The organism is Aquimarina addita (assembly GCF_039539305.1).
In the GTDB taxonomy this organism is placed as follows: domain Bacteria; phylum Bacteroidota; class Bacteroidia; order Flavobacteriales; family Flavobacteriaceae; genus Aquimarina; species Aquimarina addita.
The window spans coordinates 1-57210 of sequence record NZ_BAABCW010000025.1 but is presented as its reverse complement, the minus strand read 5'-3'; the positions used below and the strand labels follow the sequence as shown (position 1 = coordinate 57210).

Here is a 57210-nt window from a genome sequence, read left to right as displayed (position 1 = left end):
ACAACACCAAAAGAAGACATACTGAAATCGGAAAAGTACCTCCAAATCAAATATTTTATCAAAAACAAATGGCTTCTTAGAAATTAAAAATATCTTTATCCTGTCCTAAGCATTGGGAGTATCATAGAGTCTACTAGATTAGATATTAAATTCTTATGATATTCTATTATTTTGGCGATATCTTTAACCACTACACATAGGTTACCGCAATAAAATCTAGCCTCACTTTTTTTCAGTGGACATTTCTTATGTATTGGCAGGGCTAGAAACATAACGTCTTTTATTTCTCATAAGTGATCTTAAAAAACGATATTAATTGCTTCTTACTAATGATTTAAAATTGGCAATAAAAAAGTCTGATTTTTCAACAAATGTTGAAATTTTTCTAATCTATCGGCATTAATTTTGTCTTTATAAAATAAGATGAAAATGAAAAAGCTAAGTATCCTATTCTTGATAATGGTCTTGATAACTATAATAGACTCATGCGCGCAATTACATCCACAAGCAAATGGCAATCCATGCGAACAAATCTCATTTGAAAATATAGAACCTTCAGAGTCAGATACATATCCTATCTCAGTATTAAATATTGATTCATTAAAAAAGACAATCGTTGTGGAAAAAGGAGTTTTTATTCCTATGGAAGATGGTATATCCTTATCTGCAAATGTATTTCGTCCCAAAAAAGAGGGGCGTTACCCTGTTGTATTATCTTTTACCGCGTACGACAAAGACAAAGGACCAGACGAGTATTCCCCTGTAGTAAATGCCGCATACCTTGATGATTTTAATCTTGGAACTTATGAAGTCAGTCCGTGGACCATGTGGGAAGGTCCTGATCCTGCCTTTTGGATATCAAATGGATATGTTGTAGTACAGGTAGATTCTCGAGGTTTTTCAAAATCTGAAGGAACTGCCACTCTATTTGATGATCAAAACATACAAGATTTTCATGAAGCTATCACTTGGGCAGGAACACAACCCTGGAGTAATGGCAATGTAGGACTCAATGGGGTCTCATATTTAGCAATTTCACAATGGGTAGCCGCTACTAAAAATCCTCCTTCTTATTTAAAAGCTATTATCCCTTGGGAAGGTAATACAGATTCATTTCGGGAAGTATTGTATCACGGTGGTATTCCGGAAACAGTTTTTACCGAATTTTGGGCAAAACGAATAAACGAATGTGCCAACGAAGAAAAACCCCTTCCCCCATTTCCGGTTTTTAAACGGATACACAAAAAGCCGCATCTCTTTCAAAAAATTTCGCCACCACCAACCATTTATTTAAATACTATTAAGGTTCCTGCTCTTATTTGTGCTACATGGTCTGATCAAGGGTTACATTCTCGTGGTTCTTTTGAAGGGTATAAGAAAATTTCTTCTGAAAATAAATGGTTATATACGCACGGACGCTCAAAATGGGCGACCTATTACAGTAAAGATGCACTCGTTTTTCAAAAAAACTTTTTCGATCATTTCCTAAAAGGAATTGAGAATGGTTTTGATAGTATTCCTTCAGTTCGCCTAGAAGTAAGAGAAAGCTTAGAAAAATACAAGGTACGCTACGAAAAATCATGGCCTATTGAAAGTACTAAATATAGAAAACTCTATTTAGAAGCCAGTTCTAATACACTTAAGGCAGGTTCCTCAAGTAAAACTGAGACAATAGATTATGATCCTCTTACAGACAATGCAAGCTTTACGTATACATTTGACAAAGACACCGAATTAAGTGGTAATATGAAACTTAAACTTTGGGTTTCTACCAGCAAAGGTTCAGATATGGACTTATTTGTAGCTATTAAAAAGCTCGATACCGAAGGCAAAGAAGTCTCTTTCTATGGAAAACTTGGATATACAAAAGGCCCTGTTTCTATGGGGTGGTTGCGCGTTTCAGAACGTGAATTAGATACCGCTAAATCTACTCCTTGGCAACCAATTTTAACCCTTCAAAATCCACAAAAACTATCCAAAAATGAAATTTTGCCTGTAGAAATCGAAATTTTGCCAAGTAGTACATTATTCACAAAGGGAGAATCTGTTCAAGTTGTTATTCAGGGAAAAGATCTCTTTTGCCATCCTTCTTTAGGACATTATTATACCGTAAACAAAGGAATACATACCATTCATACAGGTAATAAATTTGATTCTCATTTATTAGTCCCTGTAATTCCAGACTGATTTTATTAATTATATAAACGGTACTAAAAATATACTTACTAAAATTTAAATACCTGCTTCTTATTTGTATTTAAATTTTAGTAAGTATAATTTGTTTTCAGTACAATATCAAAAACTCCTTTTTTAGCGTCAGAATTTTTGACAATTTTAAAACTAATTAGGAATTAGAAATAATCATACGAATTAAAAAATTGTACTAAATTTACTTGCTAAATCATTTACCTATTTATTTTGAAAATGATTAAAGGAAAAATCAAATAAGAATGTCCGAAATTTTATCCAATGAGTATTATCTAAACACAATTTCACAATGGTTAATTGCCTTTGTATTTATTGCTGGTGGGATTATTATCGCTAAAATAGCCTATCTGCTTTTTACTAAAATTGTTAAAATTTTTACTCGTAATACAGCTTCCAGATTGGATGATATTTTATTGATTACAATGAAGAAACCTGCTATTTATGGTATTACAATCGTAGGGTTTTATCTTGGTATCGAATATCTAAACAAATCTGGAGAGGTTGCCGATTTTATGGATAAGGTTTATCATGTGATGTTTGTGATAGGTATCACCTGGTTTATTGCAAAATTGATCAACGCTATTATTGAAGAATATATGGAGCCGGTAATCGAAAGATCTGACAGTGATTTTGACGACCAGCTTTTTCCTATTATTAGAAAAATAGTAACTATTGCCATTTGGTCAATTGGTATTATTATCGCGCTTAACAATGCAGGCTATAATGTAGGCGCGTTGATTACCGGACTGGGAATCGGTGGATTGGCTTTTGCTTTAGCAGCAAAAGATTATATTGAAAATATTTTTGGAGGTATTTCTATTTTTACAGATAAACCTTTTATGGTTAATGATAGAGTACGTGTAGATGGTTTTGACGGCAAAGTTGAAGAAATTGGTATAAGAAGATCTCGAATAAGAACTACTAATGGTACTCTAGTCACCATCCCTAATGCAAAATTTATCCATAATAGTGTGGAGAATGTCGCTTTAGAACCTACACGCAAAGTTGGGCTTAAGCTTGGATTAACGTACACAACAAATGCCGAGGGAGTTGAGAGAGCCATGGATATCCTGAGAACTATTATTCAAGAACAACAAGAATTTGTGACAGAAACACCTGCCATATTTTTTGAAAATTTTGGTGAATTTTCCCTAATAATTAATTTTACCTATTTCATAAGAAAAGAAGCTGATATTGGAACTACCCAAAATAATATCAATCTCGAAATTTTAAAAAGATTTGAAAATGCTGGATTAGAATTTGCTTTTCCAACACAAACTATTTATTCTATACAAAAATAAAGGAAGCTATAACTTTACATATAAAAAAAGGATCGGTTTCATTGAAATTATTCAGTCTAAAGAGTTAGTCGTTTCTTAAAACTTCTTTTGTAAAGACACATTAAATATATTACATTGTGTTTCATAAATTAAAATACCTATGGGAGAAACTACTCCATCAGCAGCCGCTAAACAACAAGGATTAGTACCAGGAACCGTAATATATACAGGTGATAAGACATCAAGTGATTTATACATAGAAGTATTTGATTACAATAAAGATTCTTTTGAGGAAAAGGAATTAAATGATATTGAAGAGGCATTTAGGTATGCCGAATCCGAACCAGTAACCTGGGTTAATATAAATGGTATAAATCATACAGAAGCTATTGAAAAAATAGGAAAACATTATGATCTTCACCCTCTGATATTAGAAGATATAGCCAACACGCAACAACGTCCCAAAATTGATGAATATGAAAACTATCTATTCGTTGTATTAAAAATGCTTTACTTTGATAAAGATGAAAAATTAGCGATTGAACATATTAGTTTTGTAGTGGGTAAAGGATATGTTATATCGTTTCAGGAAGCAGATGGAGATGTTTTTGATGCGATTAGAAATCGTATTCGTACTGGAAAAGGTAGGGTACGAACTATGGGGGCCGATTACTTATTATATGCACTAATGGATGCTGTAGTGGATAATTATTTTAATCTTATCGAAACGATGGGAGAAAAAATTGAAGAGCTGGAGGATGACTTGTTTGAAGAAAAACCTAATGATAATATTACCTATGATATCCAAAGTCAAAAACGAGAAATTTTAAAAATACGAAGAGCTGTTTTTCCACTCAGAGAGGTTGTTAACAGGATTGAAAAAATGGAGCATCCGCTAATCCATGAAAAAACACAATTCTATCTCAGGGATTTATATGATCATATTATCCAGGTATCTGAGAGTATTGATATTTATCGCGAAATGATCTGGGGATTGATGGACATGTATATGACAACAATCAGTAATAAGATGAATGAAGTGATGAAGGTTTTAACAATTATTGCTTCTATTTTTATCCCACTTACGTTTCTGGCAGGAATCTACGGAATGAATTTTGAAAATATCCCGGAACTCAAATTCAAATATGGATATTATATTTTATGGGGTGTAATGATTATTACGTTCTTTAGCTTGTTATACTATTTTAAGAGAAAAAAGTGGTTGTAAAATCAATTCAGCCTCCATATTCTATACCTTTGGATATTTAATGTCTATTAACAATTATACAAACGGAGGTTGTCTAAAATAAATAACCAGTATGCACTAAGATACTTTTGACACATTATATGGCTTATTAGTCTCACCTAACCAGAATCAGATTGAAGGACTCGTAATAACTACTAAGATTTTTAAGACCACCCCTGTTGATTATTTTATTAACGCTAATTTTGTAACGGTTCTTACGCGATTATACTGTGTATCACCATCATCATCTACCTCGGCTTCCTCGACAGTATCAAAAGTAATACTAAAAGATTTTCCTACATATTTATTACTTTTTAACTCATATGCTTTTAAAAACTCTGGTTTAATATTTTTGAAGAAAATATTTGCTTCATCACCATCTTCGGTAGCATAGGTAAAACTAAATATATCATCTTCATATCCATCAAATGTACCTTGTACTGTTTTTGTTACCACAGGCACCTCTACTATCTCTTTTTCTAATTCCTGAGCAATCATTGTAAAATTAAAAAATAACACTACCAGAATTAATAATCTACTATTCATTATATTTTTCATCTTTTAAAATTTTAATTAGTATTATTCAATAAAACCCTTCCTTCTTATTTATGACACACTAATTTAAGTAAAGTCACAAAACTTTACAAAATTCTTGTTTTAAACAATATAGCAATTAAATCCTTTTAGTAATAGCATTATCAGGAATCAAATTTTTATCTGTGTTGCCTTTTTTATATCTTATCACCATTAGTATCATTTATGATAAACCAAGGACTATATAATATAGAAGTATTCGTAAATATATTTTCTAGTTGCACAACTTGTTGGTTAGTTTACAAATTAAAAATACCACAGATCTACTTATGAGTTTATGCACTTCATATACAGTGATTTTATTATACTTAAGCCTATTAATTTGATTCTTAAGGGCTATGTAGTTTTTTTAGACCCCACTAATCTTTCTATACAGCTAATCCAAAAAGGACTTATAATTAAAGTTAATGATATTAAACTAATAGTAAATTTGTATCCAAAGTCATTAATGATATGAAGGCTTAACGCCATAGAACTCAATAAAAAACTTAATTCTCCGATCTGAGATAATAAAGCGCCTCCTAACAGTGCCTCTTTCCAAGTACAAGAAAACGCTCTTAAAATCAATGAATTGATAAATTGATTGGTAAGATATACCGCTGCTATACTTAAAAGAATAATCCAAAGATTAGAATAAATAAATTGAATATCCATCTGTAAGCCAACGCTAATAAAGAAAAACGATACAAATAACACCCTAAATGATTGTAAAGTATCATGAATCCAATGTGTTTCTTTTGCAGAATTAATAATCATTCCTCCCACAAAAGCACCTAATGCAGCTGAAAGACCAAAAATTGAAGTAAATAATGCTCCTGCAAAACATAAAAAAATTGCTAGAAACACCTGTAACTCATGATCTCTCACTATTCTTTTAGCAAGTGGAAATGAGATTGTTTTTTTTATATAAATAAATAATAAAAGAGAAATAATAATGATCGCACCAACAACCATCATAAAATTTTCTAACGCCGTTTGAGTTTTGCCGCCCAACTGCGAAATTATAAGAAGCATTGGTACAAAAATCACATCTTGTGTTAATAGTATACTTAGTACATTCTTACCATTGGTAGTATCAATTAAATTTTTATCCTGTAAGAGTTTAATAACTACCGCAGAACTACTTAATGCTATCACAAAACCTATAATCATAGACCTTGCAAAATTCCAATTAAAAAAATATCCTATGCAAAAAACCAAAGACACACTAATGATTACCTGAGCGAGCGTTCCCAGCAATGCTACTTTCCATTGTTTCAAAAAGTCAACTAAATTGATTTCCATACCAATAAAAAATAATAATAAAATGACACCTAGCTCTCCAAAAAGATGTATGGATTCTGCATCTTCTATAATTCCAAAACCATTTTGACCAAGAATAATACCTACTAAAATATAACCTATAATATATGTTTGATTTAATTTTCTAAGAATCAAACTAATCAAAATCACAAAAATTGCCAGAATGGAGATTAAAGTAATGATTGAATCTATTTCAGAAATTAGTAACATCGATTTTTTTCATAAATATACTTCATAATAAGAAGGCAACTCATTTTATTATAAAATTAGTTACCCCGTAGTAAAAAAATTGTAGATCACACAAATTGGAATAAAAATTTAATACTACTTGTATTAGAAGTTTTTTATTAAAAGTAAGATAGAGAATACGAGATGGCAAGAGGATAAGTTAGAAAGAAACACCACTTTTAACCAATTGTAAAAGGAAAAATGCCTTTAATAAATTTATTTTTTATAAATTGAGGGTGAATAGAAAAAACTTATTTCCCCAGAATTCCTATGAAAAAACTTACTTTAATCTTATCTCTGTTGATCACCACCTGTGTGGCTGCACAACAAAACATAGACAACCTCTTAGCAGCTGGTATCAATGATGCACAGCGATTTGCTACAGCCTACATGCGACCTGCTTCTGATGGATTGGTCTATAGTATGAATAATGGATGGTTTAATTCTGGTAAAGCCAAAAAACTTTTTGGTTTTGACATATCACTAGTTATCAATGGTGCTTTTGTAAATGACGATAATAAATCCTTTATTTTAAACACTTCTGATTATGAGAATCTTCAATTTAGAGATGGTAGCACTTCAAAGGAGGTAGCTACAGCGTTTGGAGATATTCAAGGAGCAGTCGTGGTCATCGAAGGTGATAGTGGAATTCCTGCCATTCCCTCACAGGATGCAGAATTTGAACTTCCTACCGGATTGGGTAGCTCTAATATTAATTTTGTTCCTACTGCCTTTTTACAAGCGAGTTTTGGGCTTATTAAAGGAACAGAAATAAAAGCCCGATTTTTTCCAAAAGTTACTACCAATGATGCAGATGTAGGATTATATGGTTTTGGTATTCAACACGAATTTACGAGTTGGCTTCCGGCAGACAAATTATTCCCAGTAGGTATATCAGGGTTGATAGCATATACACATCTGGATGGCAGTTATGATTTTACAGACACTAATATTGTGGATGGAGAAGATCAGCGGTTTGAGAACAATACTAATACATTTTTATTTCAATTAATCGGCTCCACAAAATTACCCGTCTTTAACGTATATGGAGGGCTCGGATATCTGACGGGGACTTCAACCACAGATCTTAAAGGGACATATAGAGTGCAATCAGGAGTAATTTCACAAGAAACCATAATAGATCCTTTTTCTATAGAGAATAAAACCTCTGGAGTTAGAGCAACAATAGGTGCTAAACTTTCTTTAGCCTTTTTTAAAATGAATATAGACTATACGCTGGCAAAATATAATGGCTTATCTGTTGGTTTGCATTTTGGAATCTAACAAAACTCATAATCTTTCATAATTTTGATATGTAGCAAGGTTACTGTGCTCATTACCACTTCGATTTCGATAATGCGTATGCGAGCAGCAAATCTGTAGCTGTTCTAATTCTTTGACTCCGGCCCTTAGTATTTTTTTTAAGTCTTTTTTAGACCTCGAACTTTGGGTAGCTGCTAGATCCTCTTTAGTCCTATAAATCAAGGACTCGCAATAATTAATTCTATCAGGAATAGATAATTGGACAATAACTTGCTGATAAAGTAGGTCAATCTCACATAATTTGGCTCTAAAATTTCGTGTCAATTTTAACATCATCTTCATTTTTTTAAATAACATCTTATGAATAAATAAAATGTATCCGTTTTTTCTTACACAATTCTCTTCTCAAAACACATTCCACAACCCTATCCGATATTATAAAATATTCATAAAATTTATTTCTAATCATCTTTTATCTAAATACAACTTATTGATTAACAATAACAAAATAACTATTAATCAATGATTGTAGTAAAATATATTACTGCATGTTAAATTTAATAATCACATCAATAAACAAAATGACACATTGATGATGATTAGGAAAAATATCATTCACACCAGGTGTATAGAAATTTAATTCGATATAAACACCAATAAATTACAACTATCATTTTCAATCAAATTAGTAAAATGGAGAGACTATAACAATAACCAAGATGTATGTATACCTGATAAAATTGTCGTTTCGTATGATTAAATACTAAAATCGTAGAATTTTAGAGTAACAAACGAAAGAAAAAACTAAAAAAATCATCTAATATATAAAATCAAGTGTCACAGATATAAAAATGGTCAACTGAAAAATCATGAAAATATTTAAAAAAGAATTAACAGAAAGCATTATTGAATTAAGTAGTATTACACCAAAAAATCTTTAAAACTTTATATCCCCAAAAATTTATCATGAGAAATTTAACAACCACTCTACTCCTGTTAATTGGCGCATTAAGCTATGGACAAAATCAAAATATAAGAGGTAAGATCATCGATAATTTCGCATATCCATTAGCTGAAGCTTATATTTATAACACATCTTCAGAAAAACATACACATACGTTGGAAAATGGACTGTTCTCATTAGGTAAAAATACAATAGGAGATACAATAAGTATTCGCTTATTAGGGTTTAAAACTAAAAAAATAATACTCCGGGAACAAGATGTTACGTCTCCCCTAACTATTACTTTACATCCTGAAATTTTTCAATTAGATGAATTAATTTTAAAACAAGAAATTGATCCGTTAAGTGTTATTACCAAAATTGACAGTAAAACAAATCCTGTTAATTCTTCTCAGGAAATATTAAGAAAAATACCTGGTCTATTTATAGGTCAACATGCTGGTGGAGGAAAGGCAGAGCAACTTTTTCTCAGGGGGTTTGATGTAGATCATGGTACGGATGTTGCAATTTCTGTAGACGGCATTCCGGTTAATATGGTTTCTCATGCACATGGTCAGGGATATGCAGATTTGCATTTTGTGATTCCAGAAACTATTAACAATCTAAATTTTGGTAAGGGACCTTATTATGCAGATCAAGGGAATTTTAATACCGCCGGATTTGTTGCTATGCATACTAAGGAAAAATTTAACACTAACACGATAAAATTAGAGCTTGGTGACTTTAATACCTTTAGAACTATAGGATTATTTAATCTTATGGAAGGAGCCGCAAAAAAAGACCTATCCCTTGCTATCGAATATTTGGAAAGTGATGGAGCTTTTGAGTCTCCACAAAACTTTAACCGTATTAATCTAAATGCAAAATATACAGCCTTATTGTCTGATAATAATAAATTGAATATCACTGCTTCTCATTTTGTAAGCCGTTGGGATGCTTCTGGACAGATTCCAGAAAGAGCTGTCGCGGATAGGACCATTTCCCGTTTTGGAGCCATTGATGATACAGAAGGAGGAAATACATCAAGAACCAATCTGAGTGCCACTTATTCAAAATTTATTTCAGATAATACTACCTTAAAAACAAATGCCTATTATTCTTTATATGATTTTGAACTGTATTCTAATTTTACTTTTTTCTTGAATGATCCTATCAATGGTGATCAAATTAAACAATTCGAAGATCGCTCTATATCAGGTTTCTCGAGTATTCTTACTACCAGAACCTTGCTGGGAACCACTACTACGGATTTTAATATTGGGATTGGACTAAGAAATGATAAAATTAATGACAATGAACTCTCTAGTACACTGAACAGAAAAGAAATAATATCCATACTTAGCTTGGGTAATGTAGACGAAACCAATGCGTATGGATTTCTAGATGCAACGCTAGATTATGGAAGATTAAAAATTACACCAGGTGTTCGACTTGATTATTTTAAAAATTTATATGAAGATAATTTACAAGATACTTATGAAACACAGTCTAGTACTTCATTTATGGTGAATCCTAAGTTGAAGATTTCTTATGATGTAACAGATAATATAAATATATTCTTAAAATCGGGAACCGGATTTCATAGTAATGACACTCGGGTAGTTGTAGCTAGATCAGCAGACAAAGTACTACCACGTGCATATGGAGTAGATATGGGATTAAGCTGGAAACCATTTAAATCGCTGTTTTTAAATACTACTGGCTGGTATTTAGGCTTAGAACAAGAATTTGTATACGTGGGTGATGAAGGTGTAGTAGAACCTAGTGGTCAAACCAAAAGATTAGGTGCTGATCTAAGTGCCAGATACCAAATAAATGATTGGTTATTTCTAAACTCTGACTTTACCTATACCTATGCCAGAAGTACCGATGAGCCTAGTGGTCAGGATTATATTCCTCTGGCACCAAAAATAACCGCTGCAGGAGGTATCACTGTCAATAATTTTCATGAATTCTCAGGAGGATTGCAATACAGACACCTAGGAGATCGTGCCGCTAATGAAGATAATAGTATTATTGCAGAGGGATACACTGTAATTGATGCTAACATTAATTATACCATCAAAAATATTACAGTAGGGATACGTGTAGAAAACTTATTTGATACAGAATGGAATGAAACTCAATTTGCTACAACCTCGAGATTAGCAAATGAAACGGAACCTGTAGAAGAAATTCATTTTACTCCTGGCACCCCCTTCTTTATTAAAGGAAATATCTCTTATAGCTTTTAAGTGCCTATTTAAAATTTGTACTTGTCTACTTAACTTTTGTTTTATCACTACAAAAGGCTGGAAATTTATAAATTCGTTTAATTTTAAAAAACTTGATCTAGTAATCTTTACTTGTCAATTAAAAATAATAATTAAATAAAAAAGCATAGGAATGGTTTCCCCTATGCTCTCTTTTATTATCATTTTATTTTACTAGAAATTTAACTGATTCTCCTGGAGAATATCTTCTATCGGCTCTACGAGATTACGAATAATTTGCTCTCCGGCCTTATCATTTACCAAGGCTACCAAAATATAACGTCTTTCTGGAGAGCCCCAGACCAAAATAGAATCTGAATGATAAGTACTCCAAGATCCTGATTTTCTGAACAGTTTAGCTTTAGGCGCTATCTTATCCAGAGTATTTACAAACTTATGATGCAATGCAGGATCTACCATAATATCCAGCATTTGTTTAGATCTTTCTTTACTTACTAATTTACCTTGATATAATAAGTAATAAAATCTACATACTTGAGACACTGTCGCTGCGTGACTTAAATTTTTAATCGGCTCTCTATTTGTAGCCCCACCAGCTGCATAACGTTTGCCTACCCATAGTCCACCACCAAATTCTTCATCATATAATCCATAACGCTCATTAGTAAGTACAGATTCTATTTTATCATATCCTAATCTATCAATCATACGAGTCGTTGCCTGATTATTAGATTTACTTATCATCAGATGCATGTCTTTTTTTATAATCTCTGTCTCTTTTAATTCACCTTTATCAATTGCATCCATAGCTGCTAATAAAACTGCTATTTTTGGTAAACTTGCAGCATACATCATCTCATTACCATGTACTCTGGCATAACGAATATGATCTGTATCTGCTAAATCTACGATACCGACTGACATTCTTTTTTGTGCTATTAACTTTTCCCATTTTGGATTAGCCCTTAACGTTTCTTCTAGTTTTTTCTGTAAATCCATATCAAGCAACTCTCTTAATGGAATAGCATTATTTGTGGATAGATTCATGGGTAGGTCCTGAGCTTTTACTAATTGAATAGTAAAAACTACTAAGAGTAGTAAAATACAGTTGTTTTTCATTATTATATATTTAGAATAAATAAGACACATAACTTTTATAAAGTCACTGAAAAAACCAATATATTTATTAAAATTAATTTGTATTTTACCTAATCACTGCAAATAAGACTTTATAGCTTTACGCTACTAATCAAAAACGGTACTATCTATGATAAATGTTTTAATTCCTATGGATTATTCTGAAAATGCAAATAATGCGCTAGCATATGCCAGAATATTATTTAGTAGTACACCTTGTACATTCTATATCTTACATATTTTTGTGAGTCATCCTTCTAACCTTATCACAGATAAAAATACAGATGATTTTTTTCTTGACATGATTAAAGAAAAAGAAACAGAACTTAAAAAGTTTATAAAACCAATACAGGAGAATAACACTATCTCACAACACCACTTCAAGCCCATTATAAAAGCGACCACGGTACTCAAAGCAATAAGTAATGTAATCGATACAAAATCTATTCATTTTTTAGCTATGGGCACAAAAGGAGGAAAAAGTAATCAGGAGATTTTTTTAGGAACTCATGCTACGCGAATTCTGAATGATATTAAAACCTGTGCTCTGGTATTAGTACCAAAAAGTTATATGAGTAAAGCTCCATCGCAAATAGTTTTTTCTACTAATTTCAAAAGAGATTTTAAGGAAAAAGAGTTTCTACTATACAAAACATTACTTCAATTAACAGGAAGTAAATTAAAAGTTGTTCAGGTAATGGAGGAAGAATATTTATCTGATATTCAAAAAGTCAATAAGGAACACCTAAAAAAACTATTCGTTGGCATAGATTATTTTTTTCATAAGATTACTATTGAAACTTCTGAAAGTAATGCTATTCGAGATTTTGTTCTGCAGACACAAAGTGATCTTATCACATTTATCAATCATAAATATAGTTTTTTGCAGAAACTATTGGAAGAGGACGTTGTAAAGAATATCAGTTTTCATAGTCCTGTACCTATTTTATTGTTACCAGAAATAGAATGATTTACAACAAATCTCAATCAGATGTTGAAAATTAAAAATGTCAAATTATTTTAAGTTTTCAAAATCCTGAGTAATTCCTAAACATCTATAGTATAACATCAAAGGAGAAGGCTTTCTTATAGTTATTTTAAATCCTCTGGATTGATCAAGCCTTCCTCTAATAATTGTTTCATGACAATCTCTGTCATATCACTTTTAAATATAAATTCATATCTGATATCTACTACATATGCTTTCAATCGCATTTTAAAATACGATCTGCGCTCCTTCACTTCATTAAAAAACAACACTGCAATTGGTTTATTTAAATAAATATACTTAGAAACCTGTGCTGCTTCAATAGCAACTTGTCTTATTTTATTGGTATCAGCAGTTATTGGTAAATATACTTCTGCTACTACCTGGCAGTTTGCTTCTCCATTATTAGAATTAGATACTGATTTATTCATCAATTCTCCATTAGGAATACTTACTAAAGAATCATCGGGGGTTACAATTCTTATAGACCGCAAACCTATTTCGACAACCTCACCATAAAAGCTACCAGTTTCTATCTTATCACCTACTTTAAAAGGACGATCTAACAAAATCATGACACCCCCAAAAATATTCTTTAGAATATCCTGAGCTGCAAATCCTATTGCAATACCCAGAGATGCTGATACTGCGATTAACGTAGCAGCTGGAGGTCTGAAAACACCTACGACAATAATTATAATTATAAAAATCCATCCAAAAATTTTTATAATTGGAATAAGTCCTTTAATCGTAATTCTTTGATTTGCGGATTTCTCAGCAAGACGTTCTAATAGAGAAACTAAAAATTTTATAACAACATATCCTACAAGAATAAATATCAATGCCCAAATAATCTTACCTATAGAAAAAAATTCCCAGATCGGCGGTGGACTTAAATCTTCTATCACCTCTTTTTCGATCGTATCAATATCTTTTATTAATTTTTCTTTTTCCGTATTTTTTTGTGGTGTAGCCACACTATCTACAGCCACCGTGGTTACTGGTGCAGATGATGGCGGTACTACACTATTTTGAGCACTTATAATTCCTGTAATAAGAAAAATATAGCTAATAAAAATCTTTTGTATCATAACTTAGTGTAAGAAATTTTTACTTTTCAACAATGTTACTATTTGTCTATATAACAAAGTATTAATTGTATAATATTCACGATCAACTGTAAGAAGTCCTATTTCGTAGAGCGAATTTACAATTCTTTTGGTCTGTGCAAGATCCAGTCCTGATATACTACTAATATGATCAATTTTTAATTGTTCATGCTGTAAAATTCCATTGAGAATAAATAATCTTGATGCCGCCAGATTCTCTATGAAAGAGAGGTCTATATTTTTCAAAGATCTCATATGAATAGTGCTTCCTGAAACCGAGGTAGCAGATCGTAACCAATACATAAAGGCAATTTTAAAATTACTTTTTGAGATCTTATACAAATCAACATAAAACTCAGCCTGAAGTATTTTTTGTTGCTCTGCTTCAGTTGCTTTCTGATACTTTTTATTTAAAAATTCTTTTGGAGGCTCTTCAAAATATAGATTGTATCCGCTTACTTTGTGTCTTTTTACCAGAGCATCAGTAAGTGTTTTACTATCCATATCATCTACATCTATACGATGTGTAAATTGATCCGATAAGCTTATTGATTTATCTAAGTATTGATATGCATATTTAGCACAAGTACACACCCAAAAAACATTTTTATAAGTCAGTGAAATAAGTTCTGACAGAGTATGCAGTGCCTCAAAACCTTTTATTTTTCTAAAATATAAAGATTGTAAATTCTCTAAGAACACAAATCTTTGTCTTCCTGTATTTAAAAATGAAACCCACTCCTCTAGCGACTTCAGTTCTTTAGAAAACGATATAGAAAGAAACTCGAACAGTTGCTCCGCAGTGTAAATTGTTTCATCCACTGATAGCATTAATACTTCTGGAAGCTCTTCGTTTTTCTGTTTAAAATAATGAAATAATGAAGTTTTTCCTGCACCTTTCTCTCCAATAATAACAACAGTAATAAAACGATCTTTTTTCCATGTTGAATATGCCGTATGAATAGTCTCTACTGCTTTTTCATTTCCAATAAAAAAGGCTTCATTATGCAAAGTTTCAGATCTGAATAATCTTTGATAAACAAAGGGAAGCTTATCTACAGATCTTTCTGCTTCCATTAAGAAATCGGATAACTCACTTGTGATTGCACCAGAATTCTTTAACAGACCTAACTTAGCCATTTTAGCAAGTACAAACTCTGTTGATTTGGTATATATTTGTTTAGAAAATGTTATTGCAATAGGAACTGCATAAATTATACTACTCTTAATTTTCTGCTTGATCGCTTTACTCTTTTCTACGGATATTGCCTTGGCAATCATCAGTTTTATCTCTAGTATATTTTCATTTTCGGTGAAACTGATCATCCTTTTGGTAAACTTATCCAAGCTCTCTGTGAGAAGTTCTTGTAAATCATCCTGAAAAGATTGAACTGTAAGTGTAAGCGTATCTAATTTATCCAGATTTCTTTGTATTCCTTCTAAGGCTACAGTTTTAGGATTTGCATCAGAAATCTCTTCTTCCAGTAAGGCTAACGATGATTCTAGATTAAACTCTGCAATTTGCCCGAGTTCATTAACCGTCTGTATAGTATCATCAAATTTTAAAGACATGGCCACCTTTGCCGCATTTATTTTTTCTAAAAAAGAGGGCCAGCTCTCATAATTGATCAATTCATAAGGTGAGATATAATTGATCGCTGAGGATGAACCTGGTTTTTGAAAATCTATTTCTTTTGAAATGGCTCTTTTTGTTGAAACCTTAGCTAATAAACCTTGAAGACTGCTTTCAAAATTGGTGATAACAGAAGTTAACTCCATCCCCGCGATCTCCTGATTTACCTTAGATAAGACCTTTGTCTCAAAAACAGAAGACAGCTTCTCTATTTCTTCAGAAATATTACTTTTTAAATGCTCGTTATCTTTTGCTTCATCAATATGTTTTAAAACATCATTCTGATATTTGCGTATAACGTCTAATTGTTTGATAATAGTATTGGCACGCTGACTAACTTCTGCATTGAGCTTATCATAATGACGATATGTTTTAAAAACCAAATTGTAAATTTCGAGATCAATATCCCAATCATCTCGTAGAACAGAAAACGTGTAATTCCAGGAATCATATTTTTTTTGGATATTTTTCTCTATGGCAACTCTTTTTTCATCGACCTTTGATATTACAAATTGATCATTTGCTAACTCAAAAGTCCCTGCTTTTGACAGCGCGTTTTGGTAGTCGATAAAAACGGTATCTAATACCGCGTCCAATATATTTTTAATATCTCTTTTTGTATTCGCCAATACATCAAGCATTTTATCAATCTGAAAAAGATTCTCTGTCAATTCTAAGGGAGTTTCAGACTCTAAAAAATTGATGATTTTATCGTCAATCAATGTATCTAATTTCCAGCTATCTTCTGTCGTGGCAGCAATGTTTTTAAATGTGACATCTATAATACTTTGTAACCTTAGTATCACTGTATTTTTGTAGAAGTAAGAAGTAATTCCTTTGACTGGGACTTTTTGACTCCAAAAATGGATAGGCTTTTTAGTTTTCCTAAAGATATTACTTATACGTAGTGGTATTTTAGAACATTTAAATAATGTACGTTTGAAAAATTTACTGATTTTAACATTTCTGCTGTCTGATGGAATTGCGTAGAAACGATCCTTATGTTGCACTACTGTTAGTACATCTGCCTGGGTATTAATATAGGTTTCTAAAGACTGTAAATACTTTACAAAATGAAGATTCGTATTTTCTTTTTGTAGTGTGTCAAAATACAAAATAACGATACCTGATAATTGTTGTTTATAAGCTATAAAAGTATCAAGAATTTCATTTTTTTGTTTGGAGGTTTCTAAAATAGCTATTGTATGCTGAATTTTTAAAACTTCTTCTAAAAATCTCTCTTGTTTTTCTACAGGAGCTAGTAAATCAGGAAGCAATTGATCCTTTACAATTTTTTCAAGCTCTTGTTTTATTTTTTCTATATGCTCAACCATCAATGTGATTTATGTCTATAATCGTCTGTCAAATGTATAATTAATACCTAAAAAAAAACTATCGAAATGGATTTTAATCTTAAAAAGAGTGTAAGAATTTAACTTTTACTCAGGTGGGTCAAGCAACTATTCATTTTATTCATTTTTAATAATTTCCACAGTGTTTTTTATTATCTCTTTAATTGGTACGCGTATTATACCTGTTACTCCGGCAAGTGTTATATAAGTGTCATCTATCGCTTCAATACATCCCTGTATGGTATCTGTTTTTATAGTATCTCCAATTACATAGTGATTCTCATCTTTAAACACATCAACAATATCAGCAATTATATATTCTTTGATTCCTTCTGGTACTGTCTTATCGGTTTCTATTTTTTTAAAAGGATTTTTTTCTTCCATTACAAACTTTTAGTATGTACCGCTATCAATTTCTGTTTTGCTCTTTTTAATCTCATTTTAATCGCGCTTTCGCCAATGCCATAGATCACCATCATTTCTTTTATCGAAACATCATCCTGATATTTTAATAATAATAAAGCTTTCTCCATAGGATCTATTTGATCCAATGCTAAAGTAAGCTTACTGGCTTTTAATTGAAAAAGAGTCTCTTCATCAACTATTTCTAAATCATTATCAGAAAATAAATGATACTCGTGTTCCTTCATAGCGTCTGATAAACTTTTCATTTTCTTACCTGTATCCCTATTACTATAATTCACACAAAAATTATATGTAAAGGCATATAACCATGTAGAAAATTTAGATGTACCATTAAAACTATGTAGTTTAGTAAATAGTTTTAAAAATACCTCTTGGGTTAAATCTTTCGCTTCATCGCTGTCTTTAGCGAAACTATAACATTTGTTATATACCTTTTTACTATATCTATCATATAAAACGCTAAACAATAAGCTGCTTTTCGTAACTACAATTTGTTCTACCAGTTCTTCATCCGATACCCTATGTTTAATCGCTTTTGCATTTTTACTAATCAACACAAAAAATAATCGAGGAACAGAAGTCATTATAGGCTGTTTGTATTATGGTTAGTATAAAATTCACTTTTTTAAATATAAAGAAAAAAGTCTCCTTTTTTAAAACTATAGTAACTTAATTGTCAATAAAACCATTAATATTGATTTCGCCTCTGCACTTCATTAACAATGATCGCATCCTTTAATAATAGAATTAATCAAGTTTATAACATCCTATCAATACTATTTTTAGAATTGCTTTCATATAAAAAAATTCCTATAGAATCACGTAAGATAAAAATGATTTATTCATATTAAATAAGAGGTTTAGCTATTTTTTTTAGTAATTTTCCTATATCTGTATTTTTGCATTATAACCTCGTATATCAAGCATCAATGAAAAAAAAGTATATCATAGCATTTGATCAGGGTACTACGAGTACCAGAGCCATTATTTTTGATTCTACTGGAACAATTTGCGGCATCGCTCAAAAAGAATTACCTCAATACTACCCAAACCCCGGATGGGTAGAACACGATGCGTTAGAGATTTTTAACCATCAACAAGAAGTTTTTAAAAAGGTTTTGATTACCTCAAAAATATCAGCAGATCAAATTGCAGGTATTGGGATTACGAATCAAAGAGAAACTACAGTAGTATGGGACAAAAATTCCGGAAAACCTATATACAACGCTATAGTTTGGCTGGACAAAAGAACCACAGAGATTTGTAATCATCTAAAAAAAAGAGGACTAGAAAATTATATTGCAAAGAATACCGGTTTGGTTATTGACTCTTACTTCTCTGGCACCAAATTACAATGGATATTAGATCATGTAGAAGGCGCAAGAGAACAAGCAGAAAACGGAGAATTACTTTTTGGAACTATTGATACTTGGTTATTGTGGAAATTCACAGATGGACGCCAACATATTACTGATCATTCTAATGCGTCCAGAACGATGTTGTATAATATCATAAAATTAGATTGGGATAAAAAAATGTTATCAGAATTAAATATCCCTCACGTTATGCTTCCTCAGGTACAACATTCTTCCTCTGATTTTGGCAATATCGTATATCAAAGTAAAAAAATTCCGGTGTACGGGATGGCAGGAGATCAACAAGCTTCTTTATTTGGACAAGGCGGTTACAAAACCGGAATTGCTAAAAACACGTATGGAACAGGATGTTTTATGCTTCTTAATACGGGTAAAAAAGCATATCAATCTAATAATGGATTAGTGACCACAGTATGTTGTACTCTAGCAGATGAACCCATAAAATATGCACTAGAAGGAAGTATTTTTGCCGGAGGAGCCACCATCCAATGGTTACGGGATCAAATGAATTTTATTAATACTGCTTCAGAGACCGAGGAAATATGTAACAACACACCATCATCTGAAGAACTTTATGTAGTTCCTGCTTTTGCTGGATTGGGAGCTCCGCATTGGGATATGAAGGCTAAAGGTGCTATTTATGGACTCTCTTTGGATTCAGACAAAAATGACCTGACTAAAGCAACGGTAGAAGCCATAGCATATCAAACCCGTGATGTATTAGATGCCATGATAGAAGATAGTGGTAAATTAATGAAAGAATTAAAAGTTGATGGTGGGGCAGCTGCTAATAATTATTTAATGCAGTTTCAGGCAGATATTTTAAATATTGAGGTAGATCGACCAGAAATGCTAGAATTAACAGCACTAGGTGTGGCCTTTTTAGCTGGAATTAAAGCTGGGATATGGACTAAAAAAGATATTTCTAAAATCCGGACAGTAGATACACTATTTAAACCATCAATTTCAGAACATGAACGTCATAGAAAATATACTGGATGGCAGGATGCAGTAGAAAGAACAAAAACAACAACACCGTATACAGTATCTTTACCAGAGGTATCAGAGGTTCGTTTTTCTGTTTTGGATCGCAAAAGACATATCCGCAGAGCCAGAACTACCACGTATGATCTTGTCGTTATAGGAGGAGGAGTTACAGGAGCTGGTATTGCACTGGATGCAGCATCCAGAGGACTACACGTATGTCTCATTGAAAAGAACGATTTTGCATCAGGCACCAGTAATAAGTCTACAAAATTAATTCACGGTGGCCTACGTTATTTGAAACAATTCGAAATCGGCCTGGTCAAAGAATCAGGTAGTGAACGTGCGATTGTTCATCAATTAGCGCCACATCTGGTCGTACCAGAAAAAATGTTACTTCCGCTTATTGAAGGAGGTACCTATGGAAAATTAATGACCGCCATTGGACTAAAAGTGTATGATTTTCTTGCTAATGTAGAAGGAGATGATCAGCGCAAAATGCTGAGTGCATCAGAGACTAGCGCAAAAGAGCCTTTATTAGGCAAAGAAAAGCTAACAGGTGGCGGATATTATGCTGAATATAGAACAGATGACGCACGACTCACTATAGAACTTCTTAAAAAAGCAGCATCCTACGGTGCTACCATCATTAATTATTGTGAGATGACCTCTTTTAATTATAATGAAGAAGGTAAAATAAAAAATGTTCAATGTCTTGATCATAACACGCAGCAAACTTTTACGGTTCATTCTAAGAATTATGTTTCAGCAGCGGGACCCTGGGTGGATCTTTTACGTAAAAAGGATCAATCTATGAATAATAAGTACTTACATCTTACTAAGGGTGTACATATTGTTTTCTCCAGAGAACGATTTCCACTTACACAATCCATTTATTTTGATGTAGCAGATGGAAGAATGATTTTTGCCATTCCAAGAGGAAGAGCCGTTTATGTGGGAACCACAGACACTAATTATAGTGCTAACCTGAATCGTGTGGTTGCCACTAAAAATGACGCAATATATCTGTTAAACGCTGTAAATGATATGTTCCCGTCTGTAAAATTAACTATAGATCACATAGAATCTAATTGGGCTGGCTTAAGACCACTGATACACGAAGATGGAAAAGATCCATCTGAATTATCAAGAAAAGATGAAATTTTTGTATCTAAGACAGGGCTAATTTCAATTGCCGGGGGAAAACTTACCGGATATCGTAAAATGGCACAACGAGTTATAGACGCCGTATTAAAAACAATGAGTGATAGTAAAAGAGAAAACTTTGAGAAATCTCATACTAAAAATATTCCTCTTACCAGTACGCCATTAAAAGACACCACAGCGGTTAACCAGTATATTACAAATATCAATCAGGAATTAGAGGGTTTAGGAATGAATGACCCATATTATGGCTGGTATCTGGTCACTACATATGGAAAACAAACAGATATCATTATGAATAAAGTACCTTATTTCTTAAACGATGATATTACAGAAAAATTAATCCGAGCAGAAGTTTGGTATGGTATTCATCATGAAATGATTAATAGTTTATCAGACTTTTTTGTAAGAAGAACAGGAAGACTTTATTTTGACATAGATAGCGTACACCAATATAGATCTATTGTACAAGAAGATTTGATTAAATATTTAGGCTGGGATGAGTCACGTTTGGAGAGAGAGAACCACTACCTTAATCTGTTAATACAAGATGTGTCCACATTCTATGAAAAAGAAATAATATAAGGTCTGACATTCTAATTAATTCATAAATAAACTAGCTCCATCTAAAAAGTATGAGATATCAAAAACAACAGCGCTTTGCAAATGCATATTGTTTGAAGCTTTTTCATTTATTGGAACTTCTCAAGGATTACATGACAGGTTATCAAAACAAAAGTAATGATTAGCAAAGACTAACTAATTATATGACTATGTCATAGTATATTAATTAACATTTTTTGGTTCTCTATCAATTACATACATTTGTAGCTGCTTACTACCAAGATGATTCAAAATCTAAATTGTAGAAGCTTTAAAAGTATTAATTTTAAGACAATTATTTAGTAAATAACTAAATAAAACAGATTATTTTAAATCATATTAAATAGAATTCCTAGAAACAAAAAAATGAAAATATTAGTAACTGGCGGATTAGGTTTTATAGGTTCCCATACTGTAGTAGAACTACAAAATAAAGGATTCGAAGTAGTGATTGTTGATAATTGCTCGAACTCTTCTACAGAAGTACTAAAAGGAATTACTGCTATTTCAGGAAAACAACCAATTTTTGAAGAGTTTGATCTTAGAGAAAAAAACAAGGTTCAGGATTTCTTTGCTCGTCATACGGACCTTATAGGAGTTATACACTTTGCTGCATCTAAGGCAGTTGGAGAAAGTGTTGAAAATCCATTATTGTATTACGAAAATAATATCTCAGCACTTGTATATATATTACAGGAATTACAGAAAAAAGACACGACTAATTTTATATTTAGCTCCTCATGTACTGTATATGGACAAGCCGATGAACTACCCATTACAGAAAATGCTCCCGTTAAAGAAGCAGAGTCTCCATATGGGAATACTAAACAGATTGGAGAAGAAATTATAAGAGACACTTGCAAAGTAACCTCTAATCTAAAAGCCATTGCCTTACGATATTTTAATCCAATCGGAGCTCATCCGTCTGCAGAAATTGGAGAGCTACCGATCGGAGTACCTCAAAATTTGATTCCTTATATTACGCAAACTGCTGCTGGTTTAAGAGAGCAACTATCTGTTTTTGGTGACAATTACCCTACAGATGATGGTACTTGTATTCGTGATTATATCCATGTAGTAGATCTGGCAAAAGCACACGTAATTGCGCTGCAACGCCTTATTAATGATGCTAACAAATCAAATTATGAGGTGTTTAATGTGGGAACAGGAACTGGAAGCTCTGTTTTAGAAGTCATTAATTCTTTTGAAAAAGTTTCTCAAAAAAAATTGAATTATAAGATTGTAGATAGAAGAGAAGGTGATATTATGTCTGCCTATGCTAATACACAAAAAGCAAATACTGAATTAGGATGGAAATCAGAAAGCAGTCTGGATGATGCACTTGCTTCTGCCTGGAAATGGGAATTAAAAATCAGAAGCTAATAATTTATAAACTTAGGTATAATAATAGATAAAAAAAATCCTGAAACCTTATATGTTTCAGGATTTTTTACTTTCAAATTATATCGGCGATCTCTAGTAAAAATCTGCTCTTCTGTCTTCTATTTCGGAAGCTTCCTTTAATGCATTAAAAACTCTGGAGTTTACAGCACCTGTATTTGATTTTGTTCCTTCAGTAATATAACTCGTATATGCATTTATAGCTGCAGCAGGTGTTTTCTTAATTACCTCTACTACGTATACTCCATTATTACCAACGATAGGCTGAGAAGTTTTTCCTTCCTCTAATGCAAAAGCTACTCCTACTACCTTAGGCTCTGTACCTGCTCCACTTATTGTTGGATTTTTCATATTTAAAGCAGATGCTGTTTTTACAGTCTGTGATTGACTTGTAGCAATAGCATCCAATCCTGTACTTCCTGCTATTTTATTTTTAAGCATTTCTGCTTTTTTCTTTTTGATTAAAATCGGCTTTATAATACTACTAGCATCGGCAACTTTTTGAACTCCCTTCTCTGCTTTACCAGTTAATTGCACAACCGCATATCCTCCAGTTACATCAAAACGCTTTACGTCTCCATTCTTAGTATCTTCATTAAATGCCCACTGTACAATACTTCTGTCAGATCCAATTCCAGGAATGTTATCTGCCAACTCACTTAATTTATTTACAGGACGCACCGTATATTCACTTTCTTTGGCTTTTGCTGCAAAATCACCATCTTTTGTGGCCATTTGAAACTTTGTAGTATTTGCAAAAATAGTATTTATTGTTTTTTCACTTGGTTCGATCTCTTTAGCAATCGTAGCAATTTTAACTGCTTTTTGCTGATTCTTTTGATCTTCTATAGAAATAATATGGTATCCAAAATCGGTTTCTACTACGTCCATATCTCCTACTTGATTCTCTACTACGTAATCATTAAATGCAGGTACCATTCTTCCTGGAGCAAAATATCCTAAATCACCTCCTTTGTCTTTATTAGATCCATCTGCAGAAAATTCTTTTGCTAATTCTGCAAACTTTTCTTTATCTTCTTTTACTAAGGATAGTATGCTATCTGCCACCTTCTTTGCCTCTTCCTTAGTTCTTTTGGTTTCACCTGCAGTACGTAATCCTTCCCAGGAAACAAGAATATGACTTGCTTTGATCGAGTCTGGCAATTGTCTTTGACCAATAGCTTTAGATATTTTAATATATGCTCCATCTTTATAAGGTCCATAAACTTCACCAGCAGGAAGATTATATAATGTATCTGCTACGGCTTTTGGCAAATCTTTCTTAAATACAAATAAATCATTGTATTTTAATACTGAGTTTTCGTTTACATATTCCTCAACATTCTCTGCACTTTTGAATTCTGATTTGATCTCTGCAACTTCCTTTATAAGGTTGTCTTCGTCTTCTTTACTAGGCTCTTCTTTAAAAAAAACATATTGTAAATTTCTGGAAGCTTCTGCCTTATATTGCGCTGCATGTGCATCGATGTACGACTGAATTTCTGCATCAGTAACTGTTACTTCAGCATCTGGGATACTAGAAAACGGAAGCTGAACATATTTGATATCAATCTTATCATTTTCCATTTTGTAAGCTAGCTCACCTTCTTTATTAGTAAGACCCACTCCGGCCTTGATCATGGTTAGATATTTTTTCTCTAACGCTCCTTTTGCTAATGTACTTTTATAAGATAACCATTGTTGATAAGCAGCAGGATTTTCTTTATTTGTTGCTACATATTCATCCATTTTTGCTTTATCAAAAACTCCTGCTTCATTCTGAAACGTAGGATTGCTAGCTAATGATTCTTCCAGCAATGCATCCTCTTCATCTTCTCCAACCCCAATGCCCAATGCCTCAAATTGCTCATTGTAAACCACTTCTCTTAACTCCTGATTCCATACATAATTTACGGCTTGGATGCTAGAGCTGTTAGGTCCAAAATTTCTGGAAGCAGCATCTACTTTTCTGGCGAAATCAGTTCTACTAATATCGTTTCCGTTAATAGTCGCGATCGTACTTTGCGATTTTTTTGATGAAAACCCTCCACTTTCAAACAATCCACTTAATATAAAAGCGAAAAGTGCCATTCCTATAATTAGAATTAAAAAAATAGAACGTTGTCTGATTTTATTTAAAATTGCCATGATAACTTTAATTTATTGAAATATAGTGGGCGAAAATACCATTTTATTGGAATATTACCAATTTAAAAATAGAAAGTCTTTACAACTTTTTTCGTTTTTGATTTCAGAATAATTATTGTAGTATTTTATAACTAAGGTTCAGGTGCAGATTACACCTATTTATTTCTGACTCGCCCTTAGTCTTCTGGTAATACTGTAAGCTCTACCAATTCAATTTTGGTAGTAGAGGTCTCCAGGATATGAATCCTAAAAGATGTAATATCCACAATCTCTCCTTCTTTTGGAATTTCTTCTGTATGATGTACAATCATCCCTCCGAGTGTTTCGTATTGCTCACTCTCAGGGAGGTTTAATTTATAAGTTTCATTAATATAATCTACCTCCATTCTCGCAGAAAAGCGATATTGATCTTCGCTAATTTGGCTTTCTACAAGATCTACAGAATCATGCTCATCTTCAATTTCTCCAAAAAGCTCCTCTACGATATCCTCTACCGTCATAATTCCACTTGTACCTCCATACTCATCAATAACCACCGCAACACTTTTATGTTTTTTAGTTAAAAGATTAAGAACATCTTTAACAAACATAGTTTCTGGAACAAAAATTACTGGTACTAAAATAGATTTTATAGTTTTTGGTTTTTTAAACAATTCGAAGGAATGTATATATCCAATTACGTCATCAATAGTACCATTATAAACCAAAAGTTTAGACAAACCTGTATCGATAAAAATCTGACTTACTTCTTCGAGTGACTGTGATTTTTCTACCGCAATAATCTCTGTTCGGGGAATCATCACTTCGCGTGATTTTACCTCTGAAAAATCTAATGCATTTTGAAAAATCTGAATTTCACTATCGATATCATCATGAACATCCACAGTCTCCATCTGTTCGTTTATATAATCTCCTAATTCTGTTTTACTAAATGCCAATTGTACTTCATCACCATCTGTTTTAAACAATTTGCGCAATACAAAATCAGAAATCCTAATAACGACATAAGAGACTGGCCAAAAAACCACATAAAAGATAAATGCAGGAAATGCAAATACTTTTAGCATCGTATTAGAATAAATTTGAAAAAAAACTTTAGGTAAAAATTCTGCAGTCAGTAAAATTACTAATGTAGAAATCGCTGTCTGGAGTAAAAGATTCATGCTACCCGCTATAAATGGATAATACCCTTCTATAAGTTCCATAAGAAGTTCCCCCATATAAAAACCGTAAATAACAAGTGCTATATTATTACCTACCAACATGGTAGCAATAAATTTTGAAGGTTTTTTAGTAAGTTTAGTAAGAATATTTGCAAGAAAACCTCCTTGCTTCTTCTCTATTTCAATAAGTATTTTATTAGAGGATATATATGCAATTTCCATCCCCGAAAAAAAAGCAGAAAGTGTTATAGACAGTATAATTACAAATATTGATAGTTCCATTAATTACTATCTTTATTTGCTTTAATTCTTTTTCTAAAATTTCTTTTAAAGAAAAACATAAAAATTGCTGCTGCCGCAAAACATGTATAGAGAATGTATTTACTCCCATCTATACGCCAGTCTGCATAAGCTTCATAAATAAAAAGACCGGCAATTACCAGATATGCATACTCAAATAACTTAAAAAATCTCATCATACCTATCTATTCTTCAATAACCATTATCCCATCATTTATCCGCGAATTCAAGATAGTAAAATCCTGATTAGCATCAAAACCATCTGCTTCATTAACTGCCCCATCTGGAAAACGACTTGTATATGCCTGATCAGTAAATACCCAGTTGATATTCTGATCCCAATATAATTGCTTTGCTATTAGGTGTGTACTATCAGCTGTCTTAATATCCACATTGCCTCTCATATCTATTAAACCTGTCTCCATATAAGAAATAGCATAATCTGAAGTGACGACGCTCACCTTTCCTTCTTTGTCAATAATATTAAGTACAACCCCTTCAGGAAACTCTTGATATCCAAAATTTTTATTCGTGTAATCTAATACTTTTGGAGTGGTTAACACAGCGGTAAGGCGTCCGGAATCTGTATATTTCATATTGATATCTAATCCTTCTGCTATCGGTGCATCCTCTAAGGTACTAATCGTATTAGTTGGCACCGATTCTGATTGGCATGAAAAAAACAATGTCACAGCAAATGCTGTGACAAAGTTTAGTATACTATATATTTTCTTTTTTTGCATTATAATTTAGGCACCTTTACAGTCTCACCAATCCAACATCCTATTTTTACAGAAGTTATCCCTGGATTGTTAAAAATATCTGTTTTTGATGGTGCTTTAGCATTATAATTACTCGCAGTACCAGAAGCGGTCTTTTTTAAACTTGGATCTACACTTCCTGCTTTATTTGCATAATTTGCTGCCAACCAGTATACAGCTCTTTTGCTAAATACATCTGCACCACAGTCATTAGCACTAGCTGCAATCATAGATGCTATACGTAGATATGCTGTCCCCATAGATGGCTTATTTGCTAATGCTTTCTTGTAATAAGATCTTGCATTACTGTAGCTACCTTGCTTTTTTAACATTTCAGCAATCTTATAATAAACCTTAGCCTTATCACTAGGCTTTGTTTCTAATTGTGCGGACTTATTAAAGTATTCTCTGGCTTTAGAGTTTTGATTTTTCTTCATAGCTAATAACCCTAAGTAGTACGTAGTTTTAGCAGAAGGTTCTGCCTTATTCAACGCTTCTACTAGCTTAATAAATAAAGGATCATCAGTACAGTCTTTTGCAGACATTCTACTAGCGGCTCCTTTTAACCAGTTTACGTCTGTTTTCTTAGCTTCAAATTGTCCGGTGTATAATGGAATCAAATTCTCACAATCTGCTCTCGCACCGATTTTTTGATTAATACCAGCTTTCACTTTACTGTAAGCATTGATATTAATTCCTGCATTTTTAAGTTTTTTCTTCTCTTTGGCACTTAATGCAGTTCCTGATTCTTCTTTTTCTGTTAATTCAGCGATAGTTTTAGCTTTATCACTTTCTTCTTCTTCTATCTTTTCAGTAATATCATCATACAGGTCAAATACATCTTGTAGATCTTTTTTTCCCGCATCCTGTAATTCTACTAACAAATAGAAATATGTATATAACTTCTTAGCACCTTTAAAATTAGCTTTATCCTCAGTATATGCTTTATCAAACTCTGCAAACTGACTTTCTGTAGTTCCTATTTTATAATCGTACATCATCTGACCTATATCAGAGTACATATCACCTTTCTTAGTTTTACTTGGAAAATTGGCATACCTTTCTTTTAACAGAACGATTAATTCATTTGCAATCTTTGTCTTTTCTGCATCAGTGGTAGCCTTATCTAATTTATTATCTAATAATTTCTGACCGTATTGATACGTAGCAACGCTATACCCGGGACATTCCTTTCTCACTTTCCATAAAGGCTCTTCTGCGGCTTCGTAGTTTTTTACCTTTGCATGCTCATAAGCAATAGAGGCTGTTGTTATAATAGCATTATCTTTAGTACAATCTCCAACCTGGGCTCTAATACTTGTAGTTCCCAGAATGAATCCTGATGCTATTATAAATAAAAATTTAGTTTTCATAGCTTTATAATTGTAATTGTAGTTAATTAAATTTTATTTTTCTAAACCATTGATCATTTAAAGACAAACTTACTGAAATATTAAAAAACTTTTCTTTTACTAATCCTAAATCTGTTGTTCCTCGTTCTCCGTACTCAAAACTCAGGTTTGTATTAGAAAATAATCTGCCTACTGGTAATCCAACTCCAAAAGATATGCCAAACTCATCTATTGATTGATCATTAATAGAAAAACCATTTTCCTCATATCTGAACCCAGCTCTATAAACCACTCTACTTAAGTAACTTGTAAGTGAATTGTAATTTGGGATATAATAACCTCCTAGCGCAAACTTTGATGCATTTTCATACACCACATTATTTGTAGAAAAAGATCTATTATCAAAATCTTCAGAATCTATATATGTATATTCTGTTCCAACAAACCATTTTTTGGGAACTCCAATTCCTCCTCCAAATTTTAATTCTGCTGGTAGCTCCAGATCTTCATCTTCTATTTCTATATCCTGCTGCTCTAATACCGCTTCTGCTCCATTACTTAGTGTCAGTATAGTAGCTAATTCTGATGTATTATTAGAAGACAACTTGGTAGAAGGTGTAGATACAACCGAAGTTATTAATTCTAACCTATCTGTAATCATGGTACTATAGGTAAGTCCCAATGAAAAGCCAACTCCTGATAAATTTGACGTATTAATTTCTCTTGTATCAAACTGAAGATCTGTATCATCTAATATGGACTTATTTTCTATAGTTCCAAATTTATAATTAAAATCTAATCCAATATTTAAGTTCTTATTAACCGCTATTCCTGCTGACAAAAACACTTTATTAAGTCCTCCTGAACCAAAAAATTGACTTTCTGACCCATCACTTTCAATTGAACTAAGTTGATACCCAACAGAATTAAGTGGGACTACTCCAAAACCAAAACCGAATCGACCAGCTGGAATACCAATCGCCAAATAATCTAATGTAGCATTATCTTTATACGAACTTTCTCCTTGATTATTAGAAAGGTTTAACCCATTATATCCTGCTCCTAATGTATATGTAGTTAAACGAAGTTCGCCAAAAGCAGCTGGGTTTTGAAGATTTAAGTGAATACTATCTGCTAATATACTCAACCCCCCCATCGATCTATTTTCTGTTGTTCCTTTAAACTTCTGTAATCCAATTCCGTAATAAGAATATGGAGAAGAAGTTCCTTCCTGAGCATAAGATATGCTGGTAACTATTACCAGAATTACTACTACAATCTTCTTTATCATTGACTATTATTATAAGCTAAAATGTGGTTTAGTCCCTCTAACAAAAAATTAGAGGTGGCAAATATGCTATTTTTTAATCTTTTAGACAAAAAATGTGCGTGTCCTCCGGTTAAAATAACTGTTAATTGGGGGTAAATGTTGCAATATTCATCAATTGCCCCGTCTATTTCATACAAAACCCCATTTACTACACCTGCATGTATTGCTTCATTCGTACTATTTCCGATATGCTTTTCTGGTGCCGCTAATTCCAATAACGGTAATTTAGAAGTATAATTATTTAAACTAGCATATCTTAATCTAAGACCCGGTGCTATCGCACCTCCCAGATATTCTTCTTTCTGATTTTTAAAATCGTATGTGATGCATGTACCCGCATCAATAACTAGCACATCCTTCTTTGGAAATTGATCTACAGCAGCAGCAATTAGTGCCATTCTATCAACACCCAATGTCTGCGGAGTACTATACAGGTTAGCAAAGGGCATTTTTTTAGTATGATCTAATAATAACGTATTAAACAAACTTGTAACCAATTTTACATCCTGATCTCTCATATGAGATACTGAGGATAGTATAGCATTCTTAAGTAACGGATACTTGGTATGTATTTTCTGAATTTTATCAAAAAATAAATCTAACTCCAGAATTTCTTTAAAAATAACTGAAGATCCCTGAAACACAGCTAATTTAACAGACGTATTACCTACATCAATTACTAAATTCATATCCTTACTTTCTAAGTTTGCAAAAGTACGAAACCATTTTTTTAATTTTTTATTTTGAGGATTAAAAAAAGGGTTCTATATTTGCATCCGCTTACAGCAAGGTGCCTTAGCTCAGTTGGTAGAGCAAAGGACTGAAAATCCTTGTGTCCCTGGTTCGATTCCTGGAGGCACCACACCTTAAAAGCAGAACCCTTGATCATCAAATGATGGTCAAGGGTTTATTTTTTTGCGAAAATATGAACGAATACTCTTAAAAAAGGGATCCAAGTCCAAAATCATAGCTAGCACTTTATAAAACCAGACGAAATTTTAAAATAACTGATATCAAAAAACAAAATACCTATAAAAATTGAAGATCACGTACTCCAGGTAAGCCTATAAAAATTTCTATATTTAGCACAATAGGAGTGAAAACGGGATACAATATTTTGTGAGTGCGATTTTTTTTTATTTCTCTTAATATGGTTCTTATTTTTTGTATATGAATTCATAATCAAATGTTTAAGATCATCAATATATGAATTATTTTACAATAAATTTACATTAAGTTAACATTAAATTTACATTGAAAATGAGATTATGCTACAACATCTCTTGAATTTTAGTAATAAAATGCATCTTTTAAACCATACAACTTGGTTGTTATTTAAATTGAAGATAGTATAAAAATATCTGATAATAAGTGTAACTTACTTGGTAGAATCCCTTAAAATCAGTGAAGTTTTGATAATTTCTGTTTGAGGCTTATATCCCGTTTCTGAGGCATCCTCTAATCTTTCTAACAACATTTGAGCTGCTTTTGTCCCTAGATTTTCTGCATGTTGACATACTGAAGTTAATTTAGGATATGAATGTTGTGACAATAATCCATCAGCAAACCCGATGATAGAAATCTCCTGAGGTATCTTATACCCCAGTTTATGAGAGATATTAATAGCTATTGCAGCTGCTAATTCATCTAACCCTAATACTCCATCAATTGTATTCTTTTTAAGAAATGACTCTATCTCCTTCTCTTCATTTTCAATATTGGCTATAGGCAACTCCACAAGAGTCACTCCTTTGTTTTCTTTTACGGCCTCGTGTGCTCCTTCTATTCTTAATTTACCTACACTCAGATCATAAATCGTAGAAATCACACCGATTTTCTTACAACCTGTATCGATCAAATGTTGTATTGCTGTTTTAGACGCTTGTTTATCGTCTACAATTACCTTGTCGCAATACACCTCATCGCTTACCCGATCAAAAAGCACGATTGGTACATCATCTCTTTTTAATTCTTTAATATGATCCAATTTGTTAAGTACTTGTGTCTCCTGACTCAATGCTAAAATAAAACCATCAACACTACTATAATTGAGCATCTCCACATATTCCACTTCTTTTTTATAGGATTCATTAGATATACAGGTTACAATTTTATATCCTCTTTCTGTTGCTTCTTGTTCAATACCAAATAAAACCTTAGCGAAAAAATGATTTAGAATCTCGGGTAAGATTACACCGATAGTATTCGTTTTATTACTTTTAAGACTAACTGCCAATGCATTAGGTTTATAATTATAAAACTTAGCAAGTTCATGAACCCTGTTAATTGTCTTTTCGCTTATTTCTGAATCATTCTTAAGTGATTTAGAAACAGTAGAAATTGATAAATTCAATTCTTTTGCTAGTTGTTTTAGTGTAACCTTTTTTCTCATGACATCAATATTAGGTAATTCTTATGTAAGACTTATAAGAATATTAGTCAAATTATCTCTGGAGCCTAAATTAAGCTTTTTTCTTAATCTATGTCTGCTAACATCAACACTTTGTGAACTTATACCTAATAGAGGCGCTATTTCTTTTGATGACAAATTCATCTTAAGGTAGGCACATAAACGCAAATCTTTAGAGGTTAAGCTAGGGTACGCTTTTGATAGTTTCCTGTAAAACTCTTGATGTGATTTATCAAAATTAATTTCAAAAATCTCACTTTCCTTATCTGTAATATAATACTCTACCAGTCTTATCAACTCATTATATCTATTAGCTGGTAATTTTTCTGGAGAAGATGCTTGTATTTTAGTAATCTTATCTCTTATTTTTTTTAGTATTTTATTTTTGTTTAGGTTTACATAGGCAATTTGGGTAAGCTCTCGATTTTTTGCTTTGATTTCGTTTTGTAACTTAGTATTGTTCAATTCTATAATTTCTCGTTCTCGCTCTAGTTCCTGAGCTTTATATTTTTCTTCTTGTTGACTTAATTTTATTGCCTTTTGTTCTAATAAAATACGTTCTTGCTTTTTTAGTTTATACCCATTAATCCCTCTAACGACAAAAATCAATGTAAGAAACAATATCAAATAGGAAAGATACGCCCAAACCGTCCTGTATATCGGAGGCTCAATAGTAAAATGTAATGCTGTTGACTTAAAACCTGCACCATACTTTGTTTTTATCTTAAAACTGTAATTTCCTTCTCTGAGATTATATAATGCTTGCTCTGTAGACAACGTCCACTCACTCCAATCATCATCATTTATCTTTGTGCTATACAAAACTTCTTCCCCATAGATGGGTAATGAATAATTTATTTTTAGATCATTATCTCTATAAGGAATCTTAGAACCATCTCCATATACCTTATTATTATCGACTGATACAAAACTTCGTATTAATAAGTCATTATTCACTCCTGTGATGGCAGTATCATAATTTTTTGTAAACATTGCGAAACCATTAAAAACGGGAACAACTTCGTGCTTTTCATCTATCGAAAAAACATGAAGAACGTCTGTAATAAGCTGATCTTTTAATTCTTCTAAAACCAATACCTTGTCATGATTCTCTACCACCATTCTGTTATTTTCCAAATAATAGATATGATCATCTTTCTTTATTATTTTTGGGGCAAAACCTCTATCCTGACCCATGACACCTTTTTCAAAAATACCTTTTTCTACATTGTAAGTAAACATCTTATAATCTGAAGTGAGCATAATGTTGCCATCTACTTTAGAAAGTGTGACTGTTTTTTTTCCAAACATATCAATTGGATAAAATACGGGGTCAATTAGTTCTTTCGCTTTGTAATCTAAGGTGAATCTAAACACCCCTTCAGAACGCAATGCAACCCATATATTATTATTTTTATCAATTTCCAGATATCTGGCTGATTGTTCAAAACCTTTTAATGTATGCGCTTGCCACTGTCCATCAACATATTCATATAGAGATACTCCATTATAATTTCCAGAAATAATCAAATCCTCTTTATACCCTTTAGGAACTCTAAAATTCCAGGCTCCCAGATCTTCACCTAATTTAGTTAATTCAGTATCTTCTACTACATACGCCCCTTTATCATGGCCAATAAAAACCCGGTCTCCTACATTTTCAATGTTCCAAACTTGTCCATTTAACAATAACTCAAAACTTGTAGTAGCCCCTTCCAAATTATTATCAAAAGCATACAGGCCTTGATTAGTACCTAGATAAGAGAGTTTTTCTTTAGCAAGTATCGCATACACAGTTCCTAACTCGCCATAATAATCATAAAAGTATTTTAATGGAGAATTTAACTTTATATAATCAACACCATAATCTAATGCCAGCCATAAGTTACCCTCACTATCCTGAAAGATGGACAGCACGGTATTGTTCTGTAGTCCGTTACGCTTATTTAGATTTTCTGCCATAGCAGTTTTAAGATCTAATAGATACAAACCATTAGAAACAGTGCCTATGGCTATTTTATCATCTTTAAGCTTTAAAAAAGAAAATATTTGAGCTTTCTTTAACTCTTCAGATTTATTAAACTCAATGGGCATCAACTGACCCTCTTTAAACCTGTAGAGTCCTTTAGTATCTGTGATAATAATTAAATCGTCATCGATTTTAGTAATACCTACAATATTTTCGTTCAAATGATCATCACTTACTACAGGTATTAAATTAGTTCCTTCTAACCTAAAAACACCATATTTAAGATCATTTACGTATAAAACTCCATCAACCTCATAGCTCCATTTAAATCTATATGGAGCAGGAATTTTTGTTATTATTTTGCCTTGGTTGACATATAGATTTTTAAATGTCTGAAAAACAATATGCTTATCGATATAATGTGTTCTCCAATATTCTTCTATATCAGCTACAGCATCTCTGGAACTATTATTTATGGGTAAAACACTGTAAGAATCATACTTATTATTAACTAATAATCCTTGCCTACCGTCTGAACCAAAATAAATAGAATCTCTATTCTTAACAAATAAACTTCTATTAACAATATCATCTCCGGTATGGACAGATTTCCAAACTGAACCATCAAAAATCAAAATAGCATTACCATTGGCTATATATATCAATCCATCCTCATCTTGGGTTATATCCCACGACTGCACATCATATCCCATTCCTTTGGTATCATAATGGGTAATATGAGGTAACGCTTTTTCTTTTATAGATTGGGAAAAAATTGGACAACTTAAAAGAAAAATAAAGACTAAAAATCTATACATGAGGGAGGGGGATTGCACAGGTAAACCCTCAAATATAACATAAAATATCTTAACAAAATAGCTAAAATAATAACACTAAAAGCATCAATAAATTATCGTTACTTTATTAAGAAGATGTTTTCATTAACAATTTCAAAAATTATATATTAAAACAGTGTTATTTCTTAAAAGAAAAATCCCCCGTCAGTGATGCTTTAGAACTTCCTCCAATATAAACTTTAAAATCTCCAGATTCGGCTTCCCACTCTTTATTAGCTGTATAAAACTGAATAGTTTTTTCGTCAATAGAAAAAGTAACTTCTTTACTTTCACCTGCCTCCAGAGAGACTATTTTAAAGTCTTTCAACTCCTTAACCGGGCGTGTTAAACTCCCAATAAGATCTTGTATGTATAATTGCACAACCTCTTTACCCTGTTTCTTTCCTGTATTCTTAATTTTTACTGAAACATTAATATGTTTACCGGTAGAAAAAGAAAACGTATTCATTTTTATATCACTATACTCAAATGTCGTATAGCTTAACCCATGCCCAAAGGGATATAAAGCCGTATTTTTTTCATCTGTATAATGAGACCAGAACACCATTCCCTCAGCATTAGAAGGTCTCCCTGTATTTTTAGCATTATAGTAAATAGGGACTTGACCTACATGCCTGGGAAAAGACACTGGTAACTTACCAGATGGGTTATAATCTCCAAACAAAATATCTGCAATGGCATATCCGGATGCCGATCCTAAATGCCATGTTTCCAGTATTGCTGGAGCGTTTTCTGCAAGATCAGTAATGGCTAATGGACGACCATTCATTAAAACAACTACAATATTTTTATTCACTTTATATATAGCATCAAATAGTGCTTGTTGCGGTTTTGACAGTTCGATATCTACCTGACTTCTCGCTTCTCCTGATTGAAAAGCCTCTTCACCAACTGCCAACACAACTACCTCAGCATTCTTTGCTACCTCAACAGCTTCTGGAATCCCCGTGAGATCGTCTCTATTAATTTTAAGCTCTCGCACGAAGTTACGTTCACCTATGCCTACAGACACCCCTTTTGCGTATGTAATCTTTACATTGGCCGTATCCACCGCTGCTTTTATTCCTTCTAGTAATGAAATAGCAGAACCAGGAGTAACCATTCCTCGCCAACTACCCAGTGGCGTGTCTTTATCGTCTGCTAATGACCCAATAATTGCTATATTCTTTGTATTCTTAGACAACGGTAATAGATCGTTTTCATTTTTAAGTAATACAATAGATTTTCTGGCTACGTCTCTAGAAACCTCCAAATGTTCTTTAGTATAGACATCCTTTTTTTCTCTTGCCTCATCACAATATCTATAGGGATCATCAAATAATCCTAATTTAAATTTGACACCCAAAATTCTTTTTACAGCATCATCAATTAATTTGACATCAATCTTCTCTTCTTTGACAAGAACCTCCAGACCTATTTCATACGCTCTTCCTTCCATATCCATATCATTACCTGCTATAATAGCAAGCTCTGCTGCGTGTTTTCTGTCTTTTGCATACCCATGATACATCATTTCTGCAATAGAAGCCCAATCAGAAACAATAAAACCATCCCAATTCCATGTATTCTTCAAAATATCTCTTTGCAATTCTTTATGCCCTGTAGCTGGTATTCCATTTACTTCATTAAACGCACTCATCATTGTGGCAACTCCGGCATCAGCCGCAGCCTTAAAAGGAGGTAATACAGTATTATACAACTCATATTCATCAATATGCACTGTATTATAATCTCTTCCACCTTCTGCTAAACCATAAGCTGCAAAATGCTTAGCACATGCAGCTAATGTTGAACTTTTAGTAAGATCATCACCTTGAAAACCTTCAATCCTTGCCACAGCAACCTTAGCACCCAGTAAAGGATCCTCTCCTGCTCCTTCCATGATTCTACCCCATCGCGCATCTCTGGAAATATCAACCATGGGACCAAACGCCCAATTAATACCTGATGCCGTAGCTTCTTTTGCCGCTATTGCTGCAGATTTTTTAATGATCTCCATATCCCAACTTGCACTCTCCCCTAATGGAATGGGAAACAAAGTCTTGAATCCATGAATCACATCATATCCAAAAAGTAACGGAATTTTAAGTCTTGAATTTTCCATCACAGCTTTTTGTAATTCCTTTGCTCCTGCAACAGACGTTACATTAAGCATTGCTCCTACCTCTCCATTCTTGATTTTATTTAATTTTTCTGTACTTCCCACATCTGATGGAGGTCCGGTTACATCCCAACTCCCATTAAAGAGGACCAGCTGCCCTACTTTTTCTTTTAAATTCATTAAAGACAATACAGAATCTACTTTATGAGAAATCTTTGATGCATTATTAATAACTGTCTTTTGCTGAGAAAATATAACTTCTGATTGTAGAAAAAACACAGAAAAAATTACTGTAAAAATTATAAGATTATCACTTTTTTTAAGTTTCATATCTTTAAAAATTAATTCATGGACTCAGGTACATCCTGGTTCTTTATAATAGGAGTTGAAATTCAATAAAGTATAGACATCATTTTATCAGATTTATATATTTAGAGTTTTAATAATTCAATAATAGTAGGAATTGTGAACATTTTTCAGTCTTTGTTTTAATAAGATATTTTCAGAAATAAGATCAAATTCCTTATAAATTTTAAATTAAAAAGTAACTTTGTTGTAAGCACTAGCCTGCGTATAACGACATATAGATTACATATGTCTATAACTCAAAATAAATATTAGTTTATAATGTCAAAAACATATTACGATCCCTCAGATTTAAAAAAATTCGGAAAAATCACGGAATGGAGTGAAGAATTAGGTACTAAATTTTTTGATTATTATGGAAAAGTATTCGAAGAAGGTGCATTAACTGCTCGTGAAAAATCTTTGATTGCTTTGGCTGTGTCGCATACAGAGCAATGCCCTTATTGTATTGATGCCTACACTAAAGACACATTGCAGAGAGGGATAACAAAAGAAGAAATGATGGAAGCAATTCATGTAGGAGCTGCGATTAAAAGTGGAGCTACATTGGTACATGGAGTAATGATGATGAATAAAGTAAATAAATTAGAAATGTAGCGCTTCTTTACCTGTACTTTCTAATCTATTTGAGTACTTATTAAAAAGTTCCTGAAAAACAATACATGGCTTTAACTAAGACAAAACAATCTCTTCATAAACGAGATAATGAACTGGCAAATGCTAACAGGCAGTTAGAAATACTATCTAATGGTATTTTTGCAAATGGCGAGTTACCTACATTTGCAGAAAAGATTAAAGAAATTAATCAATTTCCGTTACGCCCCAAAAAATTAGAAATCCTGCAAATCAATGTAGGATATATGTGCAATCAGGTATGTGAACATTGTCACGTAGATGCAGGTCCGGATCGTAAAGAAATTATGACCAAAGAAACAATGCAACAGTGTCTGGAAGTCATTAGAACAACAGGAGCGCATACACTGGACTTAACGGGAGGTGCACCAGAAATGAACCCAAATTTTAGGTGGTTTGTAGAGGAAGCTAGTAAAGCCGGAATTGAAGATTTTATTGTGAGATCTAATCTTACGATCATAAGAGCCAATAAAAAATATTACGATCTGCCTCAGTTTTTTAAAAAACATAATGTTCACGTAATTTCATCAATGCCACACTGGACAAGAGGAAAAACGGATAAACAAAGAGGAGAAGGCGTTTTTGATATGTCTATTAAAGCATTACAAGAACTAAATGCTGTTGGCTATGGTATGCCAGACAGCAAATTACGCCTGGACTTAGTATATAATCCTTCTGGTGCTTTTTTACCTGGAGATCAAACCAGCATGGAAAAAGATTTTAAAAAAGCATTATTCGAAGATTTTGAAATACAATTTCATAACTTATTTGCCATTACTAATCTACCCATCAGTAGATTTTTGGATTATCTGATTGCTTCAGAAAATTATGAAGATTATATGTATCAGCTGGTAGAAGCATATAATCCATCCGCGGTAGCTAATGTAATGTGTACCAACACAATTTCTATAAGTTGGGATGGATGGTTATATGATTGTGATTTTAACCAAATGTTAGCGCTAAAAGTTGCCAGCAAAGTAAAACATATCAGTCAATACAATGAAGAATTATTGCAAAACAGAGATATTGTGATATCACAACATTGTTATGGCTGCACGGCTGGAGCAGGAAGTAGTTGTCAGGGAACGGTAGCTTAAACAAATTATGAAAGCTACAACAGAAAATCTTCTTCTGATATTTACCAGAAACCCAGAATTAGGAAAGTGTAAAACACGTCTGGCTGCTACCATTGGAGATCAGAAAGCATTAGATATCTACACGTTTTTATTACAACATACAGTTGCTATTACTGAAAATCTAACGGTAACTAAAGAAGTTCACTATTCTGTTAAAGTCAGAGATCAGGATCTTTGGAATACTTCAATTTATAATAAAAAACAACAACAAGGAGATGATTTAGGTGAACGTATGCAACACGCATTTGCTAATGGATTTAAAGCTGGTTATAAAAATATTATCATTATAGGAAGTGATATGTATGACCTTAATCAGAAGGATTTAGAAAATGCTTTTAATACTTTACAAACATCAGAGTATGTTATTGGTCCAGCAGAGGATGGTGGATATTATCTACTAGGTATGAAATCATTACGAGCTTCTGTATTTGCAAACAAAAAATGGGGTACATCCACTGTACTTCAGGATACTTTAAGGGATCTTTCTGATGCACATGTGAAATTATTGCCTGAAAAAAACGACATAGATTATTATGAGGATATTAAAGATATACCTGATTTTCAACAATTTTTAACCTGAGGTTGTCCTATTACTACTAGAATTAATAGCGTATAGATAGTAGTTGATTTCTATGATAATAACAAGTGGATCATTTGATAGAAAAACGTATTTTTGATAACAAAGGAAAAAATAACATCAGTTGCGGGATAATATTTGGCAGATTTTATTTCTCCAGACTAATAGAAGGCTATCAACTGATGATTCGATAACTAATAATAGAAGATTACAATAATAGATGATTAAATATATTAAAGAAACAACAGAATACTTACAAGAAAAAGGGTTCGACAATCCAGAAATAGGAATTATTTTAGGAACCGGTTTAGGTAAACTAATAGATGAAATAGAAATTCTAAACGAAGTTAGTTATAATCACATTCCTAACTTCCCTACAGCTACTGTAGAGTTTCATAAAGGGAAATTAATTTATGGAAAATTAGCTGGGAAAAAAGTAGTAGTCATGCAAGGTCGCTTTCATCTATATGAAGGATACTCATTACAGGATGTCACCTATCCTGTTCGTGTCATGAGCATGCTGGGTGTTAAAACATTATTAGTCTCTAACGCATCAGGTGCAATTAATCTGAAGTATAAAAAAGGTGAATTAATGCTTATTGATGATCATATCAATCTGCAGGGAGGTTCTCCTTTAGCTTTTAAGGGTGTAGAACAATTAGGATCTCGTTTTACAGACATGAGTGCTCCTTATGATCCGGAGATCAATGCAAAAATCCAATTGATTGCTAAACAGAACAGTATTAACTTACATACCGGAGTATATGCATCTGTCGTTGGACCTCAGTTAGAGACCAGAGCAGAATACCGCTATCTTAAAACTATTGGTGCAGATGCTGTGGGAATGAGTACGGTACCAGAAATTATAGTAGCTAATCATCTTGATCTACCTGTAGCGGCTATCTCTGTGCTAACAGATGAATGCGATCCAGACAATCTTACACCTGTAGATATTGATGAGATCATTGCAATGGCCGGTAAAGCAGAGCCTCATATGATTCTGTTATTTAAAGAGTTAATCAAGCTATTATAAAACCAGTTTTAACAATTTTACACAAACATTTTGTAGCCATTACAAAATTTCAGAAAAGATACGTACGCTACAAAAGAGAAAAAATTATATATGAGTTATTTAGATGCGACACACGATGTATACAAGGAAGCAGCTTTAACACCAGATGTAGGATTATGCTGTACAACTAATCCTATATGGGAGCTTCCGGGATTAAAAATCCCAAAGATCATGCAAGAAATGAATTATGGTTGTGGTAGTACGGTCAATGCACGTGATCTTACTAATAATCCTAAGACCTTATATGTAGGTGTTGGTGGTGGAATGGAATTGTTGCAATTCTCCTATTTCTCTCGTCAGAAAGGTGGTGTAATTGGTATTGATGTGGTTCAGGAAATGCTGGATGCTTCTCGTAAAAATTTCAAAGAAGCTGAAACACAAAATGATTGGTTTCAAAGTGATTATGTAGACCTTAGGTTTGGTGATGCATTGAATCTGCCTGTGGACGATAATAGTATTGATGTAGCAGCACAAAATTGCTTATTTAACATATTTAAAGCAGAAGATCTTAGAAAAGCCATTGAGGAAATGTATCGGGTATTAAAACCACACGGAAGACTGGTAATGAGTGATCCTACCTGCGAACAACCAATGAATGATACCCTGCGAAACGATGATCGCCTTCGTGCTTTATGCCTTAGCGGAAGTTTACCAATTGCTGAATATGTAAAAGCATTGACCGATGTAGGATTTGGGACTATTGAAATCAGAGCCAGAAAACCATACCGTATTCTGGACCCAAAACATTATGCTACAGACGAATTAATTTATATAGAATCCATAGAGGTAGCAGCCATTAAAGATCCAATGCCAAAAGATGGTCCTTGTATTTTTACAGGTAAAGCAGCCATATACTATGGTGATGAAGATTATTTTGATGATAAAAAGGGACATGTTCTTTTAAAAAATCAACCTATTGCTGTCTGCGATAAAACTGCAGGAGCATTAGCAGATTTAGGACGAAGCGATATTTTTATTAGTGAATCTACCTATCATTATGATGGTGGAGGATGTTGCTAGTCAGGGTTTGAGTGCCTCATCCAGCAGATTTCCATGTTGGGCTGAGGCTCTCAAAGCTCAACATTCAGATTAAGAGGGTCTCGCTCTTAAGGGCCTTATTCTTTATTGGTTTCTTTTTAGAGGCTGGTGTAATAGCTTCCTATATATGCATATACACCTGTGATAAAAATTAATCCTGTACATCCTCTTCCCCTAGCATAATCATCATTTCGTAGTGAATGTTCATAGCTATAAAAACACGGATCAGATCTTGGCTGTAATCATCATTGCTCAACGTATCGTATAATGCTCCCGCACTAATCGTAGGTATAATTACCAGTCCATTTGTTAATTTTTCTAAGTAGAGAGCTATCAGATCATGATCATTTTTCTTCTTCAGGCATTGTATATAGACTCCTTTAGGGTCATACGCGGTCATATGATCATATGCCTCATCTCTTATTTCATCTATAGAACCCTCTGATATATCAGGAAGGCTACTTAATAAAGTATCTTTTTTATCTTTTGCATAATACCCTTCTATTATTGATAATTTAGCTCTTGAGTTTTTAAAAAAATCTGATTCTCTTAACCGTTGTAGATCCCGGACAAATCGTAGACTCTCAAAAAAATCTGATCCTATTTTCATTTCCTTAACTTCCTTGAGATATTGTTTATAGGCACTGATACGATCAGTATCATATACAGCTATGATGTAATCCTCAAAATCAGCAGTAAGTCTATTTAATAATTGGACATCCTCTGCACTTAAACAATCTTCTAACTCATTTGCGTAGTTTGTCTCATCTGGAGGTTTACAACATATAACCGAGGTCAAGAGACACATAATTATAATTCTTTTAAAGGGACAAACAAAAGAATAGATATGCATTTACTTAAATATTTTAATTTGAATTTTTTCTGTCGACTAATGTAATAAAAATTCAGGGTTCGAAGGCCTCACCCTTCAGATTTCTACTATTGAAAAATAACTAACTTTACTTACGCGGACTGAGGCTCTCGAAGCCCACAATGCAGTAAATAGAAAAACTACATCTTATTCTTTAAGAATATAAGTACGTACAATATGTTCGGTTATTGGTTTTAATGGTACATTCTCTGTCGGATGCATCCTATCTGCTGTAAAAAGCTCTACCGTATTGTTTTTCTTATAATACCAATACAGTGGGTCTTCTTTTCCTCCTATTCCGAAAAAGGCATCGATTGTATCATTTTTTGCTTTCCTAAAATTTTCTACTATTTCCTTATCATAGACGATATCGGACTTGTCCGTTTCTCCACAGGTTGTTTTTTGATACCGATCTCCTGACCAGGTCATGCAATTCACATTACCTACAGATTTGAAATAATTGTAAATATTATTATAATTTAAAACTGCAATTATTGGCATCGCACCTAAACTAATATAAAATGCTAATTTGATATAAAATCTTTTTCTTTTTTTCTCTCCTTTTTTAGTGTCCTCCCCTTCAATTATAACATCAGGGTTATTAGTTGGAGGTACGTCTTTAATTTCTTCTACTTTTTCAACACTTGAAATCTCCAGTTCAGTCTTTTGAAATCTTGCAAATGGTCTTGGTTGAAAATCTACTAACAATGCTGAAAGATTTAGTCTTGGAGTATGGGAAGGAATAGACTTTTCTTTTAAAAAATCCGAAATAGCTTTTAGTTTTCCTGGTTTAAAGTTTTCTATTTTCTTATAACCATTTTCGTTTTCATTAAATCCAAAAAAAATTCTAATTATTTCTTGATCAGATTTCTTCTCTGTCTCTTTAAATAATTGAAGACAAGCATCCCTAATTTGAGAAGGTGTTGGGTTAGATAAGTAACCACTTAATTTACCACCCTTATTATCTCTATAAGTGACCAAAATCTGTTCGCTATAATCATCAATTCTCTTGTAACTCATATTTATTAATTAGAATTTATCGGAATTATAAGAATACATCGGAATCTTCAGAATGATCGGAATCCTTTGCTATCAGAGGGGTAAAACGGCTATACCTTTACAGAAGTTTTGAAAATGTATTGATAAGCTATCAAGACAAATGTATACAAACTAATTCAAAACTGGAAATATAAGACAGGATCTGTGAATTGATCCGGGAAGAACAATCCACTTTTTCTGTCTTTGACTTTCCAACAATTCTTCCCAAAAATAAAGAGGCGCCTCTTTTCATTTTCGTGTTGCTGTACTGGCAATTTATCCTCTGGGCTCAGACCCCGGACAGCTTCACGCTATTACAAATTTTAAAAAAGTAATATCATGAAAAGAGTAATTTTAATAGTAACTGTAATTTTATCGAACATCACATTATTCTCTTGTACAACCTCTGATTTAGCAGATGAAATTTCTGTAGAGGAATTAGCAACTGAGGGAGAGGATGAAGAAATTCTTCCTGAAGAAGATGATAATGATAACTAATAATTAAAAGGGGAAATTCCCAATACTTTTATATTTTAGAGGAATGAAACATATATATGTAGCATTCCTCTTTCTTTTTTCATCATTGTATTGCTTTTCACAAAAAACAGACTCTACATATTTGACTATACTTTCTAAAAAAAGTACAAGACTAATCAAACTTAAAAAATTAGATAGTGCTATATTTTATGCTAATGAATTATTGGATAAATCAATATTTATAAAGGATACGTTTCACCAATTAAAATCATACAATAAATTAGCTAAATATCATAGAGCTAATAATGAATATTTTAAATCCGTAAATTTCTATAATAAGTCAAAGGAGTTAAACCTTTTATTAGGAGATACAATTAAGGCTATTAATAAACTAAGATTTATTGAAAGTATTCAAAAACAATTAGGAGACTTTAATTCAAGCGAAAACACTGCTATAGAAGCGCTTCAACTTTGTGACGTATTAGACGATTCAATAACTATAAAACAAAAATTATCCTTATATAATCATTTAGGAATTGTAACAAAAGATCAATACAATTTTTCAGACGCTAAAAACTGGTACACTAATGCTCTAAAACTAAGTAATGATTCTTTAAAAATTGCAGCTATTAAAAATAATATTGCCTTAGTTGATATCAAACAAGAAAAATTTAGTAGTGCTATTAATAGTTTAGATCTAATATTAAAAAATACAAGATTTGAAAAACAAAGTAAACAAAAAGCAAGAGTAATGGATAATCTTGCTTATGCTAAATCCAAATTGAATTATTACGAAGCAGAGAAGGAGCTGAAAATAGCATTAGAATTTAGAAAAAAGATAAATGACGTTAAAGGTCAATTTGCTAGCAATATCCATTTGATTCAATATTATATTAATCGTGATCAGAATCAAAAAGCGTTACAATACGCTAAGGATGCTTATGAAATAGCATTATTAACTAACAGTGTTATTTCGAAAATTGAAGTTCTCTCATATTTGATCAGACTAGAAGATAATCCAAAAACTTTTGCCATAGAATACTACAAATTAACTGATAGTGTTAAAATTGCTCGATTACAAGCTAAAAATCAATTCGCCAAGATAAAATATGAAACAGATAATCTAAGAGAGGCTAAAATTGTTTTAGAGAAGGAAACGGCTCAAAAAGATTTAAAACTATCTCAAGAAGCATCGAAAAGGAATTTTCTTATTCTTATAACTTCTATTCTCGTGATTGGTGTGGTAATGATCATTATTAACTGGCGACAACGCATTAAAATAGCAAGTTTTAATGCAACTATCAAAACCGAAAACAGAATCTCCAAAAAAGTACACGATGAGATGGCAAATGACATTTCGGATATAAAAACATTGGTAAAAAATCATATCTCATCAACCAACCCTGCCAAAAAGCAATTAATCAATATGCTGAATACATCTTATATCAGTGCTCGCGATATTGCCACAGAAACCGGTGGGATTGTTTTTGGAGATTCTTTTGGAAAAACCCTGAAAAACTTACTGATGCAACATAATGATGACAATGTTAAGATAATCACTACAATTAATGGCATTGATCATGTCACCATTGAGGAGTATAAAAAAAATGCTATTTATAGAGCTTTACAAGAATTAATGGTCAATATGAACAAACATAGTCAGGCTACCATAGTTACGATTGCCTATAAAAAAGATGGTAAACATCACGAAATTAGATATACTGATAACGGTATTGGAACAGATACTGTTCAAAAAAACAGAGGATTACAGAATGCGGTAACACGCATGCAAGATATAGGAGGAAGCTTTAATTTTGAAACCTCTAAAGGGAATGGTTTTAAAGCCAGTCTCAAGTTTAAAGCATAAAACCCTAACTATGTTTCAAAAAATTCTAATTGCAGAAGATACCTACTCAACAAATGAGGGGTTAGAAATATCTTTAAAAGATAGCATCCCCCATATTGATACCGCACAATATTGCGATGATGCCTTACTTAAAGTTAAAAAAGCAATTCAAGATGAATTACCCTTTGAGCTATTGATCACAGACCTTTCTTTTGAAGAAAGTCATAGAGACAGGAAATTAACCTCTGGAGAAGAATTGATTGCAGCCGTAAAAAAAATACAACCGGATATTAAAATCATTGTTTTCTCTGTTGAATATCGTGTAGGTAAAATACAACATTTGCTAGAAAAATTTCAGATACATAGTTATGTTCACAAAAGCCGGGAAGACACTAAAGAAATCAAAAAAGCATTAATAAAGGTATATGAAGGTAATACCTATCTGTCACAAGATGTAGAAAAACTGCTTCATAACAGTGATAATATCGAAGATATCGAAGAGGTAGACTTATATATTTTACAGTTATTATCTCAGGGCATTCCTCAGAAAGATATCCCGGAACAGTTAAGAAAAAACAGTTTTCCTAACTATCGCCTGCGCAGTGTGCAATTACGCATCAATAAATTAAAAGAATTGTTTGAGGCCAATAGCCCTGCACATTTAATCGCTATAACTAAGGATCGAGGTTTGATTTAATTTACATTCTTATCAGCATTTATATCCCTTACGTTTTAACGCAAGGGATTCTTTTTTTATGGATGTAGGTTTGAAGTATTGTTAATTTCAAAATCTAATAAAATGGCAAATCCAAAATTTAAAATTCAGAAAAGCAGTAATGATCAATTCTATTTTAATTTACACGCACCTTATGGTCAAATAATAGCCACAAGTGAAATGTATACTACAAAACAAGGGTGTGAAAACGGAATCGAATCTGTAAAAACAAATGCACCAATTGCTGAGATAGCAGACTTGACATAACATTAGGTGCTGGAATACCAAGTAAAGTTTGTTTGGGGTAACAATCTTTATAGACCTCACAGGTTTCTAAAACGGTGAGGTCTTCTGTTTTTAAGGGTGTTTTTAGCCACTGCGCAAAACCGCAAGGGATTACTCCCTTTTTGAGGTAAGTTTGAATAATATTAATCTTAAAATAAAAATTATGGAATACAAAGTAGTCCCATTTGTTGCTTCAATTGGAAAAAAGGAGACCTCAGAGGTTGTAGCTAAACAATTAGAAAGATTAATTGGTATTCATGTGATTCAGGGTTGGAAGTATATTAGACTTGAAAGTGTTACTACCTATGTGCAACCCGATAATGGTTGTTTTGGCTTTGGTGGTAAACCCGGTTTCACAACATCCAGACAGATGGTAGTTTTTGTAAAAGAATAGATCAGCTATGAAAATCATTTTACTTTTAATCATAAAATTATATTGGCACATTATTCCAGCATCAAAAAGAAGAAGATGCATTTTTAGAAAATCTTGCTCCAATTACGTATATGAACATACCATAAATGAAGGATTCAAAGCAGGAATTCGAGCATTTAATTTTAGATATCAAAATTGTAGAGGTACTTATGAGGTTTTTAAAAATCCTTTAATTAATGAATTACAGGTAAAACTACCCAATCAACAAATCATTGATAAAGAAGAAATAGCTAAAAGTCTTATCGATGAAATAACAAAAGTAATTTAAAATGAAAAATTATTTTAATCATATATTAATAGTATTAGTATTAATAACAAGTTTATTACCTATCTCTTGCTCCACCACCTGTGAAGATTCTGACATAGAAATCCTGGACCCTAATTCTTCTGGTTGCAGAGATACCAATTGTGCAAACTATACCTCTCAAGTCGCTGCTCAAGCTGCTTTTGATGCGGATCCGGAATGCAGAAATGATTTAGACAGAGACAAGGATGGTATTGCATGCGAAGAACCTGGTAATAGCGTAAAAACCTGTGCTTCTACATCTAATTGTGGATGTTCTAATAAACCAAAAGCGGAGTGTGAAGGTGATCCTTGCTGCAAATGGGTTGTCGGAGAAGGATGTGAGTGTAGTTGAATTAATTTAAAAAATTAGAAAGTATGAAAAATATTATATCATTCACACTCCCGCTTTTAATTCCAATTATATTCTTTGGTCAAGAAGTTAAAGAACACCAAACAAAAATCAATGAATTTATATCAAAAAAAGGTGCAATAATTCGTTTCGAAGACTTGAAACTCCCAAACATAAAATCCGCATATGAATTTGCTGAATCTAGAATTCGAAAAATCGAAATTAGTGATGAAAAAGGATTATTTCTTCAAATATCAATTAGTGGCAAATATGATACAAAAACCTCTTCCATTTCATATGAAGATCTTATAGAAATACAAAATGCGATGGGTGTTTTGCAAAAGCTTGCACAAAACGATTTAAGCACCGAATTAGATTATATAGAAAATAAATACACTACCAAAGACGAATTCATAATAGGCTATTACGTTAGTAAAAACAAATTAAATTGGTACATGAAGATTGAAGGAAGTAGTTTATTTTCCAAAAATTCAGAAGTGTTTCAGCAAGCCTTTAATCTGGCAAAAGACAAAATGGAATCTCTTAAATAAAAACATCATTGTAATCTAATAAAAGTTTGAAAAAATATACTAAACTATATCATTTGTAATTAAAAAATCATGAAAAAAATAATACTTCTAGCAATAATATTTATATGCTTCGTCTTCTATTGTTCTTCTCCAGATAAAAATAACACTGATTATGTATCTACTATGAGTGATCAATCAGATAGACTAGACAGTCTTTTTCAAAACGATAACAATCAAAGTCAAGAAATGACAAAAGATATTAATAATGTTAACCCTACCTCAAGCACAAAGAATTATTATATCGCGAAAAGCGCTAGACAATTCAAAAATAGATTCAATCAATTTTGTATAGAAACTAATTCTTCTATTAGATTAGTAAATGTGAACATAAATAAAGGAGAAATTAATAATACATTTCAGTATATGTTCAACAAAAATTTAGGGATATTCGGATCAATTAATAAAAGTGATAATACATTATTGGAAGTTACAATGGTAGGCCAAGGAGATGGTAGTGTAAGTTCTGGAGTAGACATTATTTTAACAATGAGCGGGATCATAAGTAGTATACAACCGGATCTAAGCCCTAATCAAAGGGCAGGCATACTTAAAAAGTTAGGTTTTTTAGACGATAAAACTGACATATTAAATTTAGAACGTAACACTGTAATAGGTAATATAAAATACTGGGTTGGTTCTAGTAAATATACAGGAATAATGTTTGGAGCATCAAATATAAATAATAAATAGTATTTCATTATGGAACTACAAAACCAACTCAAAGCACTTGCCGATAAGATCGAGCAGCTTAAAGATAAAATAGAGACAGAAGAATCTACAAAACACGCCTTTGTATTACCTTTTATCAATCTCTTAGGATATGATAGCTTTAACCCTACAGAGGTAGTACCAGAATTCACTGCGGATCTGGGATTAAAAAAAGGCGAAAAAGTTGATTACGCTATTTTTCAGCATCAGGATCCTATATTAATTATAGAATGTAAAAACTGGAAAGAAGATCTCAATATTCACAACTCTCAACTTTTTAGATATTTTCACGTAACTAAAACTCGTTTTGCACTCTTAACAAACGGAATTGAATACAGATTCTACACAGATCTGGAAGAAGCAAATAAGATGGATGAAAAGCCCTTTCTGGAATTTAAAATCACCCACCTTAAAGAAAATATCATTCCTGAAATTGCCAAATTCCATAAATCTCATTTTGATATTGATAAAATTGTTGATAATGCTAGCTCTTTAAAATATACAAAAGAAATTAGAAAATTAATCCATACTGAGCTGAATAGCCCTACACACGAGTTTGTACGTCTGTTTGCTAATCAGGTATATTCTGGCAGGTTGACCGAAAGGGTTATGGAAGATTTTACCGATTTAGTACGTAAAGCATTTAATCAAACCATTAGTGAAAATGTAAATGATCGTCTTAATGCTGCGCTCAATAAAGAATCAGAAAAACAACACGAAGAAATTGAAGAATTCGAGGAAGAAACAAGTAAAATCATTACGACAGAAGAGGAACTAGAAGCGTATAGAATCATTGTAGCAATTCTAAGACGTAAAATCTCCTCAGATCGAATTGTGCATCGCGATACACAATCCTATTTTGGTATTTTATTAGATGATAATAATCGTAAACCTATTTGCAGACTTCATCTGGATGGTACTAAAAAATACATGAGTCTATTTGATAGAGATAAAAATATCCATAGAGAAGATATTGAGACTATAGATGATATCTATAATTTCGAAAAACAATTACTCAATACGATCGATAATTATGAAGAAACAAAAGCTAATATTGAATAATCATGGCATTAAAAACCTACTTCTGTTAGGTCTTTTGATTATGGCATCTTATCAATGTAATTCGCAAAGTATTGAAACTAATCTGTATATAAAAGAGGAATTGATAAAGCAACGAGATGATTTATTAAAACAAGCTCAGGAGGTTCAACAAAGAATTGATGCCATAGATAAAAAGTTAGGCACGGCTACATATCCTGCATCTAATACCGAGTACCTTACTAAATCAGTTAATTATAGCTCTAAGAACAACTTCTCTGGTTCAGTCAAGAATACAACTCCTACAAAGAAATCATACCGATCCAGTACCTCTAAAAAGTATATAAGGGGATCCAGAGGTGGTTGTTATTATATCAATTCTAAGGGTAATAAATCATATGTAGATCGTAGCCTCTGTAATTAAATAGGATACCCTATATTTAATCAACTTATAATCAACCCGTTTTATGAAACACATCCTGGTTATTCTTTTATATTCTATGCTTTTTTTATCCTTTTCATTGGTTAAAAATCTACCTAATGAGTTTACTGCAAAAGTAATTGGAGTAAAAGATGGAGATACTATTGAAGTACTCTATAAAAAAGAACCTGTTATTATAAGGCTGGAACATATTGACTGCCCAGAAAAAAAACAGGCATTCGGGCAAAAAGCAAAACAATTTACTGCTGATTTTTGTTTTGGTAAAAAAGTAAAAGTGATTTCCAAAGGGAAATTTGATCGATACAGAAGATTAATTGCTGTGGTAACTTATAAGGATAAAATATTAAATAAAGAATTAGTCAGTAATGGTTATGCATTGCACTTTAAAAAATATTCTAAAGACACATCGTATACAATATTAGAAGAGCAGGCTAAGCTAAAAAAGAAAGGAATGTGGTCGCAAGAAGAATCTATTGCCCCATGGATATATCGTAAACGAACCTCAAAAAAAGACACACTACAGAAGCTATAAATTACGTAAAACTATAATCAATGAAATACCTATTACTAATACCCTGTATCTATCTATTCACTATATCGGGATTTTCTCAGGAGAACAAAACAGAGGATCCTTTAAAAAAATCAATATGCAAAAATGAAGTTTTTATCTGTAATAGTACAGGAAGTAAAGCTTATCATTATTCTAAAGAATGTAAAGGATTAAATCGTTGTAATGATACCATCAAAAGTATCTGTAGAGAAAAGGCTGAAAAAAAATTTGGAAGACTTCATTGCGGATACGAAAGTAAACCTACTCAATGATTACAAATAATTGATAAGAAGATTAAATATCTTAAAATAGTATCTAAAATTAAGATATAATTTCTTCTTTACCAGCAAGTTTTCTGGACCAGGAAATTGCATCGGTCAGGTTTTCAAAACTTTTAATCCGGTTTTTCATAAAAAGTTTTTCTACTATAGTATTCAGCGCCCCTCTGGAGGTATAACTTATAATAGCATATGCTTTCAGTCTAAAATCACTTTTATAAAATTTTAACCAATCACTTGGTTTTACTGCATATGCATGAACACGGTTTGTGATATAAACGAGATCCTTACCATTATTTTCATATAAACTGGATATTTCTTCTACAATGACTTTAGCATGATGCTCCCAGGTAAATACAACGCCTTCATTCACTTCACCCACAATAAAATTTTCAAATAAATAAAAATTTCCGAACGGGTAATTCAATTCTTGTATCGCTTCATGATAAAATGGAGAATTCTTTACATATTCCATGTACTAAATTTATTACAATCTATATTCCTTAGTATCAAATATAGCTTATATTTTTATATAATTGTCGACTAAATAGCACAAATAATCGATTAAGTGAATAAAAGTTTACGAATCATATAAAAAATTAAGATACTTGTAAGGTATCTAATAAGTTACTGACTAAGTCCACAATTTGGATTAGTACTTATTAATAATTATAAAATTACTAATCTCGAAATACATTATAAATAGTATATTCATCAAGTAAATATCTTAAAACAAAAAATATGAAGGCCCCAAAAATTACTTTTCTTTTTATCATCTTATCTTTTTTTTCATTAACCGCAAAATCACAACAGGCATTTGATCATTCTATATGGGATCGGGCGTTATTATTAAATGTATCACCTGATGGAAAAGTTAACTATGATGGTTTTATGAGAGATAGCTCATTACTTTATTCTTACTTTCTCGAATTATCTAAAAACCCGCCTACAGCATCCTGGAGCAAAGATGAAACCTTAGCATATTGGATTAACGCGTATAATGCATATACTATAAAATTAATCATTGATAGTTACCCAATCAAAAGTATTAAAGACATTGATGATCCATGGAAAAAAGAGTTTTTTAAAATCAATGGAGAATGGTATAGTCTTAATGACCTGGAGCATAAGATTTTGAGAAAAATGAATGATCCAAGAATCCATTTTGCAATTAACTGTGCATCTTTTTCTTGTCCTATTGTTTGGAATCAGGCATTTACGGGAGATAATGTTGATGAGGCGCTACATACATTAACTAAAAATTTTATCAATGATCCTCAACGTAATAAAATTACAAATGATACGGTAGAGGCATCAAAAATATTTCTTTGGTATAAAAAAGATTTTAAAATTAATGGAGGAGATGTTGCCGATTTTATAAATAAATATGCTGATATCAAAATTGACAAACAATCTAAGAAAGGATATATGGATTATAATTGGAGTTTAAATGAGTAATTTTGGCTCCATAGAAAAAACCATAACAATTGAAAATATCAATAATCATTCCTACCTTAAACGAAGCAGCTACTATTAGTAAGCTGCTTTCGCATTTAATCAACATGTGTAGTGCAGAAGATCTTATTAAAGAAATTTTAATCGTGGATGGTGGCAGTATCGATGGAACTCAGGATATTATACACAGTTTTTCTGTACAACAGGACATAACTATCAGGTTTATATCTTCTGAAAAAGGAAGAGCTAAACAAATGAATACCGGAGCAAAAGAGACCACATCAGAGATTCTTTATTTCTTACATGCAGATAGTTTTCCTCCACCGGCATTTGACCAGTTAATTGTAACTAAAGTTAAAAATGGTGATGCTGCAGGATGTTTTAGAATGAAATTTGACCATAACCACTGGTGGTTAAAAATAATAGGATGGTTTACACAATTTAGCGGCAGAGCTTGTAGAGGTGGAGATCAAAGTCAATTTATTACTAAAAACTTATTTGAAGAATTAGGAGGCTTTAATGAATCTTATATCATTTATGAGGATCATGACCTAATTAACAGGCTATACGCACGAAATCAATTTGTAGTCATTCAGGAATGGTTAATAACCTCTGCCAGACGTTACCTTGATCATGGAATCTGGACTTTACAATTTCATTTTCTAACGATTTATATAAAAAAATGGAGAGGTGCCGGACCAGAAGATTTATACCAATATTACAAAGAAAATATAGCTAAATAAACGCACTACACTTGACACTAGATTACATGGCGTTTTCTTAATTTATGTTAAACTTTATTTTTTTAGATCCTCCCATGAAATTATTACATAAAGTTTGCGACTCTAGATGATCACGAGAGAAGTGAGTACAAAACTAACTACATATCAAAAATTAAGAACACATGAAAAAAAATGCAATTACACTAGTAGCTTTTATATTTGTAGCTTTTGGGTATAGTCAGGATGCAAAGCAATTGATCTCTGAAATGATGGATGCTATTGGAGGAAAAGAAAATTTTTATGCAAAAGGTAATGTCACTTATGGATATGAATATAATGATCCAAAAGCAAAGACCAGTCTAAAAAGTCAGGAGACCTATATGTTTGATGGAGAACGATCACACGCTGATTATTCTACTCATAGCATGCTAGGAGGAACAGAAAAAAAAGTAGTAGAAGGATATGATGGATCCAATGCCTGGGTTACTCTGGATGGAGTAGTTTCTACAGATGAAAAAGCTAATGGAATTGCCCGGTTTTTAAGAAAAACAAATTACTATTGGTTTACGATGTTCTTCAAATTATTGGATGAAGGTGTCAATCAGGAATTTATCGGTACTAAAACAGTAGATGAGAAAGAGTATAATCTGGTAAAAATAACGTTTGGCGATAAAGTGGGTGATGCTCAGGATACTTATGTATTATATATAAATAAGGAAACAAAAATGATTGATCAGTTTCTATTTACTATTGTTGCTTTTGGAGTGACGGAACCTAAACTGATGACTTTTGAATATGAAACTGTAGATGGAATTAAAATTGCCACCAAAAGAAAATACGCATCTGCTAATTGGGAGGGGAAAATAATAAGTAAAGACTATGCCACCACTAATTGGACAAATATCAAATTTAACACTGCTATTGATCCATCTCTGTTTACAAAGAAATAATTGTTTATAAAAACATATCAATGTATCAAACGCTTCTTTTATAAAGAGGCGTTTTTTTATGTATTTATTTCTAACTATAATTTACTTGATAACTAATATTGTTCTACCCTTATAAATTAATAACTTTTATAAAGATCGAAAATAAAAAAATCAATCCCACACATCTTGTTCTTTGGCATATTATGATAATCAAAAAAGCATTTTAAATGATGTCCTTCACAAACATATTATTTTTTTAATCGTTGGTCAAACCAATCAATTAGCAGTTCATTCAGTTCATTTTTATAATTGGTAAAATAGTGATCAGTTTCATATTTTTTCAACTCAAAGTCGTATCCTATCGCAGTCAACTCAATTGCTATTTTTTCTGCATGTTCCGGATTTACTCTTTTGTCATTTGTTCCACACAAAATTAGCAGACTACTTTTCTTATCCAATTCATCAGCCCAATACACTACAGAACGCTTTTTTAGTTCTAATGCTCTATTTTTCCAGTAATCTGGAATACACTCGGCAAAATCATGGGTCTCCATCTTAGGTCTATCTCTTGCAATATCAAATAAGTCTGATGGACCATTACCTACAATTGCAGTTTTTATCATATCTGATTTCTGAAGCGCTATATAAGTCATCATCCCACCTCTGGACCACCCTAACATTCCAATACACTCTGAATCAGCTTTGTCAATTTCTTTTACGGTTTCAGTTAAATTTAGTACATCATTGATTTCTGCCCCACCAAATTCATCTTGGGCTCTATAATTACTACCTATGATTACATACCCTTGTTCAGCTAATTTAGAAGTATACATGACCAAAGTTCCAATAGTTAGTCTACCAAAATCCCTGTTTCCTCCACGATTAAAAATGACAACGGGATGCTCTCCCTCTTTTTTGGGTTCCACAATAATTCCTTGTACCTGGTGATCATCACTTTGGTAAATGATATCATAGAAATTTAACTTATTTACATGTTCAAAATCCGGATGTAATTCATTCTCTTGAGAGATTCTATCCCAAATTAGTGTTTTAGAAAGATCTACCTGCTTTTTGGATATAATTTTTCCGTTTTGAGCAAACCCAATACTCATAGATAAACAGAACATTAGAAATTGTAATTGTGGGTTCATTGATTGGGTATTACGTACTGAAAGTATCTTGCGATAAATTTTTTTTTCGTTCAACATTGGTATTATTCAACAGCTCCATTGTTATCATAAGCTTTGATTTTTTGAAGATCAAACAATATTGTCATTGTAATTAAAAGCTAAACTACCTTAAATTTTCCATTTTTCTTACAGAAAATAGTAAGCGCTTTTTTTGACACTGACCATACTTGAATACATCATAAAGCTTACATCAAAAAAGAGGCTGTCTAAAAAGTAATTTAGGCAGTCTTTTTATTTTGTATATTTTCAGATTTTAATTGTTAATTGTAAATTTTAGCGAAGATTTATGGGATTTTATAAAAGCAAGTTAGCTTTTATAAGGCT

Annotated in this window: 51 protein-coding genes and 1 tRNA gene; 30 read left to right on the top strand and 22 right to left on the bottom strand. The window is 32.3% G+C overall.

From position 1 onward, the window contains the following. Nucleotides 1–429: 429 nt before the first annotated feature. The 3 genes from ABD816_RS19990 to corA all read left to right on the top strand — a co-directional run bounded on the left by ABD816_RS19990 (nucleotide 430) and on the right by corA (nucleotide 4716). Nucleotides 430–2187: a CocE/NonD family hydrolase gene (locus ABD816_RS19990; protein WP_344930443.1), complete on the top strand. Its 1758-nt coding sequence runs from the start codon at nucleotides 430–432 to the stop codon at nucleotides 2185–2187. Between the two features lie 263 nt (nucleotides 2188–2450). Further along, nucleotides 2451–3509, top strand: a complete 1059-nt coding sequence (locus ABD816_RS19985; protein ID WP_344930442.1) for a mechanosensitive ion channel family protein — start codon at nucleotides 2451–2453, stop codon at nucleotides 3507–3509. Nucleotides 3510–3648: 139 nt separating this feature from the next. Continuing rightward, the gene (corA, locus tag ABD816_RS19980) at nucleotides 3649–4716 is read left to right on the top strand and encodes a magnesium/cobalt transporter CorA (RefSeq protein WP_344930440.1); all 1068 of its coding nucleotides are present in this window, start codon (nucleotides 3649–3651) and stop codon (nucleotides 4714–4716) included. Nucleotides 4717–4917: 201 nt separating this feature from the next. Here the strand turns inward: corA and ABD816_RS19975 are convergent, their stop codons facing one another. Beyond that, complete coding sequence (locus ABD816_RS19975; RefSeq protein ID WP_344930438.1) at nucleotides 4918–5292, bottom strand: hypothetical protein; 375 nt, start codon at nucleotides 5290–5292, stop codon at nucleotides 4918–4920. Between the two features lie 372 nt (nucleotides 5293–5664). Further along, nucleotides 5665–6840, bottom strand: a complete 1176-nt coding sequence (locus ABD816_RS19970; RefSeq protein ID WP_344930437.1) for a cation:proton antiporter — start codon at nucleotides 6838–6840, stop codon at nucleotides 5665–5667. Nucleotides 6841–7128: 288 nt separating this feature from the next. Between ABD816_RS19970 and ABD816_RS19965 the strand changes: the two genes are divergently transcribed. Continuing rightward, on the top strand, nucleotides 7129–8142 hold the full coding sequence (locus ABD816_RS19965; RefSeq protein ID WP_344930436.1) for a DUF6588 family protein: 1014 nt from the start codon (nucleotides 7129–7131) through the stop codon (nucleotides 8140–8142). A gap of 6 nt (nucleotides 8143–8148) precedes the next feature. On the opposite strand, the gene ABD816_RS19960 is transcribed toward ABD816_RS19965, so the two are convergent. Then, nucleotides 8149–8457 (bottom strand): hypothetical protein, encoded by a 309-nt coding sequence (locus tag ABD816_RS19960; protein ID WP_344930434.1) that lies wholly within the window; start codon nucleotides 8455–8457, stop codon nucleotides 8149–8151. A gap of 630 nt (nucleotides 8458–9087) precedes the next feature. On the opposite strand from ABD816_RS19960, the gene ABD816_RS19955 reads away from it, so the two are divergent. Beyond that, complete coding sequence (locus tag ABD816_RS19955) at nucleotides 9088–11319, top strand: TonB-dependent receptor (RefSeq protein WP_344930432.1); 2232 nt, start codon at nucleotides 9088–9090, stop codon at nucleotides 11317–11319. Nucleotides 11320–11511: 192 nt separating this feature from the next. Here the strand turns inward: ABD816_RS19955 and ABD816_RS19950 are convergent, their stop codons facing one another. Next, nucleotides 11512–12417: a serine hydrolase gene (locus ABD816_RS19950; protein WP_344930430.1), complete on the bottom strand. Its 906-nt coding sequence runs from the start codon at nucleotides 12415–12417 to the stop codon at nucleotides 11512–11514. Nucleotides 12418–12565: 148 nt separating this feature from the next. Here ABD816_RS19950 and ABD816_RS19945 point away from each other — a divergent pair, with 148 nt between their 5' ends. Then, nucleotides 12566–13405, top strand: coding sequence for a universal stress protein (locus ABD816_RS19945; protein ID WP_344930428.1), 840 nt, complete (start codon nucleotides 12566–12568; stop codon nucleotides 13403–13405). A 122-nt stretch (nucleotides 13406–13527) separates the two neighbouring features. On the opposite strand, the gene ABD816_RS19940 is transcribed toward ABD816_RS19945, so the two are convergent. The 4 genes from ABD816_RS19940 to ABD816_RS19925 form a co-directional block, all read right to left on the bottom strand. Continuing rightward, nucleotides 13528–14514: a mechanosensitive ion channel family protein gene (locus ABD816_RS19940; protein ID WP_344930426.1), complete on the bottom strand. Its 987-nt coding sequence runs from the start codon at nucleotides 14512–14514 to the stop codon at nucleotides 13528–13530. 3 nt (nucleotides 14515–14517) lie between these two features. Further along, a complete protein-coding gene (locus tag ABD816_RS19935) occupies nucleotides 14518–17499 on the bottom strand; it encodes a hypothetical protein (RefSeq protein WP_344930424.1) in 2982 nt (993 codons plus the stop codon). Between the two features lie 135 nt (nucleotides 17500–17634). Further along, nucleotides 17635–17901, bottom strand: coding sequence for a hypothetical protein (locus ABD816_RS19930; protein WP_344930421.1), 267 nt, complete (start codon nucleotides 17899–17901; stop codon nucleotides 17635–17637). Further along, nucleotides 17901–18527 (bottom strand): RNA polymerase sigma factor, encoded by a 627-nt coding sequence (locus ABD816_RS19925; RefSeq protein WP_344930419.1) that lies wholly within the window; start codon nucleotides 18525–18527, stop codon nucleotides 17901–17903. Before ABD816_RS19925 ends, ABD816_RS19930 begins: the two co-directional genes overlap by 1 nt. A gap of 345 nt (nucleotides 18528–18872) precedes the next feature. Between ABD816_RS19925 and glpK the strand changes: the two genes are divergently transcribed. Both glpK and galE read left to right on the top strand, forming a co-directional pair. Continuing rightward, nucleotides 18873–22052, top strand: a complete 3180-nt coding sequence (gene glpK / locus ABD816_RS19920; protein WP_344930417.1) for a glycerol kinase GlpK — start codon at nucleotides 18873–18875, stop codon at nucleotides 22050–22052. Nucleotides 22053–22436: 384 nt separating this feature from the next. Continuing rightward, nucleotides 22437–23453 (top strand): UDP-glucose 4-epimerase GalE, encoded by a 1017-nt coding sequence (gene galE, locus ABD816_RS19915; protein WP_344930415.1) that lies wholly within the window; start codon nucleotides 22437–22439, stop codon nucleotides 23451–23453. 93 nt (nucleotides 23454–23546) lie between these two features. Here the strand turns inward: galE and ABD816_RS19910 are convergent, their stop codons facing one another. From ABD816_RS19910 to ABD816_RS19880, 7 genes are all read right to left on the bottom strand, one after another. Then, on the bottom strand, nucleotides 23547–25619 hold the full coding sequence (locus ABD816_RS19910; protein WP_344930412.1) for a peptidylprolyl isomerase: 2073 nt from the start codon (nucleotides 25617–25619) through the stop codon (nucleotides 23547–23549). 176 nt (nucleotides 25620–25795) lie between these two features. After that, a complete protein-coding gene (locus tag ABD816_RS19905) occupies nucleotides 25796–27064 on the bottom strand; it encodes a hemolysin family protein (RefSeq protein WP_344930409.1) in 1269 nt (422 codons plus the stop codon). Continuing rightward, nucleotides 27064–27261, bottom strand: coding sequence for a hypothetical protein (locus ABD816_RS19900; RefSeq protein ID WP_344930406.1), 198 nt, complete (start codon nucleotides 27259–27261; stop codon nucleotides 27064–27066). The genes ABD816_RS19905 and ABD816_RS19900 overlap by 1 nt, the downstream gene beginning before the upstream one ends. Before the next feature lie 6 nt (nucleotides 27262–27267). Continuing rightward, complete coding sequence (lptC, locus tag ABD816_RS19895; protein ID WP_344930403.1) at nucleotides 27268–27825, bottom strand: LPS export ABC transporter periplasmic protein LptC; 558 nt, start codon at nucleotides 27823–27825, stop codon at nucleotides 27268–27270. Next, nucleotides 27825–29216, bottom strand: coding sequence for a hypothetical protein (locus ABD816_RS19890; RefSeq protein WP_344930400.1), 1392 nt, complete (start codon nucleotides 29214–29216; stop codon nucleotides 27825–27827). The genes lptC and ABD816_RS19890 overlap by 1 nt, the downstream gene beginning before the upstream one ends. A gap of 22 nt (nucleotides 29217–29238) precedes the next feature. After that, entirely contained in the window at nucleotides 29239–30486 is a 1248-nt protein-coding gene (gene bamG, locus ABD816_RS19885; protein WP_344930397.1) for a BamG family beta-barrel-assembly machinery protein, read from the bottom strand. After that, entirely contained in the window at nucleotides 30483–31214 is a 732-nt protein-coding gene (locus ABD816_RS19880) for a type III pantothenate kinase (RefSeq protein WP_344930394.1), read from the bottom strand. The genes bamG and ABD816_RS19880 overlap by 4 nt, the downstream gene beginning before the upstream one ends. A gap of 100 nt (nucleotides 31215–31314) precedes the next feature. Here ABD816_RS19880 and ABD816_RS19875 point away from each other — a divergent pair. Continuing rightward, nucleotides 31315–31387 (top strand) — tRNA-Phe (locus tag ABD816_RS19875). Between the two features lie 516 nt (nucleotides 31388–31903). Here ABD816_RS19875 and ABD816_RS19870 read toward each other — a convergent pair. The 3 genes from ABD816_RS19870 to bglX all read right to left on the bottom strand — a co-directional run bounded on the left by ABD816_RS19870 (nucleotide 31904) and on the right by bglX (nucleotide 38192). Further along, nucleotides 31904–32917, bottom strand: a complete 1014-nt coding sequence (locus ABD816_RS19870) for a LacI family DNA-binding transcriptional regulator (protein ID WP_344930392.1) — start codon at nucleotides 32915–32917, stop codon at nucleotides 31904–31906. Nucleotides 32918–32938: 21 nt separating this feature from the next. Next, complete coding sequence (locus ABD816_RS19865) at nucleotides 32939–35722, bottom strand: helix-turn-helix and ligand-binding sensor domain-containing protein (RefSeq protein WP_344930390.1); 2784 nt, start codon at nucleotides 35720–35722, stop codon at nucleotides 32939–32941. Between the two features lie 157 nt (nucleotides 35723–35879). Continuing rightward, on the bottom strand, nucleotides 35880–38192 hold the full coding sequence (gene bglX / locus ABD816_RS19860) for a beta-glucosidase BglX (RefSeq protein ID WP_344930388.1): 2313 nt from the start codon (nucleotides 38190–38192) through the stop codon (nucleotides 35880–35882). Between the two features lie 297 nt (nucleotides 38193–38489). Here bglX and ABD816_RS19855 point away from each other — a divergent pair, with 297 nt between their 5' ends. The 5 genes from ABD816_RS19855 to arsM all read left to right on the top strand — a co-directional run bounded on the left by ABD816_RS19855 (nucleotide 38490) and on the right by arsM (nucleotide 42666). Continuing rightward, nucleotides 38490–38825, top strand: coding sequence for an arsenosugar biosynthesis-associated peroxidase-like protein (locus ABD816_RS19855; RefSeq protein WP_344930387.1), 336 nt, complete (start codon nucleotides 38490–38492; stop codon nucleotides 38823–38825). Between the two features lie 65 nt (nucleotides 38826–38890). Further along, nucleotides 38891–39958 carry an arsenosugar biosynthesis radical SAM (seleno)protein ArsS gene (gene arsS, locus ABD816_RS19850; protein WP_344930386.1) on the top strand — a complete coding sequence of 356 codons (1068 nt, stop codon included), beginning with the start codon at nucleotides 38891–38893 and terminating at the stop codon, nucleotides 39956–39958. A gap of 7 nt (nucleotides 39959–39965) precedes the next feature. Further along, entirely contained in the window at nucleotides 39966–40577 is a 612-nt protein-coding gene (locus tag ABD816_RS19845) for a TIGR04282 family arsenosugar biosynthesis glycosyltransferase (RefSeq protein ID WP_344930385.1), read from the top strand. A 217-nt stretch (nucleotides 40578–40794) separates the two neighbouring features. After that, nucleotides 40795–41607, top strand: coding sequence for a purine-nucleoside phosphorylase (locus tag ABD816_RS19840; protein ID WP_344930383.1), 813 nt, complete (start codon nucleotides 40795–40797; stop codon nucleotides 41605–41607). A 90-nt stretch (nucleotides 41608–41697) separates the two neighbouring features. Continuing rightward, nucleotides 41698–42666, top strand: a complete 969-nt coding sequence (gene arsM, locus ABD816_RS19835) for an arsenosugar biosynthesis arsenite methyltransferase ArsM (RefSeq protein ID WP_344930381.1) — start codon at nucleotides 41698–41700, stop codon at nucleotides 42664–42666. A gap of 169 nt (nucleotides 42667–42835) precedes the next feature. Here the strand turns inward: arsM and ABD816_RS19830 are convergent, their stop codons facing one another. Together ABD816_RS19830 and ABD816_RS19825 are read right to left on the bottom strand one after the other, a co-directional pair. Further along, the gene (locus ABD816_RS19830) at nucleotides 42836–43492 is read right to left on the bottom strand and encodes a hypothetical protein (protein WP_344930379.1); all 657 of its coding nucleotides are present in this window, start codon (nucleotides 43490–43492) and stop codon (nucleotides 42836–42838) included. A 210-nt stretch (nucleotides 43493–43702) separates the two neighbouring features. Then, nucleotides 43703–44575, bottom strand: a complete 873-nt coding sequence (locus ABD816_RS19825) for a hypothetical protein (RefSeq protein ID WP_344930376.1) — start codon at nucleotides 44573–44575, stop codon at nucleotides 43703–43705. Nucleotides 44576–44932: 357 nt separating this feature from the next. On the opposite strand from ABD816_RS19825, the gene ABD816_RS19820 reads away from it, so the two are divergent. The 13 genes from ABD816_RS19820 to ABD816_RS19760 all read left to right on the top strand — a co-directional run bounded on the left by ABD816_RS19820 (nucleotide 44933) and on the right by ABD816_RS19760 (nucleotide 52584). Next, nucleotides 44933–45091, top strand: a complete 159-nt coding sequence (locus ABD816_RS19820; protein WP_344930375.1) for a hypothetical protein — start codon at nucleotides 44933–44935, stop codon at nucleotides 45089–45091. Between the two features lie 43 nt (nucleotides 45092–45134). Continuing rightward, nucleotides 45135–46937 carry a tetratricopeptide repeat-containing sensor histidine kinase gene (locus ABD816_RS19815; protein ID WP_344930373.1) on the top strand — a complete coding sequence of 601 codons (1803 nt, stop codon included), beginning with the start codon at nucleotides 45135–45137 and terminating at the stop codon, nucleotides 46935–46937. Between the two features lie 10 nt (nucleotides 46938–46947). Then, nucleotides 46948–47613, top strand: a complete 666-nt coding sequence (locus ABD816_RS19810) for a response regulator transcription factor (RefSeq protein WP_344930372.1) — start codon at nucleotides 46948–46950, stop codon at nucleotides 47611–47613. Between the two features lie 102 nt (nucleotides 47614–47715). Next, nucleotides 47716–47898 carry a YegP family protein gene (locus ABD816_RS19805; RefSeq protein ID WP_344930370.1) on the top strand — a complete coding sequence of 61 codons (183 nt, stop codon included), beginning with the start codon at nucleotides 47716–47718 and terminating at the stop codon, nucleotides 47896–47898. Nucleotides 47899–48079: 181 nt separating this feature from the next. Continuing rightward, a complete protein-coding gene (locus tag ABD816_RS19800; RefSeq protein WP_344930368.1) occupies nucleotides 48080–48310 on the top strand; it encodes a hypothetical protein in 231 nt (76 codons plus the stop codon). A 7-nt stretch (nucleotides 48311–48317) separates the two neighbouring features. Further along, nucleotides 48318–48617 (top strand): membrane protein insertion efficiency factor YidD, encoded by a 300-nt coding sequence (yidD, locus tag ABD816_RS19795; protein WP_344930366.1) that lies wholly within the window; start codon nucleotides 48318–48320, stop codon nucleotides 48615–48617. Between the two features lies 1 nt (nucleotide 48618). Further along, complete coding sequence (locus tag ABD816_RS19790; protein WP_344930364.1) at nucleotides 48619–48987, top strand: excalibur calcium-binding domain-containing protein; 369 nt, start codon at nucleotides 48619–48621, stop codon at nucleotides 48985–48987. A 23-nt stretch (nucleotides 48988–49010) separates the two neighbouring features. Beyond that, nucleotides 49011–49535, top strand: coding sequence for a hypothetical protein (locus ABD816_RS19785; RefSeq protein WP_344930362.1), 525 nt, complete (start codon nucleotides 49011–49013; stop codon nucleotides 49533–49535). Between the two features lie 69 nt (nucleotides 49536–49604). Further along, entirely contained in the window at nucleotides 49605–50264 is a 660-nt protein-coding gene (locus ABD816_RS19780) for a hypothetical protein (protein WP_344930361.1), read from the top strand. A gap of 9 nt (nucleotides 50265–50273) precedes the next feature. Further along, complete coding sequence (locus ABD816_RS19775) at nucleotides 50274–51344, top strand: type I restriction endonuclease (RefSeq protein WP_344930360.1); 1071 nt, start codon at nucleotides 50274–50276, stop codon at nucleotides 51342–51344. Continuing rightward, nucleotides 51316–51744 (top strand): hypothetical protein, encoded by a 429-nt coding sequence (locus ABD816_RS19770; RefSeq protein ID WP_344930357.1) that lies wholly within the window; start codon nucleotides 51316–51318, stop codon nucleotides 51742–51744. The genes ABD816_RS19775 and ABD816_RS19770 overlap by 29 nt, the downstream gene beginning before the upstream one ends. Before the next feature lie 43 nt (nucleotides 51745–51787). Next, on the top strand, nucleotides 51788–52294 hold the full coding sequence (locus ABD816_RS19765) for a thermonuclease family protein (RefSeq protein WP_344930355.1): 507 nt from the start codon (nucleotides 51788–51790) through the stop codon (nucleotides 52292–52294). Nucleotides 52295–52314: 20 nt separating this feature from the next. Beyond that, nucleotides 52315–52584 carry a hypothetical protein gene (locus tag ABD816_RS19760; protein ID WP_344930354.1) on the top strand — a complete coding sequence of 90 codons (270 nt, stop codon included), beginning with the start codon at nucleotides 52315–52317 and terminating at the stop codon, nucleotides 52582–52584. Between the two features lie 49 nt (nucleotides 52585–52633). Here ABD816_RS19760 and ABD816_RS19755 read toward each other — a convergent pair whose 3' ends face one another. Continuing rightward, complete coding sequence (locus ABD816_RS19755; protein WP_344930353.1) at nucleotides 52634–53065, bottom strand: hypothetical protein; 432 nt, start codon at nucleotides 53063–53065, stop codon at nucleotides 52634–52636. 266 nt (nucleotides 53066–53331) lie between these two features. Here ABD816_RS19755 and ABD816_RS19750 point away from each other — a divergent pair, with 266 nt between their 5' ends. From ABD816_RS19750 to ABD816_RS19740, 3 genes are all read left to right on the top strand, one after another. Continuing rightward, the gene (locus ABD816_RS19750; RefSeq protein ID WP_344930351.1) at nucleotides 53332–54048 is read left to right on the top strand and encodes a DUF547 domain-containing protein; all 717 of its coding nucleotides are present in this window, start codon (nucleotides 53332–53334) and stop codon (nucleotides 54046–54048) included. A 29-nt stretch (nucleotides 54049–54077) separates the two neighbouring features. Then, nucleotides 54078–54788, top strand: a complete 711-nt coding sequence (locus ABD816_RS19745; protein WP_344930350.1) for a TIGR04283 family arsenosugar biosynthesis glycosyltransferase — start codon at nucleotides 54078–54080, stop codon at nucleotides 54786–54788. Nucleotides 54789–54949: 161 nt separating this feature from the next. Continuing rightward, nucleotides 54950–55717, top strand: a complete 768-nt coding sequence (locus tag ABD816_RS19740; protein WP_344930348.1) for a DUF6503 family protein — start codon at nucleotides 54950–54952, stop codon at nucleotides 55715–55717. Between the two features lie 227 nt (nucleotides 55718–55944). On the opposite strand, the gene ABD816_RS19735 is transcribed toward ABD816_RS19740, so the two are convergent. Further along, nucleotides 55945–56847, bottom strand: coding sequence for an alpha/beta hydrolase family protein (locus ABD816_RS19735; RefSeq protein ID WP_344930346.1), 903 nt, complete (start codon nucleotides 56845–56847; stop codon nucleotides 55945–55947). Between the last annotated feature and the right edge of the window lie 363 nt (nucleotides 56848–57210).

Bases quoted from the DNA above. Each gene is read 5' to 3' on its own strand.
- ABD816_RS19990 (WP_344930443.1), top strand. From the start codon at position 430: ATGAAAAAGCTAAGTATCCTATTCTTGATAATGGTCTTGATAACTATA.
- ABD816_RS19985 (WP_344930442.1), top strand. From the start codon at position 2,451: ATGTCCGAAATTTTATCCAATGAGTATTATCTAAACACAATTTCACAA.
- corA (WP_344930440.1), top strand. From the start codon at position 3,649: ATGGGAGAAACTACTCCATCAGCAGCCGCTAAACAACAAGGATTAGTA.
- ABD816_RS19975 (WP_344930438.1), bottom strand. From the start codon at position 5,292: ATGAAAAATATAATGAATAGTAGATTATTAATTCTGGTAGTGTTATTT.
- ABD816_RS19970 (WP_344930437.1), bottom strand. From the start codon at position 6,840: ATGTTACTAATTTCTGAAATAGATTCAATCATTACTTTAATCTCCATT.
- ABD816_RS19965 (WP_344930436.1), top strand. From the start codon at position 7,129: ATGAAAAAACTTACTTTAATCTTATCTCTGTTGATCACCACCTGTGTG.
- ABD816_RS19960 (WP_344930434.1), bottom strand. From the start codon at position 8,457: ATGATGTTAAAATTGACACGAAATTTTAGAGCCAAATTATGTGAGATT.
- ABD816_RS19955 (WP_344930432.1), top strand. From the start codon at position 9,088: ATGAGAAATTTAACAACCACTCTACTCCTGTTAATTGGCGCATTAAGC.
- ABD816_RS19950 (WP_344930430.1), bottom strand. From the start codon at position 12,417: ATGAAAAACAACTGTATTTTACTACTCTTAGTAGTTTTTACTATTCAA.
- ABD816_RS19945 (WP_344930428.1), top strand. From the start codon at position 12,566: ATGATAAATGTTTTAATTCCTATGGATTATTCTGAAAATGCAAATAAT.
- ABD816_RS19940 (WP_344930426.1), bottom strand. From the start codon at position 14,514: ATGATACAAAAGATTTTTATTAGCTATATTTTTCTTATTACAGGAATT.
- ABD816_RS19935 (WP_344930424.1), bottom strand. From the start codon at position 17,499: ATGGTTGAGCATATAGAAAAAATAAAACAAGAGCTTGAAAAAATTGTA.
- ABD816_RS19930 (WP_344930421.1), bottom strand. From the start codon at position 17,901: ATGGAAGAAAAAAATCCTTTTAAAAAAATAGAAACCGATAAGACAGTA.
- ABD816_RS19925 (WP_344930419.1), bottom strand. From the start codon at position 18,527: ATGACTTCTGTTCCTCGATTATTTTTTGTGTTGATTAGTAAAAATGCA.
- glpK (WP_344930417.1), top strand. From the start codon at position 18,873: ATGAAAAAAAAGTATATCATAGCATTTGATCAGGGTACTACGAGTACC.
- galE (WP_344930415.1), top strand. From the start codon at position 22,437: ATGAAAATATTAGTAACTGGCGGATTAGGTTTTATAGGTTCCCATACT.
- ABD816_RS19910 (WP_344930412.1), bottom strand. From the start codon at position 25,619: ATGGCAATTTTAAATAAAATCAGACAACGTTCTATTTTTTTAATTCTA.
- ABD816_RS19905 (WP_344930409.1), bottom strand. From the start codon at position 27,064: ATGGAACTATCAATATTTGTAATTATACTGTCTATAACACTTTCTGCT.
- ABD816_RS19900 (WP_344930406.1), bottom strand. From the start codon at position 27,261: ATGATGAGATTTTTTAAGTTATTTGAGTATGCATATCTGGTAATTGCC.
- lptC (WP_344930403.1), bottom strand. From the start codon at position 27,825: ATGCAAAAAAAGAAAATATATAGTATACTAAACTTTGTCACAGCATTT.
- ABD816_RS19890 (WP_344930400.1), bottom strand. From the start codon at position 29,216: ATGAAAACTAAATTTTTATTTATAATAGCATCAGGATTCATTCTGGGA.
- bamG (WP_344930397.1), bottom strand. From the start codon at position 30,486: ATGATAAAGAAGATTGTAGTAGTAATTCTGGTAATAGTTACCAGCATA.
- ABD816_RS19880 (WP_344930394.1), bottom strand. From the start codon at position 31,214: ATGAATTTAGTAATTGATGTAGGTAATACGTCTGTTAAATTAGCTGTG.
- ABD816_RS19870 (WP_344930392.1), bottom strand. From the start codon at position 32,917: ATGAGAAAAAAGGTTACACTAAAACAACTAGCAAAAGAATTGAATTTA.
- ABD816_RS19865 (WP_344930390.1), bottom strand. From the start codon at position 35,722: ATGTATAGATTTTTAGTCTTTATTTTTCTTTTAAGTTGTCCAATTTTT.
- bglX (WP_344930388.1), bottom strand. From the start codon at position 38,192: ATGAAACTTAAAAAAAGTGATAATCTTATAATTTTTACAGTAATTTTT.
- ABD816_RS19855 (WP_344930387.1), top strand. From the start codon at position 38,490: ATGTCAAAAACATATTACGATCCCTCAGATTTAAAAAAATTCGGAAAA.
- arsS (WP_344930386.1), top strand. From the start codon at position 38,891: ATGGCTTTAACTAAGACAAAACAATCTCTTCATAAACGAGATAATGAA.
- ABD816_RS19845 (WP_344930385.1), top strand. From the start codon at position 39,966: ATGAAAGCTACAACAGAAAATCTTCTTCTGATATTTACCAGAAACCCA.
- ABD816_RS19840 (WP_344930383.1), top strand. From the start codon at position 40,795: ATGATTAAATATATTAAAGAAACAACAGAATACTTACAAGAAAAAGGG.
- arsM (WP_344930381.1), top strand. From the start codon at position 41,698: ATGAGTTATTTAGATGCGACACACGATGTATACAAGGAAGCAGCTTTA.
- ABD816_RS19830 (WP_344930379.1), bottom strand. From the start codon at position 43,492: ATGTGTCTCTTGACCTCGGTTATATGTTGTAAACCTCCAGATGAGACA.
- ABD816_RS19825 (WP_344930376.1), bottom strand. From the start codon at position 44,575: ATGAGTTACAAGAGAATTGATGATTATAGCGAACAGATTTTGGTCACT.
- ABD816_RS19820 (WP_344930375.1), top strand. From the start codon at position 44,933: ATGAAAAGAGTAATTTTAATAGTAACTGTAATTTTATCGAACATCACA.
- ABD816_RS19815 (WP_344930373.1), top strand. From the start codon at position 45,135: ATGAAACATATATATGTAGCATTCCTCTTTCTTTTTTCATCATTGTAT.
- ABD816_RS19810 (WP_344930372.1), top strand. From the start codon at position 46,948: ATGTTTCAAAAAATTCTAATTGCAGAAGATACCTACTCAACAAATGAG.
- ABD816_RS19805 (WP_344930370.1), top strand. From the start codon at position 47,716: ATGGCAAATCCAAAATTTAAAATTCAGAAAAGCAGTAATGATCAATTC.
- ABD816_RS19800 (WP_344930368.1), top strand. From the start codon at position 48,080: ATGGAATACAAAGTAGTCCCATTTGTTGCTTCAATTGGAAAAAAGGAG.
- yidD (WP_344930366.1), top strand. From the start codon at position 48,318: ATGAAAATCATTTTACTTTTAATCATAAAATTATATTGGCACATTATT.
- ABD816_RS19790 (WP_344930364.1), top strand. From the start codon at position 48,619: ATGAAAAATTATTTTAATCATATATTAATAGTATTAGTATTAATAACA.
- ABD816_RS19785 (WP_344930362.1), top strand. From the start codon at position 49,011: ATGAAAAATATTATATCATTCACACTCCCGCTTTTAATTCCAATTATA.
- ABD816_RS19780 (WP_344930361.1), top strand. From the start codon at position 49,605: ATGAAAAAAATAATACTTCTAGCAATAATATTTATATGCTTCGTCTTC.
- ABD816_RS19775 (WP_344930360.1), top strand. From the start codon at position 50,274: ATGGAACTACAAAACCAACTCAAAGCACTTGCCGATAAGATCGAGCAG.
- ABD816_RS19770 (WP_344930357.1), top strand. From the start codon at position 51,316: ATGAAGAAACAAAAGCTAATATTGAATAATCATGGCATTAAAAACCTA.
- ABD816_RS19765 (WP_344930355.1), top strand. From the start codon at position 51,788: ATGAAACACATCCTGGTTATTCTTTTATATTCTATGCTTTTTTTATCC.
- ABD816_RS19760 (WP_344930354.1), top strand. From the start codon at position 52,315: ATGAAATACCTATTACTAATACCCTGTATCTATCTATTCACTATATCG.
- ABD816_RS19755 (WP_344930353.1), bottom strand. From the start codon at position 53,065: ATGGAATATGTAAAGAATTCTCCATTTTATCATGAAGCGATACAAGAA.
- ABD816_RS19750 (WP_344930351.1), top strand. From the start codon at position 53,332: ATGAAGGCCCCAAAAATTACTTTTCTTTTTATCATCTTATCTTTTTTT.
- ABD816_RS19740 (WP_344930348.1), top strand. From the start codon at position 54,950: ATGAAAAAAAATGCAATTACACTAGTAGCTTTTATATTTGTAGCTTTT.
- ABD816_RS19735 (WP_344930346.1), bottom strand. From the start codon at position 56,847: ATGAACCCACAATTACAATTTCTAATGTTCTGTTTATCTATGAGTATT.